General features: G+C 39.2%; 54 protein-coding genes (1 of these 54 running past the window's edge). 47 read left to right on the top strand and 7 right to left on the bottom strand.

Annotated elements, in window-relative coordinates; genetic code table 11:
• From purB to purD, 10 genes are all read left to right on the top strand, one after another.
• Positions 1–659, top strand: the 3' portion of a protein-coding gene (gene purB, locus J2S17_RS23340) for an adenylosuccinate lyase (RefSeq protein WP_307478460.1). The gene continues 634 nt to the left of window position 1, outside the view; the window shows 659 of its 1,293 coding nt (coding positions 635–1,293); the start codon falls outside the window, past its left edge; it ends in the stop codon at positions 657–659.
• A 100-nt stretch (positions 660–759) separates the two neighbouring features.
• Positions 760–1,479 carry a phosphoribosylaminoimidazolesuccinocarboxamide synthase gene (gene purC, locus J2S17_RS23335; RefSeq protein WP_307478458.1) on the top strand — a complete coding sequence of 240 codons (720 nt, stop codon included), beginning with the start codon at positions 760–762 and terminating at the stop codon, positions 1,477–1,479.
• The gene (gene purS, locus J2S17_RS23330) at positions 1,472–1,726 is read left to right on the top strand and encodes a phosphoribosylformylglycinamidine synthase subunit PurS (RefSeq protein WP_307478457.1); all 255 of its coding nucleotides are present in this window, start codon (positions 1,472–1,474) and stop codon (positions 1,724–1,726) included. Before purC ends, purS begins: the two co-directional genes overlap by 8 nt.
• Positions 1,723–2,409, top strand: a complete 687-nt coding sequence (purQ, locus tag J2S17_RS23325; protein WP_307478456.1) for a phosphoribosylformylglycinamidine synthase subunit PurQ — start codon at positions 1,723–1,725, stop codon at positions 2,407–2,409. The genes purS and purQ overlap by 4 nt, the downstream gene beginning before the upstream one ends.
• Positions 2,393–4,612 (top strand): phosphoribosylformylglycinamidine synthase subunit PurL, encoded by a 2,220-nt coding sequence (gene purL, locus J2S17_RS23320; RefSeq protein ID WP_307478454.1) that lies wholly within the window; start codon positions 2,393–2,395, stop codon positions 4,610–4,612. The genes purQ and purL overlap by 17 nt, the downstream gene beginning before the upstream one ends.
• The gene (gene purF, locus J2S17_RS23315; protein WP_307478453.1) at positions 4,597–6,009 is read left to right on the top strand and encodes an amidophosphoribosyltransferase; all 1,413 of its coding nucleotides are present in this window, start codon (positions 4,597–4,599) and stop codon (positions 6,007–6,009) included. Before purL ends, purF begins: the two co-directional genes overlap by 16 nt.
• A 56-nt stretch (positions 6,010–6,065) precedes the next feature.
• A complete protein-coding gene (gene purM, locus J2S17_RS23310; RefSeq protein WP_307478452.1) occupies positions 6,066–7,091 on the top strand; it encodes a phosphoribosylformylglycinamidine cyclo-ligase in 1,026 nt (341 codons plus the stop codon).
• A gap of 15 nt (positions 7,092–7,106) precedes the next feature.
• Positions 7,107–7,673 (top strand): phosphoribosylglycinamide formyltransferase, encoded by a 567-nt coding sequence (gene purN, locus J2S17_RS23305; protein WP_307478451.1) that lies wholly within the window; start codon positions 7,107–7,109, stop codon positions 7,671–7,673.
• Positions 7,674–7,710: 37 nt separating this feature from the next.
• Positions 7,711–9,246 (top strand): bifunctional phosphoribosylaminoimidazolecarboxamide formyltransferase/IMP cyclohydrolase, encoded by a 1,536-nt coding sequence (purH, locus tag J2S17_RS23300; RefSeq protein WP_307478450.1) that lies wholly within the window; start codon positions 7,711–7,713, stop codon positions 9,244–9,246.
• A 27-nt stretch (positions 9,247–9,273) separates the two neighbouring features.
• Positions 9,274–10,548 carry a phosphoribosylamine--glycine ligase gene (gene purD, locus J2S17_RS23295; protein WP_307478448.1) on the top strand — a complete coding sequence of 425 codons (1,275 nt, stop codon included), beginning with the start codon at positions 9,274–9,276 and terminating at the stop codon, positions 10,546–10,548.
• Between the two features lie 33 nt (positions 10,549–10,581).
• Here the strand turns inward: purD and J2S17_RS23290 are convergent, their stop codons facing one another.
• On the bottom strand, positions 10,582–10,854 hold the full coding sequence (locus J2S17_RS23290) for a YgaP family membrane protein (protein WP_307478447.1): 273 nt from the start codon (positions 10,852–10,854) through the stop codon (positions 10,582–10,584).
• Positions 10,855–11,068: 214 nt separating this feature from the next.
• On the opposite strand from J2S17_RS23290, the gene J2S17_RS23285 reads away from it, so the two are divergent.
• The 24 genes from J2S17_RS23285 to J2S17_RS23170 all read left to right on the top strand — a co-directional run bounded on the left by J2S17_RS23285 (position 11,069) and on the right by J2S17_RS23170 (position 37,604).
• Positions 11,069–12,811: an adenine deaminase C-terminal domain-containing protein gene (locus J2S17_RS23285; protein WP_307478446.1), complete on the top strand. Its 1,743-nt coding sequence runs from the start codon at positions 11,069–11,071 to the stop codon at positions 12,809–12,811.
• A 40-nt stretch (positions 12,812–12,851) separates the two neighbouring features.
• On the top strand, positions 12,852–13,907 hold the full coding sequence (locus tag J2S17_RS23280; RefSeq protein ID WP_307478445.1) for a DUF3048 domain-containing protein: 1,056 nt from the start codon (positions 12,852–12,854) through the stop codon (positions 13,905–13,907).
• 15 nt (positions 13,908–13,922) lie between these two features.
• A complete protein-coding gene (locus J2S17_RS23275; protein WP_307478444.1) occupies positions 13,923–14,234 on the top strand; it encodes a YerC/YecD family TrpR-related protein in 312 nt (103 codons plus the stop codon).
• Between the two features lie 785 nt (positions 14,235–15,019).
• Positions 15,020–15,706, top strand: coding sequence for a heptaprenylglyceryl phosphate synthase (pcrB, locus tag J2S17_RS23270; RefSeq protein WP_307478475.1), 687 nt, complete (start codon positions 15,020–15,022; stop codon positions 15,704–15,706).
• 80 nt (positions 15,707–15,786) lie between these two features.
• Entirely contained in the window at positions 15,787–18,012 is a 2,226-nt protein-coding gene (pcrA, locus tag J2S17_RS23265) for a DNA helicase PcrA (protein WP_307478474.1), read from the top strand.
• A 62-nt stretch (positions 18,013–18,074) separates the two neighbouring features.
• The gene (gene ligA, locus J2S17_RS23260; RefSeq protein WP_307478472.1) at positions 18,075–20,081 is read left to right on the top strand and encodes an NAD-dependent DNA ligase LigA; all 2,007 of its coding nucleotides are present in this window, start codon (positions 18,075–18,077) and stop codon (positions 20,079–20,081) included.
• Positions 20,082–20,094: 13 nt separating this feature from the next.
• Positions 20,095–21,264: a CamS family sex pheromone protein gene (locus J2S17_RS23255; RefSeq protein ID WP_307478442.1), complete on the top strand. Its 1,170-nt coding sequence runs from the start codon at positions 20,095–20,097 to the stop codon at positions 21,262–21,264.
• Between the two features lie 208 nt (positions 21,265–21,472).
• Complete coding sequence (gene pruA / locus J2S17_RS23250; protein ID WP_307478441.1) at positions 21,473–23,020, top strand: L-glutamate gamma-semialdehyde dehydrogenase; 1,548 nt, start codon at positions 21,473–21,475, stop codon at positions 23,018–23,020.
• Positions 23,021–23,483: 463 nt separating this feature from the next.
• Complete coding sequence (gene aceA / locus J2S17_RS23245) at positions 23,484–24,776, top strand: isocitrate lyase (RefSeq protein WP_307478440.1); 1,293 nt, start codon at positions 23,484–23,486, stop codon at positions 24,774–24,776.
• 299 nt (positions 24,777–25,075) lie between these two features.
• Positions 25,076–25,522 (top strand): YueI family protein, encoded by a 447-nt coding sequence (locus tag J2S17_RS23240; protein WP_307478438.1) that lies wholly within the window; start codon positions 25,076–25,078, stop codon positions 25,520–25,522.
• A gap of 174 nt (positions 25,523–25,696) precedes the next feature.
• Complete coding sequence (gene gatC, locus J2S17_RS23235; RefSeq protein ID WP_307478437.1) at positions 25,697–25,987, top strand: Asp-tRNA(Asn)/Glu-tRNA(Gln) amidotransferase subunit GatC; 291 nt, start codon at positions 25,697–25,699, stop codon at positions 25,985–25,987.
• A 15-nt stretch (positions 25,988–26,002) separates the two neighbouring features.
• Positions 26,003–27,460 (top strand): Asp-tRNA(Asn)/Glu-tRNA(Gln) amidotransferase subunit GatA, encoded by a 1,458-nt coding sequence (gene gatA, locus J2S17_RS23230; RefSeq protein ID WP_307478436.1) that lies wholly within the window; start codon positions 26,003–26,005, stop codon positions 27,458–27,460.
• 12 nt (positions 27,461–27,472) lie between these two features.
• Positions 27,473–28,900 carry an Asp-tRNA(Asn)/Glu-tRNA(Gln) amidotransferase subunit GatB gene (gene gatB, locus J2S17_RS23225; protein WP_307478434.1) on the top strand — a complete coding sequence of 476 codons (1,428 nt, stop codon included), beginning with the start codon at positions 27,473–27,475 and terminating at the stop codon, positions 28,898–28,900.
• 108 nt (positions 28,901–29,008) lie between these two features.
• Complete coding sequence (locus tag J2S17_RS23220) at positions 29,009–29,638, top strand: hypothetical protein (protein ID WP_307478433.1); 630 nt, start codon at positions 29,009–29,011, stop codon at positions 29,636–29,638.
• Positions 29,631–30,149, top strand: a complete 519-nt coding sequence (locus tag J2S17_RS23215; protein ID WP_307478431.1) for a hypothetical protein — start codon at positions 29,631–29,633, stop codon at positions 30,147–30,149. The genes J2S17_RS23220 and J2S17_RS23215 overlap by 8 nt, the downstream gene beginning before the upstream one ends.
• Positions 30,150–30,484: 335 nt before the next feature.
• Complete coding sequence (locus tag J2S17_RS23210) at positions 30,485–31,540, top strand: LytTR family transcriptional regulator DNA-binding domain-containing protein (RefSeq protein WP_307478429.1); 1,056 nt, start codon at positions 30,485–30,487, stop codon at positions 31,538–31,540.
• 132 nt (positions 31,541–31,672) lie between these two features.
• Positions 31,673–32,521 carry an ABC transporter ATP-binding protein gene (locus J2S17_RS23205; protein WP_307478428.1) on the top strand — a complete coding sequence of 283 codons (849 nt, stop codon included), beginning with the start codon at positions 31,673–31,675 and terminating at the stop codon, positions 32,519–32,521.
• Positions 32,518–33,225 (top strand): ABC transporter permease, encoded by a 708-nt coding sequence (locus tag J2S17_RS23200; protein ID WP_307478426.1) that lies wholly within the window; start codon positions 32,518–32,520, stop codon positions 33,223–33,225. The genes J2S17_RS23205 and J2S17_RS23200 overlap by 4 nt, the downstream gene beginning before the upstream one ends.
• A 219-nt stretch (positions 33,226–33,444) precedes the next feature.
• Complete coding sequence (locus J2S17_RS23195) at positions 33,445–33,645, top strand: hypothetical protein (RefSeq protein ID WP_307478425.1); 201 nt, start codon at positions 33,445–33,447, stop codon at positions 33,643–33,645.
• A gap of 178 nt (positions 33,646–33,823) precedes the next feature.
• On the top strand, positions 33,824–34,558 hold the full coding sequence (locus tag J2S17_RS23190) for an MOSC domain-containing protein (RefSeq protein WP_307478424.1): 735 nt from the start codon (positions 33,824–33,826) through the stop codon (positions 34,556–34,558).
• The gene (locus J2S17_RS23185; protein WP_307478423.1) at positions 34,558–35,019 is read left to right on the top strand and encodes a DinB family protein; all 462 of its coding nucleotides are present in this window, start codon (positions 34,558–34,560) and stop codon (positions 35,017–35,019) included. The genes J2S17_RS23190 and J2S17_RS23185 overlap by 1 nt, the downstream gene beginning before the upstream one ends.
• Before the next feature lie 107 nt (positions 35,020–35,126).
• The gene (locus J2S17_RS23180; RefSeq protein ID WP_307478421.1) at positions 35,127–35,687 is read left to right on the top strand and encodes a thioredoxin family protein; all 561 of its coding nucleotides are present in this window, start codon (positions 35,127–35,129) and stop codon (positions 35,685–35,687) included.
• Positions 35,688–35,709: 22 nt separating this feature from the next.
• Entirely contained in the window at positions 35,710–36,771 is a 1,062-nt protein-coding gene (locus J2S17_RS23175) for an NAD(P)H-dependent flavin oxidoreductase (RefSeq protein WP_307478420.1), read from the top strand.
• Between the two features lie 17 nt (positions 36,772–36,788).
• A complete protein-coding gene (locus tag J2S17_RS23170; protein ID WP_307478418.1) occupies positions 36,789–37,604 on the top strand; it encodes a helix-turn-helix domain-containing protein in 816 nt (271 codons plus the stop codon).
• Here J2S17_RS23170 and J2S17_RS23165 read toward each other — a convergent pair.
• Positions 37,541–38,776 (bottom strand): MFS transporter, encoded by a 1,236-nt coding sequence (locus tag J2S17_RS23165; protein WP_307478416.1) that lies wholly within the window; start codon positions 38,774–38,776, stop codon positions 37,541–37,543. The two genes, J2S17_RS23170 and J2S17_RS23165, sit on opposite strands and share 64 nt — an antisense overlap.
• Before the next feature lie 447 nt (positions 38,777–39,223).
• Here J2S17_RS23165 and J2S17_RS23160 point away from each other — a divergent pair, with 447 nt between their 5' ends.
• The 3 genes from J2S17_RS23160 to J2S17_RS23150 all read left to right on the top strand — a co-directional run bounded on the left by J2S17_RS23160 (position 39,224) and on the right by J2S17_RS23150 (position 42,565).
• Positions 39,224–40,897 (top strand): catalase, encoded by a 1,674-nt coding sequence (locus J2S17_RS23160; RefSeq protein ID WP_370875109.1) that lies wholly within the window; start codon positions 39,224–39,226, stop codon positions 40,895–40,897.
• Positions 40,898–41,236: 339 nt separating this feature from the next.
• Positions 41,237–41,458: a hypothetical protein gene (locus tag J2S17_RS23155; RefSeq protein ID WP_307478415.1), complete on the top strand. Its 222-nt coding sequence runs from the start codon at positions 41,237–41,239 to the stop codon at positions 41,456–41,458.
• A gap of 504 nt (positions 41,459–41,962) precedes the next feature.
• Positions 41,963–42,565 (top strand): DUF4256 domain-containing protein, encoded by a 603-nt coding sequence (locus J2S17_RS23150; RefSeq protein WP_370875108.1) that lies wholly within the window; start codon positions 41,963–41,965, stop codon positions 42,563–42,565.
• A gap of 560 nt (positions 42,566–43,125) precedes the next feature.
• Here J2S17_RS23150 and J2S17_RS23145 read toward each other — a convergent pair.
• The gene (locus J2S17_RS23145) at positions 43,126–43,578 is read right to left on the bottom strand and encodes an AraC family transcriptional regulator (protein ID WP_307478414.1); all 453 of its coding nucleotides are present in this window, start codon (positions 43,576–43,578) and stop codon (positions 43,126–43,128) included.
• A 559-nt stretch (positions 43,579–44,137) separates the two neighbouring features.
• Between J2S17_RS23145 and solA the strand changes: the two genes are divergently transcribed.
• From solA to J2S17_RS23100, 9 genes are all read left to right on the top strand, one after another.
• Positions 44,138–45,268 (top strand): N-methyl-L-tryptophan oxidase, encoded by a 1,131-nt coding sequence (solA, locus tag J2S17_RS23140; protein ID WP_307478413.1) that lies wholly within the window; start codon positions 44,138–44,140, stop codon positions 45,266–45,268.
• A gap of 112 nt (positions 45,269–45,380) precedes the next feature.
• Positions 45,381–45,920, top strand: coding sequence for a cupin domain-containing protein (locus J2S17_RS23135; RefSeq protein ID WP_307478412.1), 540 nt, complete (start codon positions 45,381–45,383; stop codon positions 45,918–45,920).
• 903 nt (positions 45,921–46,823) lie between these two features.
• Complete coding sequence (locus tag J2S17_RS23130) at positions 46,824–47,447, top strand: kinase (protein ID WP_307478411.1); 624 nt, start codon at positions 46,824–46,826, stop codon at positions 47,445–47,447.
• A gap of 332 nt (positions 47,448–47,779) precedes the next feature.
• Entirely contained in the window at positions 47,780–48,697 is a 918-nt protein-coding gene (locus J2S17_RS23125; protein ID WP_307478410.1) for an EamA family transporter, read from the top strand.
• 858 nt (positions 48,698–49,555) lie between these two features.
• Positions 49,556–50,983, top strand: coding sequence for an aspartate ammonia-lyase (gene aspA, locus J2S17_RS23120; RefSeq protein ID WP_307478408.1), 1,428 nt, complete (start codon positions 49,556–49,558; stop codon positions 50,981–50,983).
• Positions 50,984–51,533: 550 nt separating this feature from the next.
• Positions 51,534–51,971: a cell wall hydrolase gene (locus J2S17_RS23115; RefSeq protein ID WP_307478406.1), complete on the top strand. Its 438-nt coding sequence runs from the start codon at positions 51,534–51,536 to the stop codon at positions 51,969–51,971.
• Between the two features lie 26 nt (positions 51,972–51,997).
• On the top strand, positions 51,998–52,195 hold the full coding sequence (locus J2S17_RS23110; RefSeq protein ID WP_307478404.1) for a hypothetical protein: 198 nt from the start codon (positions 51,998–52,000) through the stop codon (positions 52,193–52,195).
• 238 nt (positions 52,196–52,433) lie between these two features.
• Positions 52,434–52,928 carry an RNA polymerase sigma factor gene (locus J2S17_RS23105; protein ID WP_307478402.1) on the top strand — a complete coding sequence of 165 codons (495 nt, stop codon included), beginning with the start codon at positions 52,434–52,436 and terminating at the stop codon, positions 52,926–52,928.
• Positions 52,915–53,574 carry a zf-HC2 domain-containing protein gene (locus J2S17_RS23100; protein WP_307478401.1) on the top strand — a complete coding sequence of 220 codons (660 nt, stop codon included), beginning with the start codon at positions 52,915–52,917 and terminating at the stop codon, positions 53,572–53,574. Before J2S17_RS23105 ends, J2S17_RS23100 begins: the two co-directional genes overlap by 14 nt.
• A 627-nt stretch (positions 53,575–54,201) precedes the next feature.
• On the opposite strand, the gene J2S17_RS23095 is transcribed toward J2S17_RS23100, so the two are convergent.
• From J2S17_RS23095 to J2S17_RS23080, 4 genes are read right to left on the bottom strand one after another with little or no spacing between them, the layout of a single operon-like run.
• Positions 54,202–54,489: an antibiotic biosynthesis monooxygenase family protein gene (locus J2S17_RS23095; protein ID WP_307478399.1), complete on the bottom strand. Its 288-nt coding sequence runs from the start codon at positions 54,487–54,489 to the stop codon at positions 54,202–54,204.
• A gap of 15 nt (positions 54,490–54,504) precedes the next feature.
• Positions 54,505–54,960 (bottom strand): heme-degrading domain-containing protein, encoded by a 456-nt coding sequence (locus J2S17_RS23090; RefSeq protein WP_307478397.1) that lies wholly within the window; start codon positions 54,958–54,960, stop codon positions 54,505–54,507.
• Between the two features lie 14 nt (positions 54,961–54,974).
• Positions 54,975–56,153 (bottom strand): MFS transporter, encoded by a 1,179-nt coding sequence (locus tag J2S17_RS23085; RefSeq protein WP_307478395.1) that lies wholly within the window; start codon positions 56,151–56,153, stop codon positions 54,975–54,977.
• Between the two features lie 35 nt (positions 56,154–56,188).
• Entirely contained in the window at positions 56,189–56,920 is a 732-nt protein-coding gene (locus J2S17_RS23080; RefSeq protein WP_307478394.1) for an IclR family transcriptional regulator, read from the bottom strand.
• A gap of 451 nt (positions 56,921–57,371) precedes the next feature.
• On the opposite strand from J2S17_RS23080, the gene J2S17_RS23075 reads away from it, so the two are divergent.
• Positions 57,372–57,584 (top strand): acetyltransferase, encoded by a 213-nt coding sequence (locus J2S17_RS23075; RefSeq protein WP_307478393.1) that lies wholly within the window; start codon positions 57,372–57,374, stop codon positions 57,582–57,584.
• The last annotated feature ends 87 nt before the right edge of the window (positions 57,585–57,671 follow it).

The following is a 57,671-nucleotide window of genomic DNA, read 5'->3' as shown; positions in this document are numbered from 1 at the left end:
AAACATTACAACGCGATCGTCATGCTCATTACATGGGTGCCATTGCATTGATTGCAACATCTATCGAAAAATTTGCAACAGAAGTTCGAGGATTGCAAAAAAGTGAAACAAGGGAAGTTGAAGAATTTTTCGCAAAAGGCCAAAAGGGCTCTTCTGCAATGCCGCATAAGCGCAATCCAATTGGTTCTGAGAATATGACTGGGCTGGCAAGAGTGATTCGCGGTTATATGATGACTGCTTATGAAAATGTATCATTATGGCATGAGCGCGATATTTCACACTCATCTGCAGAAAGAATCATCCTTCCAGATGCAACGATTGCATTGAATTATATGCTTAATCGCTTTGGTAATATCGTAAAGAATTTAACGGTTTATCCTGAAAACATGAAGCGCAACATGGATCGCACACTCGGATTAATCTACTCTCAACGCGTCCTGCTTGCCTTAATTGATAAAGGTTTGGTGCGTGAGGAAGCATACGATACGGTTCAGCCGCTTGCGATGGAAGCTTGGGAGCAACAAGTGTCATTCCGCAGCTTAATTGATCAGGATGAAAAAATCACATCTATGCTTTCAGAAGCTGAGATTGATGATTGCTTTGACTATCATCATCATATCAAACATGTCGATACTATTTTTGACCGACTAGGCTTATAAAATGTAATAGGAGGTAAGGATTCATCCCTTACCTCTTATCTAACTAAATAAACTTGCAGATAGAAAATTGCTAATTTTCACATATGAGGAGGCGCTTGGCATGGAAAAAGGTGCACTGCTATACGAAGGCAAGGCGAAAATGGTTTACACAACAGATGAGGCGTCAGTTGTCTGGATTGAATATAAAGATGCAGCTACTGCCTATAACGGGGAAAAGAAAGCGAGTATCAATGGAAAAGGCAGACTAAACAATGAGATTACTAGTTTGCTATTTTCCAAGCTTAAAGAACTTGGCATCGATTCTCACTTTATTAAACGCATATCAGAACATGAACAGCTTGTGAAAAAAGTAGACATTATTCCACTTGAAACAGTCGTCCGTAATTATTCCGCAGGCAGTTTCTCAAAAAGGCTGGGCATAGAAGAAGGAAAGCCATTGCCAAGAGCGATTGTTGAGTTTTATTACAAGGATGATGCCTTAGGCGATCCGCTTTTAACAGAAGATCATATTGAAGTAATGGCGCTTGCTTCTAAAGAAGAAGTAGCGGTTTTAAAAGAAAAAGCACTGCAAGTAAATGAAGTGTTATCGGAATTTTTTGAAGAGTTGGGCATTCGCCTCGTCGATTTCAAGCTTGAGTTCGGTAAGGACGAAACAGGAGCCATCCTATTGGCAGATGAGATTTCCCCAGACACTTGCCGATTCTGGGACATTGAAACAAATGAAAAGCTTGATAAGGATGTATTCCGGCGTGATCTTGGCAGTTTAACAGATGCGTATGAAAATATTTTAGCGAGACTTGGAGGAAAGCAAAATGTATAAAGTGAAAGTATTTGTCACATTAAGAGAAAGCGTACTAGACCCTCAAGGAACAGCAGTAAAGGATTCTCTGCATTCCTTAAACTACAGCGAAGTGTCAGATGTCCGTATCGGAAAATACATGGAACTTTCAATTGAAAAGTCTGATCGCCCTGTTGAAGAAGTTGTGAAAGAAATGTGTGAAAGACTTCTCGCCAATGTGGTCATTGAAGATTATCGTTTTGAAATCGAGGAGGCTGTTGCTCAGTGAAGTTTGCCGTCATTGTTTTCCCAGGGTCAAATTGCGACATTGATATGTACCATGCAGTCAAAGATGAGCTCGGCTGTGAAGTGGAATATGTGTGGCATGATGCAGGGAGCTTAGAAGGTTTTGATGGAATCCTTTTACCTGGCGGCTTCTCTTACGGGGATTATCTGCGCTCAGGTGCTATCGCTCGTTTTAGCAACGTCATGAAGGAAGTTGTAAAGGCGGCAGAAGCAGGAAAGCCAGTGCTGGGTGTATGTAATGGTTTTCAAATTTTATTAGAGGCTGGTCTGTTGCCAGGCGCGATGAGACGCAATGAAAGCCTGAAATTTATTTGCCGTCCAGTGAAGCTGAAAGTGGAAAATAACGAAACAATGTTTTCCGCTGTATATGAAGAGAACCAAGTCATCACGATACCGGTTGCACACGGTGAAGGGAATTACTATTGTGATGAAGAAACGCTTGTCAGACTAAAAGAAAACAATCAAATTGTTTTCACGTATCATGAAGAAAATCCAAATGGAAGTCTTGAACATATCGCTGGTATCATGAACGAAAAAGGAAATGTTCTCGGTATGATGCCTCACCCTGAAAGAGCAGTTGATGAGCTTATCGGGGGAGCAGATGGTCTGAAACTTTTTCAATCAATCGTAAAACAATGGAGGGAAGCACATGTCGTTAATGCTTGAACCAAATCCGGAGCAGCTAAAGTCACAGAAGGTATACAAGGAAATGGGTTTATCCGATGAAGAATTTGCGATGGTTGAAAAGATTCTGGGGCGTCTGCCAAATTATACAGAAATCGGGCTGTTTTCAGTCATGTGGTCAGAGCACTGCAGTTATAAAAACTCTAAACCTGTATTAAAAAAATTCCCGACTACTGGTGATAAAGTGTTGCAGGGGCCAGGGGAAGGGGCAGGTATTGTTGATATTGGAGATGAGCAGGCGGTTGTATTCAAAATTGAAAGCCATAATCACCCTTCTGCGATTGAGCCTTATCAAGGCGCAGCAACAGGTGTGGGCGGCATTATCCGCGATGTATTTTCAATGGGGGCGAGACCTGTTGCACTCCTCAACTCTCTACGCTTTGGAGAATTGGATTCTCCTCGCGTTCGGTACCTTTTTGAAGAAGTAGTCGCAGGCATCGCTGGTTATGGCAACTGTATCGGTATCCCAACAGTTGGCGGAGAAATACAATTCGATGCATCCTACGAAGGAAATCCATTAGTCAATGCGATGTGTGTTGGACTCATTGACCATAAGGATATTAAAAAAGGGCAGGCACATGGTGTGGGTAATACGGTGATGTATGTAGGGGCAAAAACTGGACGCGATGGCATTCACGGCGCGACCTTTGCTTCAGAAGAACTTACGGATCAATCCGAAGAAAAACGCCCGGCTGTTCAAGTAGGCGATCCCTTCATGGAAAAGCTGCTGCTTGAAGCATGCTTAGAACTAGTTCAATCAGATGCCCTTGTCGGCATTCAAGATATGGGTGCAGCTGGTCTAACAAGTTCATCTGCAGAAATGGCAAGTAAAGCAGGATCTGGTATAGAGATGAATCTTGACCTTGTACCTCAGCGTGAAGCAGGCATGACAGGTTATGAAATGATGCTTTCAGAGTCACAAGAAAGAATGTTGATTGTAGTTACAAAAGGCAGGGAACATGAGATTGTTGATCTATTTTCAAAATATGATCTAGAGGCTGTTTCCATTGGTCATGTGACAGATGATAAGCAGCTTCGCCTCCTTCATAAAGGTGAAGTGATTGCTGATGTACCAGCTGATGCGCTTGCTGAGGAAGCGCCAGTCTATCACAAGACTTCTATTGAACCAGCATACTATCGTGAGTTCCAAGCAATGAACAATGATATTCCAGCTGTTGAAAATTATAAAGAAACATTAACAGCATTATTGCAGCAGCCAACGATTGCAAGCAAAGAATGGGTTTATGACCAATATGATTATATGGTAAGAACAAATACGGTTGTAGCCCCGGGCTCAGATGCCGCAGTCATTAGAATTCGCGGAACCCGTAAAGGCTTAGCGATGACAACGGATTGCAATTCGCGCTATATGTATTTAGATCCTGAAACGGGCGGAAAAATTGCTGTTGCAGAGGCGGCTAGAAATATAATCTGTTCAGGTGGGGAGCCGCTGGCAATTACAGATAATTTAAACTTCGGCAACCCGGAAAAGCCCGAAATCTTCTGGCAAATTGAAAAAGCCGCTGATGGGATTAGTGAAGCATGCAGAACCTTGAACACGCCAGTAATTGGCGGAAATGTATCATTATATAACGAAACAAATGGTACTGCCATTTATCCAACACCAGTGATTGGAATGGTTGGTCTAGTTCAGGACGTTGATCACGTTATAACTCAGCCTTTTAAAGCTGCTGGCGACTTAATTTACTTGCTTGGTGAAACAAAGCCGGAGTTTGGCGGCAGTGAACTGCAAAAGCTGACTTACAAAAAAATCTTTGGCAAAGCACCGGCGCTTGATTTAGATACAGAAGCAGAGTATCAGGAAAAAGTATTAGCAGCGATTCGTTCCGGCTTGATTGCTTCTGCACATGATCTCGCTGAAGGTGGATTAGCAGTTGCTGTGGCGGAAAGTCTATTCTCTCCTAAAAAATTAGGTGCGGATATCCATCTTTCCGGCGATGCTACAACTCAATTATTCAGTGAATCTCAATCAAGATACTTGCTAAGTGTAAAGAAAGAGCATCAGCAAGAATTTGAAAAGCTAACGGGTGCAGCGTTAATTGGCGAAGTCACAGATACACATACGCTCCAAGTTTTCATCAATAACGAAGTGGTTCTTGAAGAACAAACGGAAGTGCTTGAAAAAGCCTGGAAGGGAGCTATACCAACATGCTTGCTGAAATAAAAGGATTAAATGAAGAGTGCGGTGTTTTCGGTATTTGGGGTCATCCAGAAGCAGCTCAAATTACGTATTACGGTCTTCACAGTCTTCAGCATCGAGGGCAAGAGGGAACGGGTATCGTTGTGACAGATGGCAAAAAATTAAAAGGTGTAAAGGGTGAGGGCCTTGTAACAGAGGTTTTCTCCTCTGATGCGATTCAAGAATTAGAAGGCACGTCTGCCATTGGCCATGTGCGCTATGCAACAGCAGGTGGAGGTGGCTATGATAATGTTCAGCCGCTTTTATTCCAATCGCAAAACGGCGGTCTTTCGCTTTGCCATAATGGGAATTTAACGAATGCAACAGCATTGAAGCATCAGTTGGAAGCACAAGGCAGTATTTTTCAAACGAGCTCTGATACAGAGGTTTTGGCGCATCTAATAAAACGCGGCGGAGTTTCTTCCCATAAAGAAAGAGTGAAAAATGCTTTATCCATGGTGAAGGGGGCGTATGCTTTCTTGATCATGACAGAGGATGAAATGATGGTTGCGCTCGATCCAAATGGAATGAGACCACTGTCTTTAGGCAAGCTGGGCGATGCTTATGTAGTTACATCTGAAACATGCGCTTTTGATATTGTAGGAGCAGAGTTTATTCGCGATATCTTGCCAGGGGAGCTTCTTATTATTGATGATAATGGCTTCCGTTCTGAAATGTTTGCGATGGCTTCAAATATTGCGATGTGTACGATGGAGTATGTCTACTTCTCCCGTCCAGACAGCAATATAAACGGGATCAATGTCCATACAGCAAGAAAGAGCCTTGGCAAACAGCTGGCTATTGAAGTGCCAATTGAAGCCGACGTTGTTACAGGAGTGCCTGATTCAAGCATCTCAGTAGCTATCGGATATGCAGAAGCAACCGGCATTCCTTATGAGATGGGATTAATTAAGAATAAATATGTGGGTCGAACATTTATTCAACCTTCACAGTCTTTAAGAGAACAAGGTGTGAAGATGAAGCTGTCCCCAGTTAGAGGCGTTGTTGAAGGAAAACGTGTGGTAATGGTTGATGATTCGATTGTACGCGGAACAACAAGCAGAAGGATCGTATCCATGTTGAAAGAAGCAGGTGCGACAGAAGTGCATGTCATCATCAGCTCACCACCGATAAAAAACCCATGTTTTTATGGAATTGATACATCTACGAAGGATGAGCTCATTGCATCAGATCGTTCTGTAGAAGAAATTCGTGAAATCATCGGAGCAGATACACTAACATTTTTAAGCGTTGATGGAATGGTAGAAGCGATAGGACGGAAGGAAGATGGCGAGAATCGCGGTCAATGCCTTGCTTGCTTCACAGGTAAATATCCAACAGAAATTTATCCTAGTACTTTACATCCTTATGAAAAAGTATAAAAGCGGCAGGCAGTCATGCCGCTTTTTTTCCGAAAAAACTTGTGAGGTGGACATAAATGGCGAATGCGTATAAACAAGCAGGAGTAGATATCGAGGCAGGATATGAAGCGGTTACCCGCATGAAAAAGCATGTGGAGAGAACCATTCGACCTGGCGTCATGGGCGGATTAGGCGGATTTGGAGGCATGTTTGACCTCTCTGTATTGCAATTAAAGGAGCCTGTTCTCGTATCAGGAACCGATGGAGTAGGTACAAAATTGATGCTCGCTTTTATGATGGATCGTCACGATACAATTGGCATCGATGCAGTGGCTATGTGTGTAAATGATATCGTTGTACAAGGGGCAGAGCCGATTTATTTCTTAGACTATATTGCTTGCGGCAAAGCTGAGCCTGAGAAAATTGAGGCGATTGTCAAAGGGATTTCCGACGGCTGCGAACAAGCTGGCTGTGCGCTGGTTGGCGGAGAAACAGCCGAGATGCCTGGCATGTACAGCGAAGAAGAGTATGATCTAGCCGGTTTTTCAGTAGGAGCTTGTGAAAAAAGCGGTTTGATTGATGGGTCTAATATTAAAGCTGGCGATGTGTTAATTGGACTTGCTTCAAGCGGTATTCACAGCAATGGTTATTCTCTCGTGAGAAAGCTGTTTTTTGAAGATGCAAAAATGTCTTTGAATGATTATGTAGAAGAACTAGGTTGCACATTAGGTGAAGAATTATTGCGTCCAACCCGCATTTATGTGAAATCAGTTTTATCCGCCCTGAAAGAGTTTGAAATCAACGGATTGGCACATATTACAGGCGGTGGATTTATTGAAAATATCCCGCGTATGCTGCCGGAAGGATTGGGAGCTGAGATTAAAGAGGGCAGTTGGCACGTTCCACAAGTATTCTCATTAATGGAGTCAGTTGGAAATCTAGAAAGAAATGATATGTACAATATCTTCAATATGGGAATTGGCATGGTTGCTGCGGTCGATCCTCATGTAGCAGATACACTAGTAACTCACTTTAATGCTCAAGGAGAAAAGGCAAGCATCATTGGTAAGGTAACAAATCAAGCAGGAATCGCGATTTTGTAATCAACGGGGGTAACCATGAAGAATATCGCAATATTTGCTTCCGGAAGCGGAACGAATTTTCAAGCCATAGTCGATGCCAATCAACAAGGCAAGCTAGATGCGAATATTAAAGTCTTAATTTGTGATAAGCCGCAAGCCAATTGTATAAAAAGGGCAGTGGACGCAGCGGTTCCTTCCTTCGTATTCAATGCAAAAGAGTTTGCTAGCAAAGAAGAATACGAGAAAAAAATATTGCAGGAATTGCAACATGCTGAAGTCGAGTTTATTGTGCTTGCGGGTTATATGAGGTTAATTGGAAGTGTTCTTTTGCAGACATATGCAGGCAGAATCGTGAACGTCCATCCATCATTATTGCCAGCTTTTCCAGGGAAGGATGCCATCGGACAGGCACTTGAAGCGAGGGCGAAGGCAACAGGTGTCACCATTCATTATGTCGACGAAGGCATGGATACCGGCCCGATCATTGATCAATATTCCATAACGATGGATGAAGATGAGACGAAGGCAAGTCTACAGAATAAAATTCATGAGGTAGAACATCAATTTTATCCAATGGTGCTTAATAAACTACTAAATCAATAACGACATAGAGCAGCTATTCACAAGGAGGAAGTTGGGAATGAAGAAACGTGCACTCATTAGTGTGTCAGATAAAAGCGGTATTGCAGAATTCGCGCAACAATTAAATGAGCTTGGATTTGAAATCTTATCTACAGGCGGTACAAAAAAAGCATTAGAGGCAGCGGGCATCCCTGTCATGGGTGTAAGTGATGTAACTGGTTTTCCAGAAATATTAGAAGGCCGCGTGAAAACGCTGAACCCAATGATCCATGGCGGGTTGCTTGCTAAATTTGATGACCCTTCTCACAAGGAACAGTTGGATGAGCATCAAATTCAACCCATACAAGTCGTTTGTGTGAACCTGTACCCTTTTCAACAAACGATTGCAAGACCAGATGTAACGGTTGAAGATGCGATAGAAAATATTGATATTGGTGGCCCAGCAATGCTTCGTGCATCAGCAAAAAACCATGAGTATGTAACAGTTGTTGTTGATCCAACTGATTATGAAACCGTTCTGTCTCAATTAAAAGAAGAAGGCATTGTAGAAAAAGCGACAAAGAGAAAGCTTGCTGCTAAGGTTTTCCGTCATACGGCTGCCTATGACGCAATGATTGCCGAGTACATGACAAATCTTGCAGAAGAAGAAACGCCTGAAAAGCTAACAGTAACTTATGAATTAAAGCAATCGTTAAGATATGGAGAAAATCCACATCAAAAAGCAGCATTCTACCGCAAGCCGCTTGGCTCTGAATTTTCCATTGCTAATGGCACGCAGCTGCATGGTAAAGAACTATCCTATAACAATATTAATGATGCAGATGCAGCGCTGCAAATTGTGAAAGAATTCTCTGAACCTGCAGCGGTTGCTGTGAAGCATATGAATCCATGCGGTGTCGGAACAGGTGTAAACATTTATGATGCTTTTTCAAAAGCATTTGCAGCTGATCCTGTTTCCATATTTGGCGGCATCATTGCGCTGAATCGCGAGGTGGATACCGAAACAGCGAAAAAATTATATGAAATATTCTTAGAGATTATCATTGCACCATCGTTCTCCGAAGAGGCATTAAGTATTTTAACAGGTAAGAAAAATCTTCGGTTATTAACGATTCCTTTTCATGCTGAAAAGAAAACAGAAAAAAGATTTACGGCGATCGAGGGTGGCTTATTAGCTCAAGAGTACGATCTATACAGCTTGGAAGATGCGAATATTTCCGTTCCGACGAAAAGGGAGCCAACTGAGGAAGAATGGAAGGCATTAAAGCTTGGCTGGAAAGTGGTTAAACATGTAAAATCCAATGCGATTATCGTGAATAACGCTGATATGACTTTAGGTGTGGGTGCGGGTCAAATGAATCGTGTGGGCTCAGCGCAAATTGCCATAAAGCAGGCAGGAAAACAAGTCGATGGTGCAACGATGGCATCGGATGCGTTTTTCCCAATGGACGATACCGTCGAAGCAGCTGCCAAAGCAGGTATTACTGCGATCATTCAACCCGGCGGATCTATTAAAGATGCGGATTCAATCAAGAAAGCGGATGAATATGGCATGGCCATGGTATTTACCGGAGTAAGACATTTTAAACATTAATGATTTTACTGATCGGAGGAGAAAAGAATGAACGTATTAGTGATTGGCCGAGGTGGACGCGAGCATGCGATTTGCCGAAAAATCAGTGAAAGCAGCACTGTAGAGCATGTGTTTGTTGCACCAGGGAATCCAGGAATGGAGGATGTAGCAACATTAGTTGACATTGAAGAGCATGAACAAGACCGATTGATACAATTTGCTTTGGAGAACGAGATCGGGTTAACAGTGATTGGTCCTGAAGTTCCGCTTCTTGAAGGATTGGCTGATCACTTTTTACAGGCAGGGCTGAAGGTATTTGGACCGCAAAAGACAGCTGCAGAAATAGAAGGAAGTAAATCATTTGCTAAGGAATTAATGAAGAAATATGTAATTCCAACTGGTGAATATGAGGTATTCTCTGACTTTGAGCAGGCAAGTGCTTATGTTAAGGAAAAAGGAGCTCCAATTGTAATTAAAGCAGATGGATTAGCTGCAGGCAAAGGTGTAACAGTGGCAATGACTCTGGAGGAAGCCCTTCTGAGCCTAGAGGAAATGCTATTGGCAGAAAAGTTTGGTTCAGCCTCTGCGACAGTTGTGATTGAAGAGTTCTTAGCGGGAGAAGAATTTTCATTAATGGCTTTTGTAAATGGAGAAACCGTCATCCCGCTTGAGATTGCTCAGGACCATAAGCGAGCCTATGACGGGGATAAAGGACCAAACACTGGTGGCATGGGAGCTTATTCACCCGTTCCTCATATTCCTGATGAAGTGGTGCAAACAGCGATACAGACGATTCTTCAACCGGCAGCAAATGCACTTGTTCAAGAGAACAGACACTTTTGCGGAGTTTTATATGCAGGGCTGATTGCGACGGAAAAAGGTCCGAAGGTGATTGAATTCAACGCGCGTTTTGGTGATCCTGAAACACAGGTGATTCTGCCAAGAATGACATCTGATTTAGCGGAAGTGATGCTGAAGGTGATTGATGGTGAGAAACCAGCCATTGAATGGGACCCGCAGCCGATGCTTGGTGTGGTTATTGCATCCAATGGTTATCCAGAAGCATATGAAAAAGGAGCCATCCTGACAGGGGTCGAAAAAACGGCTGAAGAATTACTAGTCTTTCATGCTGGAACAGCTAAGAATGAAGCAGGACAATTTGTAACGAATGGCGGCCGTGTTCTCCTTGCTGGTGCTAAGGCGAGAACCCTGCAAGAAGCGCAGGGAAAAGTATATGCAGGCCTTAGCCATTTACAATCAAATGAAGTTTTTTATCGTCATGATATAGGGTTTAAAGCCATCCGACATGCAGAAGTGAAATAAATATGGAAGCCCCCGTTTTCGGGGGCTTCCATATTAAAAATCGGTATCCTTTAGGAGGTCATGTGGCTTTTTATCAGTATCAGCCATTTCTTGAGCGGCTTCCTTCCCTTTTTCAAACAGGGCGATTACTGGACAGAATCGGACAATTCCTTCTGCAACTTTCATGGCTCCTAGCATGATGAATAAAAGAAAGCGATCCTGCCAAGGCTTTTTGACAAACTTTGCCGTGCCCCAAGCAACAATAGTCAAGCCGCATGTAATACGGAGAAGTGCTTGGATAATTCCTATGTTTGGCTTTAAATTCATGTAATTGCCTCCTTCACAAAAAATTAACAAATTTTTGTCATTCTTTAATGCGTTAAAAAGTGATATATGTTATGATAAAACACAAACAAATGAATGATACCTCAGTGAATATGCACCCTACTGAATTGAATAGGATCTTTGACGATATAAAAAATGAGAGAAATATTTTTCTTTTACACATATCCCGAAAACATAAATAAAAGGAGGAAATAGAGTGCTGGAACAGCGATACCGTTGGAAGAATAAACATTTGCGTGAGCATGTTTCCGTAGTTGACGGAAAGATATCACCAACGATACTATTGAAAAACGCCCGTTATTTAAATCAGGCATTTAAAAAATGGATGACAGCAAACATATGGATCTACGGTGATCGCATCGTCTATGTCGGTGAAAAGCTCCCCGAGAAAACCGATGGCTGCGAAATTGTAGACTGTGAAGGCCAGTCGCTTGTTCCTGGTTATATCGAGCCTCATGCACACCCATTTCAATTATATAATCCCCATTCTTTTGCCAGCTATGCAGCCCAATTTGGAACGACAACATTAATAAATGACAATATGGTGCTTGCGTTACAGTTAGACAAAAAGAAAGCGTTTTCATTATTAAAAGAAATGCGAAATATCCCGACAACGATGTATTGGTGGTGCCGATTTGATGCCCAAACAGAAATCCAGCATGAAGAAACCACCTTTTCACATGGCAATATTAAATCATGGCTAGAACATGATGCAGTGCTGCAGGGCGGGGAATTAACAGGCTGGCCAAAACTGTTGGACGGCGATGATATGATGCTTCACTGGATGCAGGAAGCCAAGAGAATGCGTAAACAAATTGAAGGCCATTTTCCTGGTGCATCAGAAAAGACTTTAGCAAAGTTAATGCTCTTAGGTGCTGATTGCGATCACGAAGCCATCAACGGTCAAGAGGTGTATAACCGCTTAATGCAGGGTTACACCGTCTCTTTACGCTATTCATCTATCCGGCCGGATCTGCCGCTGCTCTTAGATGAAATGCATGAGCTCGGAATCGATAACTATGATCAATTTGTTTTTACGACAGACGGATCCTCTTCTTCATTCTCAGAGTCTGGGATCATTGACCAGATGATTAGAATTGCAATAGAAAAGGGTGTTCCAACCATTGATGCTTATAATATGGGGACCATTAATGTCGCTAAATATTATAATATCCAATATCTCCATGGGAATATCGCAACCGGCAGGGTCGCGAATATCAATCTATTGGAAGATGAAAAGAACCCTACTCCAGTCGGTGTAATTGCCAAAGGTAAATGGGTGAAAAAAGATGGCGTCAACCTCGATAACTATGAGGATATGGCATGGGAAGAATATGGCTTTGAACCATTGGAGCTTAACTGGGATCTAACGAGTAATGATATGCAATTCTCCATGCCTTTTGGAATCAAAATGGAGAATTCCGTTATCACCAAACCTTATTCCATTGCGATTGATATCTCTAATGACGAGCTTGACCGAACACATGATGAATGTTTCTTCATGCTTATTGACCGAAAAGGGAAATGGAGGGTCAATACGATTCTGAAAGGGTTTGCCGATAATTTGGGCGGCCTTGCAAGCTCCTTCTCTAATACTGGCGATATTATTATTATCGGAAAAGATAAAGAAGATATGAAAAATGCTTTTTATCGTATGAAGGAACTTGGCGGAGGAATCGTCGTTTCAGAAAAAGGCAAGATTGTAAACGAAATCCCTTTGAAGCTAAAGGGAATCATGTCTGATAAAAAAGTAGAAGACTTAATAGAAGATGAAAAAAGCCTTTTGCAATATTTGAAAAACACTGGCTATAAGTTTGCGGACCCTATCTATACCTTATTGTTTTTCTCATCTACTCACCTTCCTTATATCAGGGTGACACAGCGTGGAATGTACGATGTGATGAATAAAACTGTACTCTTTCCAACGATGATGCGTTAAAATGTAAAAGAAGGGTTTTGAATTCGGTAAGGGGTGCATCATGCTAAAAAAATGGATGGCTGTTTCAGCGATTACAATGCTTTTAGTTTCAGGATGCAGCAAGAGTGAAACAGATGAGGATTTAAAAGATGAAAAAAGTGGAGCGCCTGAACAAGCAGTAGATGCCAACGAAGAAGGTATGCCATCTCCGCTAACAGGACTTCAAGATAATAGGGAAGAACCCAGACGATCATTTGCGGTGATGATTAATAATCATCCAAACGCAAGACCGCAATCGGGGCTTGATAAGGCTGATATCGTCTATGAAATGCTCGCAGAAGGCGAAGTAACAAGATTTCTCGCCATTTATGAAAGTGAACAACCACAAATTGTTGGACCTGTAAGGAGTGCAAGGGATTATTATATTGAACTTGCCAAAGCCTATGATAGTATATTCATTGCCCATGGCAATAGCCCTGAAGCGAAAAAACTGCTTGACCAGGGATATGTTGATAGTTTAAACGGTCTATACTATGATGGCACATTGTTTGAACGAGTAAGCTTTCGCAAAGCTCCCCATAATTCTTATATTACCTTCGATCATATTAAAGAAGGGGCGCTGGAAAAGGGCTATGATATGGAGATAGCTCCGTCACCTCACCTATTTTTAACGAAGGAAGAGGCAGGTCAGATTGATGGGCAGCAAGCAACGGCTGTTTCTATTGAATATTCAACCAAGAATCCATTTTTTAATGTGACCTATCAATACGATGAATCACTGGAAAAGTACAAAAGAGCTTCTAATGATGAATTAACTGTTGATAATGATTCTGGAGACCCGGTATTACTAAGTAATGTCTTTATCATTGAGACCCCTCATCAAGTAGTTGATGGCGATGGAAGACGCGACATTGATTTATCTTCAGGGGGAAGGGGATATCTTCTTCAAAGAGGTAGGATGTCTGAAGTAAACTGGATCAACAAGGAAGGAAGAATTCTTCCGGTCATTGATGGAAAAGAACAAGGACTTGTTCAGGGGAAGACATGGATCAATGTCGTGCCTGCTGATCCTGGTTTAGAATCGTCCATTGTAATAGACAATGCAACTACAAATTAAAGGAGTTAACTATATATGCAAATAAATAAACTAAGAGGACAAGAACTAGATCAATTATTTAATGCAGTCTTATCCTTAAAAGACCTTGATGAGTGCTATCGATTTTTTGATGACCTATGCACAGTGAACGAAATTCAATCATTAGCCCAAAGGCTGGAAGTTGCCCGCATGCTGCGCGAAGGAAAAACGTATCATAAAATAGAAACAGAAACAGGCGCAAGCACAGCAACCATCTCTCGTGTAAAACGTTGCTTAAACTACGGAAACGATGCCTATGAAATGGCATTAGAAAGAATTAAAGAAGACGGACCAGAGACAGAACAATAAGCAGCATGACACTTAAACCGAGGGACACTCCCACGGTTTTTTTTATTCGTTGAATGAGATGAGAAATGGGATGCAGAAATTGAGTGAACAAGTGCCCAAGAGGCGGAGAAAAAGAGAAAAGGGTTAACTAGTTGAGTGAACTAGTGCCCGAGTGGAGGAGAAAAAGAGAAAAGGGTTAACTAGTTGAATGAACTAGTGCCCGAGTGGAGGAGAAAAAGAGAAAAGGGTTAACTAGTTGAGTGAACTAGTGCCCGAGTGGAGGAGAAAAAGAGAAAAGGGTTAACTAGATAGGTGAACTAGTGCCCGAGTGGAGGAGAAAGAGAGAAAAGGGTTAACTAGTTGAGTGAACTAGTGCCCGAGTGGAGGAAAAAAAGAGAAAAGGGTTAACTAGTTGAGTGAACTAGTGCCCGAGTGGAGGAGAAAAAGAGAAAAGGGTTAACTAGTTGAGTGAACTAGTGCCCAATTAGCGGAGAAAAAGAGAAAAGGGTTAACTAGTTGAGTGAACTAGTGCCCGATTAGCGGAGAAAAAGAGAAAAGGGTCAACTAGATCGAGGAACTAATACCCTAAAGAACAAGAAAACTGACAGCCGGGTAACTAATCAGGTAACCAAACTATTCCCCAATTAATCACGCAAAATAGCCTCCCTATTCGCACGAACAGCGATGGAAAGATATCGACGAGATAACAATTTAAATAACAAAAATCCCCTCCATCTCTTTCCTTTTTGATTGTTATCACTAGTGATATAATGATGGAATGGAATGATAGAATGGAGGAAGTTTGCATGTACGAGGTTAGCGAGTGGCACCATGTGTTTAAGCTCGATCCTGATAAATATATTTCTGATGAAGATTTAGAAAAAATTTGTGAATCTGGTACGGATGGGATTATCATTGGAGGTACAGATGGTATTACACTTGAAAAAGTGCTGGATTTAATGGCACGAGTGCGCAGATATACGGTGCCATGCGTCCTTGAGGTTTCTGAGATTGACGCCATTACGCCTGGCTATGATCTGTTTTTTATCCCAACTGTTCTAAATAGTACGGATACAAAATGGGTGAAGGGCCTTCATCATGAAGCAGTTAAAGAGTATGGAGAAATAATGAACTGGGAAGAGATACTTGTTCAAGGATACTGTGTATTGAATGCGGAATGCAAAGTGGCTGAATTAACGAATGCAAAAACCGATTTAACTGTTGAGGATGTAAAGGCATACGCAATGATGGCAGAAAAAATGTTCCACTTACCCATCTTTTATATTGAATATAGCGGAAAATACGGTGATGTTGAAATCGTTAAGGAAACAAAAGCTGTACTTGATGAGACCGTGCTTTTTTACGGCGGCGGCATCCAAAGCGTGGAACAGGCTCGAGAGATGGGCGCTCATGCAGATGTTGTGGTTGTAGGGAACGTTGTTTACGAAGATTTAAAGGTGGCACTTCAAACTGTCGATGCAGTCAAACAATAACACATTAGGACTTGTAAGTTTAATATCATAAAGTTAAAATAAAAATAAGAACATTTGTTTGTATGGTGGTGACGGAAACAATGCAATATTTATCAGATAAACTTCTAAAAGGTTTAAACCCGCAGCAGCAAAGTGCCGTGAAATCTACGGATGGTCCGCTGTTAATTATGGCGGGTGCAGGTAGCGGCAAGACAAGAGTGTTAACTCATAGAATCGCCTACTTAATGGTAGAAAAAAGTGTGAATCCATATAATATTTTGGCGATTACCTTTACTAATAAAGCAGCAAGAGAAATGAGAGAGCGAATCCAAAACATGATGGGCGGAGTAGCCGATCAAATTTGGATTTCCACCTTTCACTCCATGTGTGTGCGAATTTTAAGAAGAGATATTGATCGAATTGGCTATAACCGCAACTTTACGATACTAGATCCAACTGATCAGCAGTCTGTTGTTAAGAGCATACTGAAGGAAAGAAATCTAGACCCGAAAAAGTTTGATCCTAGAGCGATACTTGGTTCAATCAGTTCAGCGAAAAATGAATTGATCAATCCGGAGGAATATGCAAAAACCGCGGGTGATTATTTTCAGCAAGTCATAAGCGATGTGTACACAGATTACCAGAAGCGGTTGAGAAAGAACCACGCATTAGACTTTGATGATTTAATCATGCTGACAATCCTTCTGTTCGACCGTGTACCTGAAGTGCTTGAATACTATCAGCGCAAATTCCAATATATCCATGTAGATGAGTATCAGGATACGAATAGAGCACAATATATGCTGGTCAAGCTATTAGCAAATCGGTTTAAAAATCTTTGTGTAGTAGGGGATTCAGATCAATCCATCTATAGATGGCGCGGAGCGGATATTGCAAATATCCTCTCATTTGAAAAGGACTATTCAAATGCCGAGGTTATCTTGCTTGAACAAAACTATCGTTCGACACAAAGAATCCTAAATGCAGCAAATGGTGTAATTGAGAAGAATGCCAACCGCAAAGCGAAGAACCTATGGACGGAAAATCCTGAAGGGAAAAAGATTCATTATTTCCGTGCGGATAGTGAGCAGGGTGAGGGACAATTTGTTGTTAGTAAAATTAAAGAATTGATGGCAGCTGGCGATAAAAAGTTAGCAGATTTTGCGATTCTGTATCGTACCAATGCACAATCACGTGTAATGGAGGAAATGCTTTTAAAGTCAAATATTGAATATGCGATTGTTGGTGGAATCAAGTTCTATGATCGTAAGGAAATTAAAGATATTCTTGCTTATTTACGCTTAATTGCGAACCCGGATGATGACATAAGCTTGCAGCGTGTCATTAATGTACCGAAGCGTGGAATCGGTTCTGGCTCGATAGATAAAATCGCCAATTTTGCAACGATGCATGATCTAACAATGTTTGAGGCTTTAGATTCCATTGAATTAATCGGACTAAGCCCTAAAACCACTAAATCAGCGAGAGAGTTTCGCGATTTAGTAAAGAATTATACACAAATGCAAGAATACCTGTCTGTAACAGAATTGGTTGAAGAGATTCTTGATAAATCTGGATACAAAGATATGTTAAAGGCAGAGAAATCAATTGAAGCGCAAAGTCGTCTCGAAAACTTAGATGAATTTTTATCAGTTACAAAGAACTTTGAGGATGGGGCAGAAGATAAAACACTAGTGGCCTTTTTGACAGACCTCGCTTTGGTTGCTGATATAGATAAACTAGATGATGATGGACAAAAAAGCGATGCTGTTATTCTCATGACACTTCATTCTGCAAAAGGTTTGGAATTCCCGACTGTCTTCTTAATGGGCATGGAGGAAGGTGTCTTCCCACATAGCCGCTCACTAATGGAAGAGGCTGAGATGGAAGAAGAGCGCAGATTAGCGTATGTAGGTATAACGAGAGCGGAAGAAGAACTATTTATCACGAATGCACAAATGCGTACCTTATTTGGCCGGACAAACATGAATCCGCCTTCTCGATTTATAAAAGAGATTCCGGAGGATTTAATTGAAGGTATTGAACCAGCAGCAAAAGCAGGTGGAATGGGGAACTCTCCATTTGGGTCATCTCCTTCTAGAATGCAGCCTCTCCGAAAGGCAGTTGTGCGTCCTTCTATAGAAGCTACAGGCGGCGACGAAGTAACTTGGAGTGTTGGAGATAAAGCAGTGCATGGTAAATGGGGAGTTGGAACCGTGGTGAGCGTGAAGGGTTCGGGCGAAGGAACAGAATTAGATATTGCCTTTCCTAAACCAGTTGGCATCAAGCGATTACTCGCTAAATTTGCTCCTATTACAAAAGGCTAAATTGAAAATAAAATGGCAGGCGTGATTAAAAAGCATCTGCCGTTTTGAAAGGGTTGGAAAAAGTGGATCTTAAAGCAGCTGAAAATAGGGTGAAAGATTTACAAAATCTGCTCAACCAATACAACTATGAATATCATGTGCTCGATCAGCCGTCCGTACCTGATGCGGAATATGATCAGCTATTACATGAATTAATCCAACTTGAGGATGAATTTCCACATCTAAAAACGGATGATTCCCCTACACTAAGAGTAGGCGGCACAATCCTCGATATGTTCGAGAAAGTCGAGCATCGGTCGCAAATGCTAAGCTTAGGGAATGCCTTTAACGAACAGGATTTGCGTGATTTCGATCGCAGAGTACGTCAGCTTGTAGGCGATGAATTTTCTTATGTATGCGAATTGAAAATTGATGGACTGGCTGTTTCTTTACGCTATGAAGATGGATTATTAATGATTGGTGCAACGCGAGGGGACGGCTCGATAGGAGAAAATATCACTGCGAATTTACGTACAATCAGGTCTATACCTCTTCGGATTAAAGAAGGGTCTACCTTAGAAGTTCGAGGAGAAGCCTTTATGCCTAAAAAGTCCTTTATGGCGTTAAATGAGATAAAGGAAGAGAAAGGCGAAGAACCTTTTGCAAATCCGAGGAATGCCGCAGCTGGTTCCTTAAGACAGCTGGACCCCCGCATTGCGGCATCAAGGAACCTTGATATTTTCGTTTATGCCATCGCAGACGTGGGAAATACTGGCGTTGAATCTCATAGTGAAGGTCTTGATTTTCTTGAAAAACTAGGCTTTAAAACAAACAAAGAGCGAAAAAAATGTGCCAATATTGAAGAGGTTCTCGCTTTTGTTCATCAATGGACAGAAGAGCGTCCTAATTTGCAATATGATATAGATGGCATTGTCATTAAAGTGAATGCATTCGAGCAACAAAGACAGCTAGGTACAACAGCAAAAAGTCCGCGCTGGGCCATCGCGTATAAGTTTCCTGCAGAAGAAGTAGTAACGACTTTAAAAGCGATTGAGCTAAGTATTGGGCGTACCGGCGTCCTCACTCCAACAGCCATTTTAGAGCCTGTTAAGGTGGCGGGCACAACGGTGCAGCGTGCGTCGCTTCACAATGAAGATTTAATTCGTGAAAAAGATATTAAAATTGGCGATTATGTAGTGATAAAAAAGGCCGGGGATATTATCCCTGAAGTCGTTAACGTTCTTTTAGACCGAAGAACAGGCGATGAACAGGAATTTAATATGCCAACGCATTGTCCCGAATGTGAAAGTGATTTGGTGCGACTAGACGGCGAAGTGGCATTGCGCTGCATTAACCCAAAATGTCCAGCACAGATCCGTGAAGGTCTTATCCACTTTGTGTCGCGAAATGCGATGAATATCGATGGACTAGGGGAAAAGGTAATTAGTCAATTATTTTCGGAGAAGTTAATTGAAGATGTGGCTGACCTCTACAAACTCACATATGAACAGTTAATTGGTTTGGAGCGGATGGGTGAGAAATCCGTCAATAAATTGCTTCAAGCGATTGAGGCATCCAAACAAAGCTCATTAGAACGCCTTTTATTCGGTTTAGGTATCAGACATGTTGGAGCTAAAGCAGCGAAAACATTAGCACAGCAATTTGAAAATATTGATTCATTGAAAATTGCCTCTCGTGAAGATTTAACAGCAATTAATGAAATCGGTGAAAAGATGGCTGATTCTGTAGTTACGTATTTTGAACAAGAAGAAGCTGAAGAACTCATAGAAGAACTGAAGCAATCAGGACTCAATTTAGAATATAAAGGACCTAAGCCATTGACAGCTGAAGAATCTGATTCAATCTTTGCCGGTAAGACAATTGTATTAACCGGTAAGTTTGAGCAGTTTTCTCGAAATGATGCGAAGGAAAAGATTGAAGCGCTTGGCGGGAAGGTATCTGGCAGTGTCAGCAAGAAAACAGATTTTGTCGTTGCTGGGGAAGACGCGGGATCTAAGCTGACAAAAGCACAGGAATTAGGGGTTACCGTCTGGGATGAAGAGAAACTGACCAAGGAACTAAACTTGTAAGAGGTGGGAAACCGTGAAAAAAATAATGACATTATCATTGGCAATGCTCCTTTTACTCGCTGGCTGTGCACCAAATTTTAGCAAGCAGGAAGAAGTTATTGAAGAGAATGAGGATTCCGAAGAAAAGGCGATTATCCCGAATTTTAAAATTTCGGATTCTTATTATCGCACCCTTCTTCCATTTAAAGCGAGTGAAGCAAGAGGCTTAGTCGTTAATAATATCAATACGAAGTATGATCTGAATGAATTTGAAACAGGTCTGATGAGAGTCGCACAGAATAACTTTGATACAGAGAAGTTCTTTTTCCAGGAAGGTCAGTATCTTGATCGAAGTACGATCGTTTCATGGCTTAATCGTGAGTTCACAGATGCTCAATTAAAAGAAAGAAAAATGGAAAAAGAAGAAAATATCGGTCTTAACCCTTTAGATAATGGAAAGGGAGATATTGAAGATCGTAATGAGAAAGCACCGATTTATCTCGCTCATATCCTTGAGCATAACTATCGTGTTAAAGATGGGGATGATAAGGTGAAATTAGGTGGAGTAGTCATCGGATTAGCCTTGAATTCTGTGCATTATTACCAAAAAGAACAATATGGCGCGACATTTGAAACGAAAATTGACCGAAAAAAACTTGAAGCAGAAGGCAAGAAGATAGCAGAGGAAATCTTGCCTCGTCTAAGAAAAATAGAAGGGCTGGAGAATATCCCAATTACAATTGCAATGTTTGAACAGCAAAGCAGAACATCAGTTGTGCCAGGAAATTTCTTCGCTTATGCACATGCGGGTCAGGGAAGCAATAAGCTTGGCAGTTGGGAAAAAGTGAATGAAAAATACGTGCTCTTTCCATCAAACACTGCTGAGAAGGATCACCGTGAAGACTTAACATCATTCCTAAATTTTAAGCAGGATATTGAGAAATATTTCCCGAATTTTAATGGTGTCATTGGCAATGCCTTCTATGCTCAGGGCCAGCTCCAGCAATTGGATATTAATATACCAATCCAATTTTATGGTAAAGCGGAAGCGGTAGGATTCACTCAGTATGTAGCAAGCAGAATCATGACAAGCTTTCCAGAGTATATTTCTGTTCAAGTAAATATTACTTCCGTAAACGGTCCTGAATCATTAATTATTAAGAAAACCGACCAATCCGAACCTTTTGTCCATGTTTATCAATAATTTAAATGATTTATTTCCACTTAGGGAAAAGTAAATAAGTAACGGAAAGAATCATTTGATGAAATTTGTCGAGGTATGATAGAATAACGGATGTAAAAGAGTTTTAAATAATAACACAGCATATCAAACGAGTATATCACTTTAAAACTATTGCGAATTTTTTGCAATAGTTAAGTATGGTTGCTGTTAGTACACAGGAGGATGAAAAATGGTACAACCTTACAAACATGAGCCATTCACTGATTTTAATAAAGAAGAGAATAGTGAAGCATATTTAAAGGGTCTAGAAACAGTTAAAGGCTATTTAGGCCAAGATTATGACCTTTTAATCGGCGGAGAGCGCATTTCTACAGAAGATAAAATTGTATCGGTGAATCCTGCCAATAAAGAAGAAGTCATTGGTCGAGTGTCAAAAGCAAACCGTGACCATGCTGAACAAGCGATGCAAGCTGCAGTTGGTGCTTTCAAAACTTGGAGAAAAGTTAAGGCAGAAACACGTGCAGATGTGCTATTCAAAGCCGCTGCAATCATTCGCCGACGCAAGCATGAATTCTCAGCGTTATTAACAAAAGAAGCAGGTAAACCTTGGAGCGAAGCTGATGCAGATACAGCAGAAGCAATCGATTTTCTTGAGTATTATGCTCGCCAAATCTTAGAAATCAAAGACGGTGTGCCAGTTAACAGCCGCCCGAATGAATATAACCGTTATGACTATATTCCATTAGGAGTAGGAATCATCATTTCTCCATGGAACTTCCCATTAGCAATTATGGCAGGTACAACTGTTGCTGCTATCGTTGCAGGGAACACAGTATTATTAAAACCAGCTTCTACAACTCCAATTGTTGCAGCGAAATTCGTTGAAGTAATGGAAGAAGCAGGTTTGCCTAAAGGTGTGCTTAACTTCGTACCAGGAAGCGGTGCTGAAGTAGGAGACTACTTAGTTGACCATAAAGATACTCGTTTTGTATCCTTCACAGGTTCACGTGACGTGGGTCTTCGTATCACTGAGCGTGCGTCTAAATTAAGCGAAGGTCAAATTTGGATCAAACGCGTAATCTCTGAAATGGGCGGAAAAGATACAATCGTAGTAGACAAAGAAGCAGATCTTGAATTAGCTGCACAATCAATCGTTGCATCTGCATTCAGCTTCTCTGGTCAAAAATGTTCTGCATGTTCACGTGCAGTAATCGTTGAAGATGTTTACGATCAAGTATTAAACCGTGTAGTTGAAATCACAAAAGAGAAAAAAGCTGGTAATCCTGAAGATACAAGCAACTTCACAGGCCCTGTTATCGATCAAGCAGCTTATGACAAAATCATGAGCTACATCGAAATCGGTAAAGAAGAAGGTAAATTAATGGCTGGTGGAGAAGGAGACGACTCTAAAGGCTTCTTCATCCAACCAACAATCTTTGCTGACCTTTCACCAGAAGCACGCATCATGAAAGAAGAAATCTTCGGCCCAGTTGTCGGCTTCACAAAAGCAAAAGACTTCGACGATGCGATTGAAATTGCAAACAACACAGAATACGGCTTAACAGGTGCTGTTATCACAACCAACCGTGAGCACATCCAAAAAGCGCGTGAAGATTTCCATGTCGGAAACCTTTATTTCAACCGCGGTTGCACAGGCGCTATCGTAGGCTACCAACCATTCGGCGGATTCAACATGTCAGGTACTGACTCAAAAGCGGGCGGTCCAGACTACATCATGCTTCACATGCAAGCAAAAACAACTTCAGAAATGTATTAATATAATGAGAGAGCCATCCTTTTAGAGGATGGCTTTTTTTTTGTGACGGATAGAATAAGGTGGATAACAGCGAGAAATAAGCTGACCCAACGCCTACAACCAACTCAATAACCCAATCTCTTCAATTAAACTGACCAAAAAAATCAAAAGAGCCCCACATAAAACATTACATTCCCATTCATCAAGCAAAACCAACTATTTCATCAAAAACTGGCTCATAAAACCCATCCACGCAATAATCTTCTACAACCAAATCCCAGCAAGGTATTTTATCATTAGTCAAATGGAGTGTACAAACTAACCCTGTCGAAAAATGACGAAAATAATTTGAGATAATTTTGAATAGGAAGGTTCCATTTATGAAAAACCTGTTATATAATACAAAATGTAAATAAATAATTGTATTAATACAGTGAAGACGAGAATCAAACCTATTGATCATTTTAAAGGAGGATTTTTAGAGATGGCAGATGAAAGAATTCGTCAATTAGAAGAGAACTGGGCAATGGATGCGCGCTGGAAGGGTGTCGAAAGACCATATTCAGCGGAAGAGGTTATTAAACTTAGAGGATCCATTGATATCGAACATACACTGGCACGCAGAGGGGCAGAAAAACTGTGGAAGCTAGTTAACGAAGAAAACTTTATTAATGCGCTTGGGGCGTTAACAGGCAATCAAGCTGTGCAACAGGTTAAAGCAGGCTTGAAAGCTATATACTTAAGCGGATGGCAAGTGGCTGCTGATGCAAATCTTTCAGGTAATATGTATCCGGATCAAAGCTTATATCCAGCAAACAGTGTGCCGAATGTTGTAAAAAGAATTAACCAAGCATTGCAGCGTGCTGATCAGATTCACCATTTGGAGCAAGATCAATCTATTGATTGGTTTGCACCGATTGTTGCGGATGCTGAAGCTGGGTTTGGCGGACAGTTAAATGTATTCGAATTAATGAAGGGCATGATTGAATCAGGAGCTGCAGGGGTTCACTTTGAGGACCAGCTATCTTCTGAAAAGAAATGCGGACACTTAGGCGGTAAAGTTTTGCTGCCAACACAAACGGCAGTGAAGAATTTAATTTCTGCTAGATTAGCAGCTGATGTAATGGGTGTTCCAACTCTAGTAATTGCAAGAACAGATGCAAATGCAGCTGACTTAATCACAAGTGATGTGGATCCATATGATGCACAATTTATTACTGGTGATAGAACACCTGAGGGCTTCTTCCGTACAAATGCTGGTTTAGATCAAGCAATTGCTAGAGGCCTGGCGTACGCACCATATGCAGATTTAATCTGGTGTGAAACATCTGAACCAAGCCTTGAAGAAGCGCAAAGATTTGCAGATGCCATTCATGCGAAGTACCCTGATCAACTATTGGCATATAACTGTTCACCATCATTCAACTGGAAGAAGAAGCTCGATGAAGAGTCAATCGCGAAATTCCAAGTGGAGCTTGGAAAAATGGGCTACAAGTTCCAATTTGTTACTCTTGCGGGCTTCCATTCATTAAACCACAGCATGTTTGAACTAGCACTTGGCTACAAAGACAGAGGAATGGCAGCATACTCTGAACTGCAACAAGCTGAATTTGATAGTGAAGCAGCCGGCTACACAGCAACAAGACATCAGCGTGAAGTAGGTACCGGATACTTTGACCAGGTGTCAATGACAATCACTGGTGGAACTTCTTCCACTACAGCATTGAAAGGATCGACAGAAGAAGAGCAATTCTCAAGCGAAAAGCTTGAAGTGTAAGTTACGATTTATGTGATTTTTTCAACCTTTACTATTCTCCAATTTTTAACCTCTCTTTCTAGAGAGGTCTTTTTTTTATGAAAAAATCAACCATTATAAGGTTCGTTGGCATAGGAAAAATGGGAGCACCGCTATGCTCCTATTCTTACTCATATCGGAACCTTTTAGAAAAAACTACATACATTTTTAGTACTGAATCAAAACAGGGCATTTCATTTTTTTCAGGAGCAAGAATAGGCTATACTAAAGCGAACATATCCATTAATCAAACATTTGATTGAATGCGTGGAGGTGCGGTCGTGGCGGAAAAGATTGATGAATATTTAAAGCAAGGGATGTATGGGCAAAAACAGACGAAGCCGGATGAGCGAAGGCGGTTTCTTGGAACGCTAAGAGAGCGGACGGTCATTGCTTTGAAACAGCCGCAAGTAAGGAAGCCTGGCATTATTGCTGAAGTTGAGTCTGCACTTCAGGACCATTCAAAAGCAAGGCTCTATTTAAATGGTCATATGAGTTATCAGGACCTTTCTAAATATATAAAAGTGGCCACATCCAATCATGTTGACTATACGATTGTTACAAATAAGGATTTTAACTCTGAGCTGGGTCTAGTGCTGGCTTATGATTATGCGATAGATCATGAGGAAATCTATGTGACTATTGAAGAAAATAACCAAACAAAGCCAGAAGCAAAATCGAAAACAGGGCTGTTCACTTTAATAAAAAAAGTGCTGAGGCGAGGCTGACTAATTCAGGTCAGCTTTCTTTCTTATGTATGAAAATGCGATCTCCATCAAGTCATGGTAAAATAGTCAAAGGGAAGAATGAATCAATCAAAGCTTCATATTGCTTTAACGCGTGAAAGTTTGATATGATCAATATAATTGCGTATTTTTTAAGAAGATATGGAGGTGGCTTATATGTCCAGAATTACAACAGACCAAGTAAAGCATGTGGCGAACTTGGCAAGGCTTGCAATATCAGAGGAAGAAGCTAAAGCGTTTAAAAACCAGCTTGATGCCATCATTTCGTTTGCTGAAGAGTTGAATGAAGTGGATACCGATCATGTGGAACCGACTTCACATGTATTAGATATGAAAAATGTGTTAAGAGAAGATAAAGCAGTAAAAGGACTTCCGCAGGAGGAAGTTTTAAAAAATGCTCCTGAGCATCAGGACGGCTATGTGAAAGTACCGTCTATTATCGAATAGCTGGAGGGAAAAAGTGTGAGTTTATTTGATCATAAAGTATCAGAGCTTCATGAGCTTTTACATAAAAAAGAAATCACTTCATCTGACCTTGTAAGCGAATCATATAAAAGGATCAATGAAGTGGATGGCAAGGTACAAGCATTTTTAACATTAGATGAAGAAAATGCGCGTGCTGCAGCAAAAAAAATCGATGAGAAGCTTGCTGCTGATGAAGGAAAAGGGCTTCTTTTTGGCATGCCGATCGGTGTAAAAGATAATATTGTAACAAAAGGCTTGCGCACGACATGTGCAAGTAAAATCCTTGAAAACTTCGATCCAATTTACGATGCTACCGTTGTAAATAAATTAACAGATGCAGAAACCATTACGATTGGTAAATTAAATATGGACGAGTTCGCAATGGGATCTTCCAACGAAAACTCAGGCTTCCAAGCCACTCGCAATCCTTGGAACTTAGAAACTGTTCCAGGTGGTTCTTCTGGTGGGTCAGCCGCATCGGTTGCAGCTGGAGAGGTTCTGTTTTCACTGGGATCTGATACAGGCGGTTCAATCAGACAGCCTGCATCATTCTGTGGAGTTGTTGGATTGAAGCCTACATATGGACGAGTATCACGTTTTGGACTTGTTGCATTTGCTTCATCCCTTGACCAAATCGGACCCATTACTCGTACAGTTGAAGACAATGCTTACCTGCTTCAAGCAATCTCTGGCGTTGATCCAATGGATTCTACTTCAGCGAATGTAAGCGTACCGAATTTTGCAGAAAGCTTAACTGGCGATGTAAAGGGATTGAAAATAGCGGTTCCAAAAGAATATTTAGGTGAAGGCGTACAGGAAGAAGTTCGCCAATCAGTCCTGGATTCATTAAAGGTGCTTGAAAAGCTAGGTGCGACATGGGAAGAGGTTTCATTACCGCACTCAAAATACGCGTTAGCTACCTATTACTTATTATCTTCTTCAGAGGCATCTGCAAACTTATCAAGATTTGATGGCGTTCGTTATGGCTACCGTACGGAGCAACCTGAAAACTTGATTGATTTATACAAGAAATCGCGTTCTGAAGGCTTTGGCGATGAAGTGAAACGCCGTATTATGCTTGGAACATTCGCATTAAGCTCAGGTTATTATGATGCTTACTATAAAAAAGCGCAAAAAGTGCGTACGTTAATTAAGAAAGATTTCGAAGACGTATTTGCTAAGTATGATGTAATTATCGGCCCAACAACTCCGACGCCAGCATTTAAGCTTGGAGAAAAAATCGATGATCCGCTTACAATGTACGCGAATGATATTTTAACGATACCAGTCAATCTTGCAGGCGTTCCAGGAATTTCTGTTCCATGTGGGTTCTCTAATGGTCTTCCACTCGGACTGCAAATTATCGGCAAACACTTTGATGAAAGCACGGTTTATCGTGTGGCCCATGCTTTCGAACAAGCAACAGACTTTCATAAACAAAAACCGGAACTGTAAGGGGGGAAAGTCATGGACTTTGAAACAGTAATAGGATTAGAAGTACACGTTGAATTGAAAACAAACTCAAAAATTTTCTCAGCAAGCCCGAACCATTTCGGTGCCAAGCCAAATACAAATACAACAGTTGTTGATTTAGGCTACCCAGGCGTGTTACCTGTAGTGAACAAAAAAGCGGTAGAATTCGGAATGAAGGCCTCAATGGCCCTTAATTGTGAAATCGCTCCAGTCACTAAATTCGATCGCAAAAATTATTTCTACCCAGATAACCCGAAGGCATATCAGATATCCCAATTCGATAAACCAGTAGGGGAGCACGGCTGGATTGAGATCGAAGTGGACGGCTATAAAAAGAAAATCGGCATTACGCGCATTCATTTAGAAGAGGATGCAGGAAAACTGACTCATGAAAAAGGCTATTCATTGATCGATTACAACCGCCAAGGAACACCGTTGATTGAGATCGTTTCTGAGCCGGATATCCGTACGCCGAATGAAGCCTATGCTTATCTTGAAAAATTAAAATCGATCATCCAATACACAGGGGTTTCTGACTGTAAAATGGAAGAGGGGTCACTGCGCTGTGATGCGAATATTTCCCTTCGTCCTGTTGGCCAAGAAGAATTCGGAACTAAAACAGAGCTGAAGAACCTAAACTCTTTTAACTTTGTACGCAAAGGTCTTGAATATGAAGAAATTCGTCAGGAAGAAGTTTTGAGCGCTGGCGGCGTGATTGAGCAGGAAACACGCCGATTTGATGAAGCAACAGGCAAAACGATTCTTATGCGGGTAAAAGAAGGCTCTGATGATTATCGCTATTTCCCAGAGCCGGATTTATTAGACATTCATATTGATGAAGACTGGAAGGCGCGCATCCGTGCAGAAATTCCAGAGCTTCCAGACGCTCGCAAAAAACGCTATACAGAAGATTTCGGTCTTCCGGCCTATGATGCAGCTGTTCTAACTGTAACAAAAGAGAGTGCAGATTTCTTTGAGGCGACTGTCGAAGCAGGAGCTGATCCCAAACAAGCATCCAACTGGGTAATGGGTGAAGTTTCCGCCTATTTGAAGGCAGAGCAGACAGAGCTTCATGAGACAAAACTGACTCCAGCAGGCTTAGCAGGTATGATTCAATTGATCGAAGATGGCACCATTTCTTCAAAAATTGCCAAAACCGTTTTTAAAGAATTAATTGAAAACGGTGGAGAGGCTAAGAAAATCGTTGAAGAAAAAGGTTTAGTGCAAATCTCAGACGAAGGGGCCCTCCTGACAATCGTTACAGAAATTCTGGATGCCAACCCGCAATCCATTGAGGATTTCAAAAACGGCAAGCAAAAAGCAGTCGGCTTCCTTGTTGGTCAAATGATGAAAGCAACAAAAGGACAAGCAAACCCTCAATTAGTTAATAAACTATTGATGCAAGAAATTCAAAAAAGATAAGAGCTAATGCTGACAGATTTTCCGTCAGCATTTTTTTGATTTCAATCTTATTTAGGAAAATCGCATAAAGCAGATAAGAAAGGGTCGGATTCTCATCTAAAAACAGGAATGTCGCCTAAACCAGATAAGAAAGAGCTGGATTCTCATCAGAAAACAGAAAAGTCGCCTAAACTAGATAAGAAAAAGCCGGATTCTCATCAGAAAACAGGAATGTCGCCTAAACCAGATAAGAAAGGGCTGGATTCTCATCAGAAAACAGGAAAGTCGCCTAAAGCAGATAAGAAAGGGTCGGATTCTCATCAGAAAACAGGAATGTCGTATAAACTAGATAAGAAAGGGGCGGATTCTCATCTAAAAACAGGAATGTCGCATAAACCAGATAAGAAAGGTTCAGATTCTCATCAGAAAACAGAGAAGTCGCCTAAAGCAGATAAGAAAGGGTCGGATTCTCATCAGAAAACAGGAATGTCGCCTAAACCAGATAAGAAAGGGCTGGATTCTCATCAGAAAACAGGAAAGTCGCCTAAAGCAAATAAGAAAGGGTCGGATTCTCATCAGAAAACAGGAAAATCGCATAAAGCAGATAAGAAAGGGTCGGATTCTCATCTAAAAACAGGAATGTCGCCTAAACCAGATAAGAAAGGGCTGGATTCTCATCAGAAAACAGAGAAGTCGCCTAAAGCAGATAAGAAAGAGCCGGATTCCGGATTCTCATCAGAAAACAGGAAAGTTGCCTAAAGCAGATAAGAAAGGGTCGGATTCTCATCAGAAAACAGGAATGTCGTATAAAGCAGATAAGAAAGGGCCGGATTCTCATCAGAAAACAGGAATGTCGTATAAACTAGATAAGAAAGTGGCGGATTCTCATCAGAAAACAGTGAAATCGCCAAAAGCAGATAAGAAAGTGGCGGATTCTCATCAGAAAACAGGAAAGTCGCCTAAACCAGATAAGAAAGGGTCAGATTCTCATCAGAAAACAGTGGAATCGCATAAACCAGATAGGAAAGGGCCGGATTCTCATCAAAAAACAGTGAAATCGCCTAAAGCAGATAAGAAAGAGCCGGATTCTCATCTGAAAAAAGGAATGTCGCCTAAAGCAGATAAGAAAGAGCCGGATTCTCATCAGAAAACAGGAAAGTCGCATAAGGTAGATAAGAAAGAGCCGGATTCTCATCAAAACACAGGAAAATCCCCTAAACCAGATAAGAAAAAGCCGGATTCTCATCAGAAAAACAGGAAAGAGAAGTAAAAGGCAAATACTGCCCTAACTCATACAAAAATAAAGAAGAAAGAGAAATAAAAATTGAATCCCCCCAATCAGATGCCAAACGAGAAAAGGTAAATAGAAAATCGTTTTTCCCCTCAAACTACCCTAAAAAAATGCCTGTTCAGAAAATACAAATAATGTATATTATGGGTGATTTTCTCTTTTGTTTTCCGACAATATTTTTGTGTATTTCCCAGGAAAGGATACAATGGGACAAGCTAAGACAGGATATGTCATGAGTTGTACTCAATATTTCTTACAAATAAATACAAAGCTGATATAATATTAGAAAAGTTTACTTTTAAGGTGATGATTTCGTGGGGATATTGAGAATTTCAGAATTAGAGAAGCACAATGAACATACGGTTGTATTTCCAGCATTTAATTTAGAGGTTTCAGAGCGTGAAGTGGTTGCCATTCATGCAAGCACCAATGTCAGAACCACTTTACTTAATATAATCATGGGCGGGGCGTCTGCCTCGAATGGTGTAGTTTACATAAACAACGAAACAATAGAAAAATCGAGAGGAACTTTTTTGGCGAAAATCGGGGGCTTCTTTTTGCAGGATGGATTATATGAAAGGTTGTCAGTAAAAGAACATCTTTCATTTTACCAATCTATATATGGATCAACTCTTGCTGTCGATGAGGTTATCCGAATGGTCCAACTAGAGGGAAAACGTAATCAACGGGTTGGGAAGCTAAGCTTTTCTGAACAGAGAAGAATCCATTTTAGCCGATTGCTATTTCAGAATCCGGATTTTTTGATATTTGAAGAGCCCGACCAAAATATTGATTTAGAAACGAAGCGCATTTTTCTTAAGCTGGTAAGGGCTATAAAGGAAAAGGGCAAAGCGATGCTCGTGCTGACAGGAAATATGGAAAGTGCTCTTGCCATAACAGATACTGTCTATCGCTTGGATGACAAAGGGTTCCATACCCTGGATATACGTGCAGAAGATAATGAAAAGGATCTAGCTGAGGAGAAGAGCAAGGATGAACTGGGAAATGATGAAGTGATTGTTCAACCAGTAAGATTTGAAAAAATTCCAACGAAAGTTAATGAAAAAATCGTTTTATTTGATCCGCCTGAAATCGATTATATCGAAAGCAGTGATGGACAATCACTCATTTTTATAAAGGGAGAATCCTATCCTTGTATGTTTACGATGACAGACCTTGAAATCCGACTTCATCCATATGGCTTTTTTAGATGCCATCGTTCTTATATCGTTAATCTGCAAAAAGTCCGTGAGGTAGTGACCTGGACACGGAATAGTTTTACTCTTGTATTAACGGATGATAAAAAATCGTCCATTCCGCTTTCAAAGACCAAAATGGCAGAATTAAAAGGAATGTTAGGCTTAAAATAGTCTCCATTCAAACTTGAAATGCTCCATTCACCCCTAAAATCGCTCTTTTCATCAATAAAATAATGTGAGGGTTGGATTTGTTGTTTACTATTGAGACATGGAAAACAAACGAACCGATCAGGGGGATAAAAAATGGAAAGCATAATTGAAGTGAAATCATTAGCGAAATTATTTAGCAATCAAGCCGCTTTAGAAAATGTCTCATTTAGTGTAAAAAAAGGAGAAACATTTGGATTTTTAGGACCGAGTGGATCAGGCAAAACAACAACTATTAAAATTCTTACTGCACAGCTGGTACCAACTGACGGCGAAGCATATGTCTTTGGCGTACCAACGTCAAAGTTAAAGAATCCGGAAATGAGGAAAAAAATCGGTGTACTTACCGATAATAGCGGGCTTTATGCAAGGTTGTCTGTATTCGATAATTTAAAACTATATTGTGATTTATATGATGTTCCTTATTCAAGAATAGATGAAGTGTTGGAAATGGTTAATATGGCTGGAGAAAGAAAAAAGGTCATATCAAAGCTCTCAAGGGGAATGCTGCAGCGCGTCACCTTGGCGCGAGCGTTTTTGCATAAGCCTGAGCTTCTATTTCTAGACGAGCCGACATCTGCATTGGACCCGGTTAACACGAGACATATCTATAGAGGGCTAGAAAGACTGAAAGAAGAAGGTACAACAATTTTTTTAACTACTCACGATATGAATGAAGCAGAGGAATTATGCGATCGAGTGGCCTTCTTAAACAAAGGGAAGATACAATTACTTGATTCCCCTTTGGCTTTGCGTCGGAAGTTTGCGGATCATACGGTTACTGTCGAGCTTTCAGGCGGGGAAAAAGAAGTAATTGATATGGGACCTGCTGGTGCAAAGGCATTGCATGAATATATGTCAGAAAATAAAGTGACTTCTATCTATTCGAACGAACCGACTCTTGGCGATATATTTGTTGAGGTGACAGGGAGGAAATTATCATGACTTTTTCAATGAAACGTTTATTGGCCATTTTCAATAAGGATTATAAAGACTTAACAAGAAATTTGTATGTTTCATTTACATTGTTAGTACCACTCGTGTTAGCAGCAGTTTTTGGCAGGCAAGGAATCGATTCGATTGACCTGTATTACATGGTATTTAACATGGCGCTATGCTTAGTTGCAGCTTACATTCAATGCTCATTAATTGCAGAGGAAAAAGAAAAGAACACACTGAGAGGTCTTATGCTCTCACCTGCAAGCACGATGGAGATTTTAGTTGGAAAAGGGTTATTAAGCTTTGTTACAACCATTTTAGTGATTGGAATCTCCGCTTATTTCTTAGGTTATATGCCTGAGAACCTACTAATTGTAAGTTTGGGTATCATACTTTCAACCGTCTTTTACATCGCGTTAGGAACAGCGCTTGGCTTAGTCACTAGATCAGTTATGGAAGCTTCAGTGATCATTATGCCGTTTGTATTCATATTCTCCTTTGGGACATCGTTATCTGTCTTGGCTGAAAAATATCCCATTTTACAAGCAGCTGACTATTTGCCAAACTCTCAACTCATTATGATAGCGAAGGAAGTAGAGATGGGAACTGGACTTGCAGAACTATGGAGTCATTTCGGCATCATTGGACTATGGGTTATTGGTATGGCACTCATCACGATGGTTATTTATCGGAAGAGAATGGTGGATTAATATATTTTAAGAGACGTCCTTGTATCTTTCGGGGGCGTCTTGTTTCTATTTTCAAACCATGAACTCTCCTGATTGCAAAAAAGATGATAAAAAGGCGGTATATAAAAGGATATCAAAAAGTAAAGTCTAATATACTTAATCAGTGAGTAAAAAAAGAAGTTCAATCATTCGATAAAAACCTTTTGCGTTTTAAATATTAGAAATAGGAGGTTAAATCCATTGAAAGACAAATTCAGATACTTTCTCTCACTTACCATTCTGGGTGCAGTAGGGGTACCTGTAATGGTTTGGAATTACATTAATGCAGGGTGGTCAGCTCTCTCTTCTATCGTTGTTTTAGTAAATAGCAGTTTATTAATTGTCGGTTTGGTCGGCTTAATCGTTTTAAAAAAGAAAAAATCAGCAAAACATGAGAGGTAGCTGCCGATGTACCAATATTTCAAGACTATTTTGGCACTCCAACTGTTGGCGGCTTAGTGGTAATAGCAGCGATCATATTGTACATCATTTTTAATTGACTTGCCGAAAGGGCTAGACTTATTCTCGGCAGGGGATTCTTCGATAGCGATCATAATTCAAACATAATCAGGGGTGCATCATGCAGTTAATTGGACATGTAGGCAAGATCTTAAGATATCCGGTGAAATCACTTGGTGGAGAGAGTGTGTCGAGCGCACGCGTAATGTACTATGGGATGTATGGAGACAGAAGCCACACAATATTAGATGAGAGTAGACAAGGAAAGTATCTGACGATCACACAATTCCAAGAGATGGTGAAATATAAAGCTCGGTTTATTGGAGAGGAATCGGCCGATCGATACCCGGCTGTAGAAATTATTACACCTGACGGCAAGGTTTTTGTTTGGGAAGATGAAGAGTGGAGAAAAGAGCTGGAATCAAAAAGTAAAAGAAGATTGTCATATAAACAATATTCGCCAGCACACGTTCCTATTGGGGCGATTGAAGAAGAGCCTCTTTTAGTGGTCTCTGATGCTTCATTAAAGTCTTTGAGTGAGATGACAGGGAAACAACTGATCGATGAACAGCGATTTAGGCCGAATATCTTATTGGATCTGATTGATAAGACACCGTTTTTAGAAGAGGAATGGGTTACGAAGCATTTAACAATTGGGGAAGTTGAAATCCAGGTGGACCGGTTTTGTGAGCGCTGCATGATTATCACGGTCGATCCTCAAACAGGGGAAAGAGATGCGAATGTGCATAAGCAGGTGATTAGACATCGAAAGAATAACTTTGGCGTTTATGCTAGTGTAATCAAGACTGGGAGCATCCATATTGGCGATGAAGTATGGATAAAGGAGAAAGTATAATGAATAAACAAAGGGAAAACATTCTCCAGCATTATGAAGTATCGATTAAATTTGTAGAATCATTATCTGCTTTGATTGAAGACCAATGGCGATCCCAAATCGCGGAGGGCAAGTGGACGATTGCCGAGGTGATTGGCCATTTGGGACCGTGGGATGAATTTGTTTTAAACAAGCGGATTCCATATCTATTTTCGAAAGCTGACTTGCCTAAAGGGCCGGATGCCAAAGAAATGAATGCAGAATCGGCCATTCGAGCGCGTCAACAGAGTAAAGAAATAACCATTAATCAATTTATAGAGGTAAGAACAGCGCTATATGAAACGATGAAACAAATACCTGAAACACGGTGGGAAGAGGAAATCCATATAGGGAAAAGCACGCTCACATTATCCGATTATTTTCTTGGATTAGCCGAGCATGATCAACATCACTTTAACCAGATTCTTTCCTTAAGAGGCTAATTATCATTCACAGTCTTTTTGATTAATAATCTTGGTAAGAAAGATTGCAGGAGTGGTATCATAAAGGAAGATAGAAGTTACTAGAAAAGCAAAGGAAGTGCAATTAAATGGCATTGAGTCAATGGTTTGATAAAGGCTTAACAGCACAGCAGTACATAGCAGGAATGAAGGTTAATAAAGAGGCGATGAATACCATTTATGAAGGCTTTACTTTAGCTGATGAAGAGAAGCAAGCGCTTATGGCAGTGGCTGATGCAGGTTTAACAGCCATTGTGCTCACTGAGGATTGGTGTGGAGATGCGATGATCAATAATCCAATTCTTTTAAACATTGCAGAGGAAATCAATATGGACGTCCGTTTTGTCCTACGAGATTCAAACTTGGAATTAATGGATCAATACTTAACGAACGGAACTTCACGCGCGATCCCCATCTTTATTTTTATCGATCAAGAGGGCAATGAAAAAGCGGTTTGGGGTCCAAGAGCTCCAAGATTACAGGAGCTTGTAATGGAGAAACGGGCGACGCTGCCGGATAAAGAAGATCCTTCATTTGAAGAAAAACAAAAGGCTGTATATAAAGGATTGGGTGAAACCTATCAAATAGATGCAAGCCTTTGGCATGCGGTGGCAGATAGCATTATCAATACTCTAGTTGCAAAAAAATAAATAGAGAAAGGTGTTGTGGGAGTTGGATTGGAATCGAAATCGCGTCACGGAGCTACTGAAAATTGACTATCCCATCTTTCAAGCGCCAATGGCAGGGGGAGCGACTACAACAGAGCTTGTAAGCGAAACCTCCAATTGCGGCGGGCTTGGGAATCTGGGAGCAGGCTATATGAATCCTGAAGATATCACAGAAAGCATTAAGCAGATTCGCAGTATGACCAATCAGCCATTTGGTGTAAATATATTTGTGCCGAATCATGAGGTTATCTATACAGACAATGATGTGAAAAGAGCAATTAGCGTTCTTTCTGAATATAAGGATGAGCTGAGGATTGATGATGACCTGGTCCTGCCGGAAAAAAATCATATGCTCTTTTATAAACAGCAGCTTGAAGCCGTTTTGAAAGCAGCGGTGCCTGTATGCAGTTTCACTTTTGGTATCCCCGATTCTCATATCATCTCAGAGATGAAAAAAGCCGGAACGATCATTGTCGGGACTGCCACTAATGTGAAAGAGGCGCTGATTTGGGAAGAAAGCGGAGCGGATATGATCGTAGTCCAAGGCAGCGAGGCAGGGGGACATCGCGGAACATTCACTGGGGAAGAAACGGGTTTAATTGGCTCAATGGCCCTTATCCCTCAGGTTCAAGATGCCGTGACGATTCCTGTGATTGCTGCAGGCGGTATCATGGATGGCAGGGGCATTGCTGCAGCCCTGATGCTGGGTGCAGAAGGAGCGCAGCTTGGTACAGCTTTCTTGACCGTGCAGGAAAGTGGAATCAATCCCACCTATAAAGAAGCACTGCTTCAGGCAAAAGGCGAAACTTCGCTAACAAAAGCCTTTTCCGGCAAGATGGCAAGAGGCATAACCAATCGATTCATGAAAGAGATGGAAAAAGAAGCGGTTCTTCCTTTCCCGCTGCAAAATGATCTGACCGGTGTCATTAGGAAGCAGGCAGCGAGTTTAGATAATCCTGATTTTCTGTCCTTATGGGCAGGTCAGGCAGTGTCGATGGTTAAACAAGTGTCGGTTCAGTCATTGATGGATGAATTAATAGAAGGAACAAACAAATTGCTTAAGTGAGAAGTGAGGTGGCTGTGATGAAGGCAAGAAAGATCATTCTAGAGGGCCGGCATGGCTTAGTTTTATCAACAAATCAGAAAAAGACTGAAGGCCATGCACGGTTCGACCACTGCTATAAATTCATTTATGCAGTGAAAGGAGCCATGCACTATCAATCTCAATCACAGGATGTATCGATTGCAGACCACCAATTCATCCTCTTTAATCCATTGGAGGAGCATCGCCAGCTCGCAGCAGATAATCATAAGTTTCTTATTGAGATCCACCCGAACTTTCTTATAGAATTATCCGCTCAGCTTGACTATACTTCACAGATTCAATTCGCCAATACAGTGCAAAAAAATCCACAAATCACCAGATGGGTACAGTTTATGAGTCATTATATCGAGGAGGATTCTGCTCATCAGGATGTATTTATCGAGCATAGCCTGACACAGCTAGTCCTGCTATTATTGGAGCAAACAGCAGGCAGCCACTCCACCGAATTAAATGTGACGCCATTTAAGAGTATTCAGCCTCATGTGGCTCTGGTGATGGATGCACTGAAGCAAAGCTACAATGCACCTTGGTCGCTTGCGGAAATGGCGCAGGTCGCCCATATGAGCAAATATCAATTTGCCCATATCTTTAAAGAGACAACAGGCATATCCCCCTTCGCATGGCTGCAGCTTTATCGGGTTGTACGCAGTCAAGAGGCGCTTATTCATTCAGACGAACGCATTCTTATCATCGCATTATCACATGGATTTTCCTCTGTATCGGTGTATACTCAACTGTTCAAACGGTTATATGGTGTCACGCCCCGTGATTTTCGCCAGAAATTCAGCAAGTAAGCCGCAGCACATGTGAGCATGAAGGCACCGCAAACCTTAAATAGCAGCGACGTTGATAGATAAGAAGAAAAAAAGCCAAAGAGCGCCAACGATAAAATATTTGAAAGGTAGAGCAGAACGGCATTAAAGCTGAAGCCTCGCCCGAGCTTATCAGGAGGTACAAGTTTTTGCAGCAGATACACCCTTGTAAGACTGGCAATCGGCAACCCTATGCCGGCAATACAGACCCCAATGAAATAGACTGGCAAACTGGCTGCAAAGCCTAAGATGAAGATCCCCGCTCCCCAAATCATAGAACCATACATATAAATCTTTAAATTGAGTGAATTCCAAATAAATGGAATCAAGAGATTTGTAACAATCACAATCCCTCCGTACAAACTCAGTAAAATGCTATACCACTCCTGTCCGTGAGCAGTCGTATCAATTAGTTGCAGTAGAAGTCCTACCTGCCATACCCAGGTATTTGAGAATACTATGATAAACGTGACTGCAAATAAAGTGACTAAAGTGCTTTGACCTTTTACCCAAACGACAAAGTCAATAATAGAACCATAAATGTTGGATAGACCCCTTTTTGTGGTGATCACTGTTTCCTCCGTAACATAAAGACGGCTGATGAAAAAGGCGCTTAATAAATAGGCTAGCGCGTGAATGGTGAAGAAATGAATAACCCCGATTGCATGCATCACACTCAAACTAACTAAAGGAGATAACACCTGTATGCCTCTAGTTGCAGAATCGAGCAGGCTATTCACAGCTGACCTTCTTTCCTCCGCCACAATCAAGGGCAGCATTGCTCGGTGTGCAGGGTTGAAAAAGCATCCCAATGATTGAATTAGAAAACTGACCAGAAGCAAGTAGGTGAATGTAAGCATCTCAAGATAGCTGAAAACAACGATAGACAAGATAAGTGGCGTCCTTAAAAGCTCCATGCAAATGAGGAGCCTTTTTTTGTCAAACCAATCAGCAATCACGCCCCCAGCCAGCCCAAATAATAAATAAGGAATCGCTTGAGCAATCGCAATACCAGTGATTTGCAGGGAAGAGGCCGTAAGTTCATAAGCTATAAAAAGAAACCCTAATCCTGACAGAGTGCTTCCTAAGCTGGAAGTCGCTGCACCCGCTATATAAAGGGAAATATTCCGATCTTTTAATACATGAAAAATCATGTGAATCACCTCATATATAGTGTAAAACGTATAAGGATTGGTTTCTGTATACATATTGCTGAGTTTTTTGGCAAGATGAATGGGTTATGGAGGGAAGGGGCTTTTTCAAGCGTTAAAGGTCATTTAAAAGTAAATTGATGAAAACTATAAATGAATTAGTTCTGTTAAATTGAATCAATGTTTTGGGAGGGTTTCTTTCTTTTTATCGATTTTAAAATAAATTGATACTTTTCATTAGGTTTTAGATGTCGTTAAAGAGTGCATTTCTTAGGGAATCGCCATTTTATTATGCAGTTAGCGCAGTGAGGTTAGACCAACTGGTTTTTCTTGCCTTAATCATTGCTTAAAGGAGGTATAAGAGTAAACCGCAAGTCATAATTGAATGGAGGCATACGTAAATAATATAGTATCAGAGAGAATTAACTAGTGGACATGGGAGGTAGGGATATGGAAGAAAACAATGGATGGTTCCAATTAGAAGCAAAAGACCCTCTAAAAAGCACAACGCCCCTAAAAAGTACTATATCCAAAAATACACAGGATCTAGAGCAAGAGAAGAAATCCAAAAGAAGAAAGACCAATAATCAGCTAAAAGAATCCAAAAGTCAGGCTAAAGGAATGGCTTCACGAAGACCTTCAGTACAGAGTGCTGTGGAAAATGAGAAAACTAAAAGAAATCCTAACCATTATCAAACAGCATCAAGAATACAGAAAGAGGAAATGCCTTTTCAAAGGACCTCAGTAAAGAATGAGGTACAAGATGAGCATTATCAAGATCGCGGCCTTTCAAAGTGGGCAGGGGATTTGCCAGCCGAAATACATTCGCAGACTGTAGGTGAAAGAGGTCCCGTCCTAGAGCAGGATAATATTTTGCATGAAACCCTGGAGATTTTTGTCCATGAAAAAATCATAGAAAGACCGGTACATGTAAAAGGCTATGGTGCTTTTGGCTACTTTGAAACGATGAATTCCATGGCGGAATATACAAAGCTCAGTTTCTTGCAAAACCCAGGACAGCAGATTCCTGTTACGGTGAGGTTTTCGCTTGCTGTTAGCACGAAAGGCACCCCGGATACTTCCCGCAATGTGCGTGGGTTTTCAACCAAATTTTATACTGAAGAGGGGATATTTGATTTGATCTGCAACCATATCCCTGTGTTTTCCGTACGTGACGCCATTCGTTTTCCCGAGTCCATCAAAGCCTTCTTGCCATCGCCGAAAAACAATCTGATTGATCCCGAACGGTTTTGGAGCTTCGTCGCAAGGGCGCCGGAATCCACTCATTTTGTTGTCAGGCTCTATTCTGACGCAGGCACTGTAAAAAGTCTTCGCCACATCCCCGGCCATAGTGTGAATACCTATGTCTGGAGAAATGCGCAGGATGTTCGCCGCTATCTGAAATACCGTTGGGTTCCTTTGGCTGGCGAAAAGTATATAGACAGCCAAGAAGCCTCCAAGTTGGCAGGCGAAAATCCTGATATTGCCGGCCAAGATTTATTCGATACCATTGCCGCAGGAAAGACTGTAGAATATGGGCTTTATGTGCAGCTCATGAATCCTGAAGACGAAGCCAAGCTTCCTTTTGATCCGCTCGATGATACGAAGGTATGGGATGAACAGCAGTATCCTTTGAAACCAGTTGGCCGAATGGTGTTGAACCGCAATCCGGATAACTATATGGAGCAGGTGGAGAAAGTGGCCTTTTCACCGTCCAATCTTTTAGAAGGTGCCGAACTATCAGACGATAAGATGCTGCAAGGACGCGCCAATATCTATTGGGATTCTCAGCGCCGCCGCCTCGGACCAAGCTTCCGTGGCATACCTGTAAACCATCAGCAAGACTGGTCGCCTGCGAACCTTGTAACAAGCGGAGAAGGAAGATATGTGAAGGGTCAACTTGAGCGGTCTGATTTGTCCAAACAGGACGACTTTACCCAGGCGGGCGAGTATTATCAGGCTCTTTCTCCTGTGGGGCAAGAACACCTAGTGAATAATCTATCTACCGATCTTGCCGGCATATCACATGAAACAAGAAGCATTGTCATGAATTATCTATATAATGCCTCGCCTGAACTGGGAGAACGGGTTGACCGGCAAATTGAAAAGAAGACAAAGGGGTAATTTTTTTAGAATTATACTAGAATATTACGGTGTATTGTAATAGTGGCGCTTTAAGCTATTTGAATCTTCTTATTTAGAGCTGTGAAGCAAGAGCCCAACTGCATCGTGAATTCATACACTTAAAGGGGTGTTCCAATAAAAAAGGAATGCCCCTATTGGTTTCTAAAGTAAAAGTGTGCTACAGATAAAAAAGTGAACACAACCAGATGCCAAAATAACTGTAGAAGAGACTACCTGAAAAGTAGTTCTTTTTATTAGACTAACAGGGGTTAGTGAAAGAAGGTAGATAGTTGTTTAAATGATTAATTTGTCTTAAACTGGAGTTATGGGGTGAGTTAAATGAATATTTCAAATAAATTAGTAGATTATACAATTGTATACGATGACAGAAAAGAAATAAATTCAGGTAAATACGAACATAAGAGAATTATTATAGATGAAGTAAAAAATGCATTTAAAAAAGATGTAGAAAATAGAACTGGCACAGATGTAATCATTGTTTACGATTGGCGTAAGACTCATAGTGGTATGGAAATTCTTTTATATGCTTTTGAAAATTAGAGGCAAAAAAATTCGCAATCCTTCATTATAGTGGATTGCCATTTTTGATGTCGCTAAAGCGGCAGTTTTCAGAGGGGAAATACTGTAAGATTCTATTTAATGCTGAGTTTAAACAAAGTTGTGCTGTTATAAAAAAGGTGTACCGTTTATAAAAAAGATGAACCGAAATGATCTGTTATTTCATTGAGTTAATGGCGCAGATGGTTCAAGAAGAAATGGGTTGTCGTTCTAACTGTCAGGTTCGTTTGTGAATAATGCTCATTGAAATGATCAAATTTTAGGTCCAACAATGGATTGTTTTGTTGTAGTACGGTTATTCATTCTATATAGCATGTTTACAAATTAGATTATTAGCTCATTTAGAATAAAGTTAAAGTATATTATCTGTTCCATTACTACCATTATTATTTTTTCATATAGTTTATGCGAATATCGCACCATAAAATATGAATTTTACTAACAGGTGCTATAATAAAACGAATAATATTAATGCATACTTAAATAATGAGTGAAAATAAAAAGGAGCAAACTAATATGAAACAGAAAAAAGGCATTGACAATAAAAAGGAATTGACACTAGAAGAACTTCTTAAAATATTGAAAGACCGCTTTGAGAAAAACATGAACCGCCATAAAGGGGTTGAATGGGCTGAAGTACAAGCAAAGCTGGAAGCTAATACTAAGAAACTGTGGTCGCTTAATGAAATGGAAAGAACTAGCGGTGAACCAGATGTTGTTGGCCATGATAAAGAGACAGGAGAATACGTTTTTTATGATTGTTCAGCGGAAAGCCCTAAAGGTCGCAGAAGTGTTTGTTACGATCGCGAGGGACTGGAGTCAAGGAAAGAACATAAACCAGAAAATAACGCTATTGATATGGCAGCCGCGATGGGTATTGAGCTTTTAACGGAAGAACAATATCGAGCGTTACAGAAACTTGGAAATTTCGATTTGAAAACGTCAAGCTGGGTGCAAACACCTTCTAATATTAGAGAACTCGGTGGTGCCCTTTTTTGCGATCGTCGTTTCGGTCATGTCTTTTTGTATCACAACGGTGCTTCCTCCTACTATGCTGCAAGAGGGTTCCGAGGCTCGCTAAGGGTCTAAAATTTCATAGACAACTAAATGGTAACAGGGGCTTTCCTCAAATAAGGGAAGCTCTATTGCTTGTGGAAAAAACGGGCAGGTTAGCGAAATAACTAAAAATGGTATACGATAATTAAATTAATTTAAAGGGCTAATAATGATGAAAAAGTATTTTGTTTTTTTGATTAGTTTTATATTGCTTTATTTTATATTTCAAATAGGTTCAGGTTTAATTCAAACTATTTTTTACACACCAAATTTACATCAAGAGCAAGTTTTTGGTCAGATATTGTCATTGCCATTATTAATATTGGTTATTGCTTCCTTAGCCTATTTGCTCGCCCAAAGCCTATTTATTGATACAAAAAAATTGAACAAATAAAGAGTCTATTTTAAAGAATTATAATTTCTTATATTTAAAATGGTCGGCGATTTTTCATTCGAAGAATCGTTTTTTATTGCACAAACGGTGCAGGTTAGTAACAGAAGAACAAGAAGTGATATGCACTAATAACCAACTTGTTCTTCTCTTAATTTTTGTTGATGATAAAATATCAAACAAAACATAGCTAATCAGACTATTATGGTTTTACAGGTACGCATATTTCGCAATAATGGTTATTATTCATATCACCAATGTATCTTTCGAAAATTGGTTTGTTATCAATTTGATATCCATTGCTTTGTAGAGATGGAAAAATAGTAGCATATGCATTTTGAATATCTTCTGCTGTATGTTTAACTTTATAAACCAGGTATTTTCCACCAGAAAGTTCCCTCTCGCTCATTGAATCATCCATTTGATAATCCTCTGATAGCACAATACAGGCATCAAACCTACAATTTTCAGGAAGTATTGTCTCAGGGTTATCTTGCTGAATTGCAAGTAGTGTAGTACTCGATTTAAGAAGTTTTTTCTCCTTAGCCCATTTTTTCAACTTTTCCATCACTTCAATATTTGCGGGACCATATGGACCGACTCGTCGTACATAAGCGATACGATAGTTTGGAAGTGTTTCGACTTTAAATTTCATCAATTATTCTTCCTTTCTTGGTTTATATTTGTTTGATACATTTCGAATGTAACACGCTTTAAAATAATATACATTTTATTTTTAAAACTTTTTGTAATTTTGTTATTTCTCTTTTTTGTATTAAAGGATAGTGGTGAATCAATAACGAATTTTCCCTTTTTCTTTTCACGTAACGGAGCAGCATTGCTATAATAAATGAAAGTTTGTGAATATAAGTACTTAAGGTATAGGGGGCATTAGCATAATAAAGTGAAGTTAGTTTAAGAAGGAATTGTAACGAATTAGATAGAATTTTAGAGCATATGAAGACACTTGAATTTATGGAATAAATGAGGTGTAATCTTGAGTTTCTATTTTTCGTTATATTGGTATTTTTTGGTTGTGATCATGTTGATAATAATTTCAGCAACCTTGTCTTATTGGACTATAGGGCAGAATAGTTCAAAATAGTTCAACAGAAAAACCGCAATATAAAATTACGGTTTTTCGATGAGGTACAATCAATGCAGTTTGTTTAGATAGCAAGTATAATTGGCAGAAAATTAAAGGAGTTTTGAGAATGGTTTATGACACAATTATTATTGGTGCTGGTACAATGGGGATTGCTGCAGGATACTATCTTTCAAAAAGAGGAAAACGCGTGTTAATGCTTGATTCCCATAACCCTCCTCATGATAAAGGAAGCCACCACGGAGATACTCGAATTATTCGTTTTTCATATGGAGAAGGAGAAAATTATGTACCATTGCTTCTTCGTGCAAATGAGTTATGGAGAGACCTAGAAAAAGAATCAAGTGAATCTATTTTTCTGCAAACAGGCGTTTTAAATAGTGGGAAGGAAGATTCGACATTTATTAAAAATGTCATTTCAGGTTCAGCCACATATAATCTTCCCTTGGAGGTATTATCTTCTGAAGAGATCAATAAAAAATGGAAAGGTTTTTCTCTTCCAGAAACATTTATAGGGTGTTTTGAATCAATGGGAGGCATCTTAAAAACATCAGAGATTATTAATTCATACCGTAATCTTGCTAGCAGTAATGGAGCTGAAATACGATCGAATTCAAAAGTAGTTAGTATAAAGCCTAATTCTGATAAAGTGGTTGTTTCAACAAAAGAACAGAGCTTTGAAGCGGAGTCATTAATAGTTGCGGCGGGAGCTTGGTCTAAATGGATTTTGGAAATGCTTGATTTAGAATTGCCTCTACAGCCATTGCGAAAAACCTTTGGGTGGTATGAAGCGAAAAATTCCTATGAATATCCAAACTTTCCATGTTTCACGTTTGAGACTGATAACGGAACCTTTTATGGCTTTCCAAGTATAAATGGAAGAGGCATAAAAGTAGGTCGACATGATGGTGGTGTGCCTGTGAATCCTGATAAACCTCTTCGTAAGTTTAATGATAAGGACGATTTGGAACTGAAGAAATTTTTAAATGATCATATGTCTGAAAACGACTTTACTCTAAATGAGGGTAAAACTTGTTTATACACGATGACAACAGATGAAGATTTTATTATAGATCAACATCCAGTATTTAAGAATATTGCAATTGCAGCTGGATTCTCAGGACATGGGTTTAAATTTGGTAGTGTAGTTGGTGAAATATTGAGTGATTTTATATCGACTGGACAAAACAGATTTGATCTTTCTTCTTTTAAACAGAATCGGTTTAAAAAGATAAGCTAAGCCATTAATTAAATTATTAGTTAAAAGGTGACAAACATTAAATACCATTAAGAACATTCCCTACACAATAGGCATATGATGACCATACCAATTTGTGAAGGGAAAGATCATCATGTATTACCATTCTCCAATTTATCCCTACCAGTATTACGCACATACAGCAATATATAACCCTGGCGATAGGTTAAGAAAGGGTCAAAGAAACTATCGAGTAAGAGATCATGGGGCACAGCCATATGTCGTAAATATTGATGAGGCGACTAAGAGTAACCATACTTATCGTACGGCTTTATGGACTGGAACACATTTGCAAGTTACGTTGATGAGTATTAATGTTGGCGATGATATTGGTTTAGAAATTCACCCTGCAACTGATCAATTTTTACGTATTGAACAAGGTCAAGGAGTTGTTCAAATGGGTGATCAAGTGAATTATTTACATTATGTACAAAATGTTCACCAAGATGATGCGATCATGATACCTGCGGGAAAATGGCATAATGTAACCAACACTGGTAATGTCCCGCTTAAGCTTTATTCTATTTATGCGCCACCTCACCATCCGCATGGTACTGTTCAGCAAACGAAAGCTATTGCAATGGAACAAGAAGAAAACCATCGTTATTTATATTATCAAGGTGGGGTAATTTGACATATAATCTGATTTTTTAACACTCATAAAGCCTGAACCTATCTAATCAGTATTCTATGTAAAGGACATTTTAAACTAAGATGATCTCTGTATATTAAAGTGATCCTTGTTAAATAGACAGAAAAAAACCTGAGTCCGATATTGATATGGACTCAGGTTTTTTTTCATTTTTCTCCGAATATATCTTCTTCGCACTTAGATTGGACGATTTGTTATTTCTAACGAATGAGTAAGGCATTAGAGGAACTAGTGCGCTGTTTATAGAAATATTTGAATGTAAAGGGGGATCATGATGTCAGAAACTAAGATAATAGAACTAGATAGTGAACTGCTAGAGGGTACGGGAAGTTACTGCTTGCGAAGCAAAAAAGTCTCAGGGATATGTAAATAAAAATAACGGTATCCATCATGCAAAAAATCTATTAAAACTAGGCGTAGTAGTCATCACAAACCCTGAAACATCATGGACCCCAAGTAAAGACATTTTTATAAAAAATAATTTTAAGCAAATTGAGAAAGGACCCTATCATTTTGAATTACTTATTTATCATTTCTATGCTGATGTTTACGAATCAACACCTTGTTTTCCAAGCAATTGGAATGAGAGCGTCCAAAAGTTCTATGACTTTACCATTTTACGCTCTTTCCAATGTCCATATGTCGAGATTGCAACAGAAAATATCATAACAGCTGCCAAAAGGTTAGACCTGACTGTGCGAATCATTGATATCAAAAATAAAAAACAGTTAATGGAATTATCACCGACTCCTTATGGCATATATTCTGTTGTTTTCAAAGGGGAGCTTATTACATTTCATCGGTTAACTGTTCATTCGGCATTTAAGAGGTTAAGAAGTCTCATGTAACTGGATATTTATATCAGTAAGAGGAAGGGAACTAAATATGTTCAGAGAAATGACAAACGAAATACTCAATCAATTCAAAGTGCATCCCCAAAAAAAACGTCCGTTAATTGTTGGAATAGATGGTTTAAGTGGAGCCGGAAAATCAACATTAGTAACACAACTTGAGAGAGAGCTTAAAAATAAATGTATTGTAAGTGTGATTCACATTGATGATCATATAGTAGAAAGCAGCAAAAGGTATCATACGGGATATGATGAATGGTATGAGTATTACTATTTGCAATGGAATATAGAAATGATAACGAACGACTTATTTAAGAAAATACATAATCGAGACAAAGAATTAACGTTGCCTTTTTATAATAAGTCTACAGATACCAATACTTTTAAAAAAATTAAGATAACACCAGAAAGCATCATCTTAATTGAAGGTATATTTTTGCTAAGAAAAGAATGGAAAAAGTTTTATGATTATACATTGTTTTTAGACTGTCCACGAGAGATAAGATATGAAAGAGTGTTAAAACGAGAGTTGGTTACTGGTGATTCCGAAGAAAGGTTAAATAAATATAAAAAGAGGTATTGGCTAGGAGAAGACTATTATTTAAAGACTCAGCATCCGAGGAAAGAAGCTTCAAAAATCTATAATAGCTTTTTATGATTTTACTATTAACAGGGAGTTTAGCTCAAGAAGGAATACATAGTGAATCGGGGAAGAACCAGTATATAACATAGAATTACGATCAAATAAATAGTATAATAAGAAACATGATGCATGATCTCTTTTATTAAAATCTTGAATATTACCTTGACATAACCTGATTTCAGCGTTAATATTTCTAACGTAAATAACAATTAAATTACAAAACCTTTTTGGATTTGTGGACTTTTCAAGGGAGATTTTCTCTCTTTTTTCGCCACACACTTATTTTCTCTTAAGTGTGTGGCTTTTTTATTTGCATTTGAAATGTTTTTATAAGGAGGAGAATAAAAATGAATCAGTGGATTTATCCGTTAGCTGTTTTTCTAGGAGGCGCCTGCTTTGGGGTTTTGTCTACCTTTGTTAAATTGGCCTATGGGCAAGGGTTTGGGTTGGCCCAGGTTACAGGAAGCCAGTTTATTGCAGGTACCTTATTGATTTGGTTGCTTGTACTATTTACCAAAAAACAAAAGGTAAGTATAAAAAGGTTTTCTACAATCGCTTTTGGTGGCATACCAATGGCGCTTACTGGGATTTTTTATTATCAGTCATTGCAAACGTTAGACGCTTCATTAGCTATTATATTCTTATTCCAATTTGTATGGATCGGGACATTAGTAGAATACTTGATCGATCATAAAAAGCCGAGCAAGCAAAAGCTATTTACCATTTTCATGCTATTAATTGGTTCCATTTTAGCTGCTGGCGTTTTATCTAATGGATTTAGCAATCTTTCTATAACAGGCATGGTATGGGGATTACTTGCTGCTTGCTCATTCTCTGCCTTCGCATATGTAAGTGGGACAGTGGGGAAAGAGCTGCCGCCGATTCAGCGCAGTGCGATATTCGCTCTTGGGGGATTAATTACTACGTTTGTTATTTTTCCACCTATATTTTACTTTGATTTTGCTACAGCAGCGGCAATTACCCCCTATAGCCTGTTTCTTGGCCTTTTTGGTGTCATGCTGCCGCCGCTGTTATTTGCGATTGGCATGCCGCATGTTGGAGCGGGGCTTGGCACCATTTTATCATCCTCGGAATTGCCGGTTGCGTTATTTATGTCATTAGTCTTTTTAGACGAAAAATTACAGCTGGCACAGTGGATAGGCGTTTGTATTATTGTAGTTGCCATCATATTCGGCAATCGCCCAAATGCCAAAGGGAAAGCAAATTCATTCCAAGAAAACCCTGGGAAAATGAAGGCTAGTTAACATCGAAACCCCTTCCGTCTAAATGCTGAAGGGGTTTTGAATCGTCTTTTTTATTTATAACAATAGGTGCAGTTTAGTTTAAGTTCTATTACCATAATAGCAACAACCCCAATACTTATTCATTTATATTGATGGACAGGATACGTTGCAATCTTGATAGGCCTGAGTCTTTACAATCTCATTTAAATAATGTTAAAAGTTTATTTTTAATTACTCAAAGTGATCAATCAGACGCTAAATACTTGGCAAATAAAAGAATTGTTCAAATGGCTAAAGAAGCTGGTGTTAGAAGAATTGTGGCATTAATGGACTTTAAGTGCCAGAATTCATAAGCTGATATTGCTACTGTTGCAGTAGAGGCACTTACAGAAGAGGGGCATCATGAAAAAGTATACGATTTAACAGGACCGGAAGCATTATCTCCTAAAAGTATGCTTAAGCAAATTTCTGAAGTGATTGATGGACCGATCGAACTGTTTGTACAATAAGATCACTAGTATATTTATTAGTTTTCTTTCTGAGAAAAGATATTTTGAGAGTATCGGAAAGTTAATAAATGTTATAAAATTCAAAAAAATATATTGCTTCATTGTTTAAAGGTATTACCTGTATATAGAATTAAAGAGGAGTAAAATGAAAACTACTGAATTTCAGTAGAAGGCTCTTAGTTTCTTGTTATAGGAATAAGTTCAGTTTAACCTTCTTAGCCTTTCGGAGAAAAAAAGATTGTGCTATTATTTAGGAGGCATCTCATATTGGAGAAGTTTAATCAGAAGGTTCATAAATAAGAAGCAATGATAGCTTCTTAATAAAAGTTATACTTTCATAAATGTAGAAGATGGGCGAGGCGAAATAAAAATGTTAAATGATAATGTAAGGATTGAAAGCGATTTCTTAGGATCAAAGGGAATACCTTTAGATGCATATTACGGGGTCCAAACTTTACGTGCAGTCGAAAACTTTCCAATAACAGGCTATCGTATTCATGAAGACTTAATTAAAGCGTTGGCAATCGTTAAAAAAGCAGCTGCTTTAGCAAATATGGATACAAAGAGATTGTACGAGGGACTTGGTCAGGTGATTATTCAGGCAGCAGACGAAGTGATTGCAGGCAAATGGCATGAACATTTTATCGTGGATCCCATCCAAGGTGGTGCAGGTACATCCATGAATATGAATGCAAACGAAGTCATTGCTAACCGCGCTTTGGAGTTACTTGGAAAAAATAAAGGGGAGTATGCTCTCCATTTAAGTCCAAATAGTCATGTGAACATGTCACAATCAACAAATGATGTTTTCCCGACTGCAATTCATATTGCCACTCTTAATTTACTCGAAAAATTGTTAAATACTATGCAAGATATGCTTGCAACTTTTAAGAAAAAAGCACAACAATTCGACCATGTCATTAAAATGGGTAGAACACATCTCCAAGATGCAGTTCCAATCCGTCTTGGTCAAGAGTTTGAAGCATATAGCCGTGTACTAGCGCGGGATATTAAACGCATTCAACAATCTCGCCAGCATTTATATGAAATAAATATGGGAGCAACAGCTGTGGGAACAGGGTTGAATGCAGATCCTCGTTATATCGAGAGTGTAGTTAAGCATTTGGCGGATATTAGTGGCCTTCCACTTGTTGGTGCAGAGCATCTTGTTGATGCAACACAAAATACAGACGCTTATACAGAAGTATCTGCTGCATTAAAAGTATGCATGATGAATATGTCTAAAATCTCGAATGACTTGCGTTTAATGGCATCTGGCCCTCGTGCAGGCCTTGCGGAAATTAGCTTGCCTGCTCGTCAGCCAGGCTCATCTATTATGCCAGGGAAAGTTAATCCAGTTATGCCTGAAATGATTAATCAAGTAGCCTTCCAGGTCATTGGCAATGATCATACCATTTGTCTTGCTTCTGAAGCGGGTCAGCTTGAACTAAATGTAATGGAACCTGTCCTTGTGTTCAACTTACTTCAATCAATCAGTATTATGAATAATGCATTTCGTGCCTTTACAGACTATTGTCTGGCAGGTATTGAAGCCAATGAGGATCGTCTAAAAGCTTATGTGGAAAATAGTGCAGGGATTATTACTGCTGTAAATCCGCATATTGGGTATGAAGTGGCAGCACGTATCGCAAGGGAAGCGATTATGGAGGGTAAATCCGTACGTGAACTATGCCTGAAGTATGATGTATTAACGGAAGAGGAACTTAATCTTATTTTAAATCCTTACGAAATGACAAACCCTGGCATTTCAGGAGTATCTCTATTTGACCGAGATTAAATAAATTTTATTAAACACGATTGTTAATTTTAAAAAATATTCCTATTATGGCTTATTTCAGATAGGGTGTCGGTACTCAATTAAGGGTATGACCTTTTTCTTTTGGACCTGTCGATGGTATTTTTGTGGAACAAAGGTAGTAGCATTTCAATAGGACGCAATAGCAAGAGAAATAGGCTGTCATATGGCAACCTATTTCTTACGATTAATCAAGTGTTTGTGAAATCATTTAAGCTGTTTTAGTAAGGTGCTATCGTATATTCTTCAATTTCTTTAACGAGCGCGCCTATTTCTGCTTCTAATTTTATAGATGCTCTTTGTATTGAAGTAGAATAACTCAGAATATGGCTTTTATAAACGGTCATTTCGAATGGATTCCTAGCCGCCGCAGCTTTAAGCTGAGTGGCTTTTTCAGTTGCCCATTTATTGTACAGTACACACTTATTTTTTCTGCAATGGAATGCTCATTTGCTTTTAGAATGTTCTCTAAGCTATAAATAATGACATCAATGTTGGCTTTTTTTCATATTATATTTTTGGGGTGAAAAAAATGCCAAGAATAAATTATACAAGTTCAGACGTCGATTTAATGGCAAGGATGATGCGAGCGGAAGCCGAGGGTGAAGGACAACTTGGAATGTTATTCGTTGGAAATGTCATTGTTAATCGTGCGATTGCAGATTGTTTAGACTTTAAGGATGTTAGAACAATTCCACAAGTTATTTATCATATACAAGGGGGAAATTATTCTTTTGAAGCTGTTCAAAAAGGGAATGTTTTTTATAACAGAGCGAGATCTGCCGAAAAAAAATTGGCAGAAAAGAATTTGAAAAACTGGAGAGAGCACCCAGGGAAATATGCTCTGTGGTATTTCAATCCATATGCTCCATGCCCTCCAACATGGTACGATCAACCTTTTTCTGGTCAATTTAAAAATCATTGTTATTATGAACCAAAGCCTGGAACATGTGAGAGTGTTTATACGTGAGGTTTATCTTACTCTTTTTTTCATCGGTGTTTTGGAATATTTTTATTTCAAGAAATAAAAAGGGAACTTCCTGGTTAGCGGGTGTTCTCTTTACTTATATCAATCATTTAGTAATAGTAATTATCAAAGAAAGCAAGATTGTGAAATATTACACTTTAACGAAAGGGGGCATTTCTTCATTAAGAAGAGATGCTTTTCTTTATGTCACAAACGTGGCAGATTAGTTTAATATGTTTTAGGTTTGCATTTAATATCTAGAAATAGATGGTCTAAGGAAATGAAGTAATATATATTGAAGTATCAGAGGAGTAAATGAAGTTACTGTAAATAAAAATATATTATGTTGATCCTGAATCATTTGAGGATTAGAAAAATTTTAATAGCTACAAGTGTAAAATATTTAAATATGTTTGTAACGTAATTAAATGCTAGGAGTTATATAAGTGAAAGGGGTGAAAAGAGATGGGCTTTGAGGAAATCTATCGTGAATACTTTAAAGAAGTTTATTTGTATATCAAATCATTAAGCCACGATGAGAGTATAGCGGAAGAAATTACGCAAGAGGCATTTTTTAAAGTGTTAAAATCAATTGAAACATTTGATGGTTCTAAAGATCTTAGAGCGTGGCTTTTTACAATTGCAAAAAATACATATTTCTCTCATTACAAAAGAAAAAAAAGACAAATAGATTTAGATGTAAAAGAAGAACCAAGTACGGGAGTTCAAATTGTAAAGCATTTGATGAATGAAGAAGATGCCTTTACTGTTCATCAGTTTCTTCACTTGATGGATGAACCATATAAGGAAGTCTTTTCACTACGCACTTTTGGCGAACTGCCTTATGAGAAAATTGGGAGACTTTTTGGAAAAAGCGCAGGGTGGGCAAGGGTGACCTTTTACAGAGCGAGGAAAAAAATTATTGAGTATATGGAGGAGATGAATCATGAAAGAGATTAAATGCACAATCATTCAAGATGTTTTACCTCTTTATATTGATGAAGTAGTTAGTCAAGATACAAAAGAAATGGTAGACGAGCATTTACAGCATTGTGATAAGTGTCAAATGGAATATGAGTCCATGAAAAAAAATCTTTATATTCCCGTTGAAAATAAAGTCTCTCTTTTTAATAAAGTCAGTAAAAAATGGCGTAAGAAAAAAATAATGATCTCAATGGTTTCCATTTTAGCCACGGCAATTATTTTAATGGGGGCGTTTTCGTATGTTTTTTATTATGAAACGGTTATTCCATATTCGGACAATCTAGTTAAAATTGAAATACAAAATGATAATCAATTGGTTTCCCAGTATTTTGGTGAAAGCTATGCTGGTATTAACGAAACGCATCCTATGCCACTTGAAATTGATGGCGAGAAAAAGAATGTGAGTTTTATTTTTTATACAAAAACCATTGCCGATTCTCCTTCGAGAAACCTTATTAATAATGAAAAAAGTCTTAATGAACAAGAATATACCTTTAAACTTTCTGAAAGTGAAAAAATTGATGCTGTGTACTATGTGGATTTTGATGTAGAAAAAATCACTGCTGGAAAAGATTCTTGGGTCTCAATTTTAGAACGAGCTGTATTGATTTGGGAGAAATAAATAAGATGCTTGAGAATAGGTCATTATGCTGTGGGTAATTTAGAGTGTTAATAGACAAGTAATGGAGCTATAGTATTCCAGTTGTGCAACAATATTTTAGGTCTTCATCCAATTAAATGCGATTCCTGATTAAGAATTGCTTTTGCTTTTCGAACAACGGGGACATTAGTAAAAGATCCAGGGCTGTCATAAAGACAGCCTTTTCTTATTTCACAGATGGGCAGTTTTGTTTAAGAAGTATTAATAACTAAAACAGAGCAGGGATATAATGTATTCAAGTAGAATATGAGCCTAACTATTTTTGAAGGTGCTCAAAATGTTTAAATTAAATTTTATAGCAATTTGTATCGCTAATATTAACACAGTACTACCTACATACTATTCAACAATCGGGACATATTGTTGAATAATTTAGTTTTAAAATGGTTTTTTGTTTTTATTATCATTAGTCTCGGTGGGTATAGTTTAAAAGCAGCATTCATCCACTCTTTAAAAATTATTGACATTCAAAAAAATATGGCATGAGTCCAGTTGAATACCGAACTCATGCCACATAAAGGAAGTTATTTATAACTGCATGCTTGAAAGGTACATGTTCAGTTAGGTAGGCTTTGATAAATAAACATATTATAGTTCTGTATAGTGCAAGACTTTTGGATAACCATCAAAGAAGCTTCTAAGCATTGAATCCCATTTCTTGAATTTAGCACTCCCTACGAAGCCATCAAGATGATCTTCTAAACTATTCCAATGGACAACGAGTATAAAATGAGTTCGATTATCTTTATTTCGAATCAGTTTGTGAGATAAGTACCCCTCAGAACTGCTTAAAATAGGGAATACTTCGTTTATTGTTGGTATAAATTCTTCCACTAACTCTTCTTTGATAATCAACATGGCATGTTCGATAACCATTCATTCATAAACTCCTTATTTTTTTAAGAAACGTTTTATTCCCTCGACAGCATAATCGTGATCAAGTTGAGGTGTAAGCCCTGCTACTGTTACACTTCCAATAACGCCTACGTCTTTAATGCGAATCGGGAAAGATCCGCCTATAGCTTGATATTCTGATGATTGAAGAAGGGAGCTTTCATCATGAGTCGTTCCTTGCTCTTCGAATCTGGCTCCAATATAATGTGAGCTTCTATTGTAATGATCCACTATGCGTTTTTTTCGGTTTAGCCAGAATACATTTTCTTCAGATGTACCATACATTAGGTGGGTAAATAAAGGTACTCGATTACGTTCAATATGAATAGCTACTGCTTTATTATTCTCTTTTGCATAATCAATTAATGTCATGCCCAGATTTAGCGCATCTTCATTGGTGAATACTTCAAATTGCAATTCGTTTTCTACGTTTTCGAGTTGTTGTAAATTCATAAATAAACTCTCCCTTAAAATAATTTTTGTTTTTTATCTAATCTATAATTCAGTACGGATAGAAGAAATGCGAATGCCACCATAATTGCACCAATCCATGCCGTATCGATATATGTTAAATTGTCTATTGCTAATCCACCTAAAGTAGATCCTGCAGCGATTCCTACATTAAAGGCTGATATATTTAATGCAGACGCAAAATCTTTTGCAGAGGGAACCAATTTTTCAGCAAGCGTTATAATGTACGCTTGAACTCCTGGAGACATCATAAATGCAAATAAACCTAATAAAATAATAGATAAAATACTTAATACTTTACTAGGTAGTAGTACCATTTGTAATAAAAGTACGATTCCTTGGAGTAAAAAGACGTAGCGTAAAGATTTAACTGGATGCTGATTGGCCATTTTCCCACCGACTATATTTCCAATGGCAACGGCAACTCCATAAACTAAAAGCAACAATGAAATAGACCCTGATGAGTACCCACTGATATTTTCCAGTATAGGAGAGAGGTAGGTAAACAACGAAAAAGTTCCACCAAAACCTAAGGCAGTCATTAATAATGCCAAGAGAATTCGTTTATTTTTCACAAATTGTCCTACATCTTTTAATGTAAGTGGATATGCTTGTTTTTTTACTTTATCAATGGCAAATACATTAACAACTAGCCCGATAACCCCTAGTATAGCTACAGCACCGAATGTGGCACGCCATCCAAAAAGTTGACCTATATACGTCCCCATTGGGACTCCAGCTATGGTTGATACTGTTAAGCCTGAAAACATAATTGAAATTGCTGTTCCTTTTTTGTTTTCTGGTACGATATCGGCAGCCACTGTGACTGCAATAGCAAAAAACACACCATGTGCGATAGCAGTAATAACTCGTGAGATCATTAATACTTCATATGTTTCTGCAATGGCTGAAATTGCGTTACCTAAAATAAAAACCAACATTAAGATAAGTAAATAGCCTTTTTTAGGAATACGTCCTGTAATAGCTGTTACAATAGGTGTTCCAACAGCTATTGCTACCGCATAACCAGAAACTAAAGTGCCGGCTTTTGTCACAGAAATAGATAGATCATCAGCAACTGTTTGAAGTAAACCTACAATAACGAACTCGGTTGTTCCTATAGCAAAAGCACTAATGGCCAAAGAAAATAAAGCAAAGTATACTTTTGTTGGCATATATTCCCCCTCCTTAACATATATGGGTTTTTCCATCAAAGCATTTTTGATATACGCGAACTACATTGAACAAGTTTCTTACTCAAAGTTTTATCTAATTTTTTATTTAAACGAAGTGTTGGACCAGCTATCGCTACTGCTGAAATCATATTCCCCTCAAATATGACAGGAGCAGCAATACAGCGTAGGCCTATTTCTGTCTCCTCGTCATCTACTGAGTATCCTTGCTTACGAATGACCTTTAGGTGTTCTTTTAATAAGTGCAGGTCTACAAATGTATTTTTTGTATTTTGTACTAATATTAATTCTTTAAGGATTCTTTCGAGATTAGTTTTGTCTAAAAAAGCTAATATGACTTTTCCTAGAGCGCTTAAATGTACAGGAGTCCGCTCACCAACCTCTGAGTGTGCTCTCATAGAATGAGTGCCGTCAACAACTTGTACGGTGACTATTTCAGTGCCATAAAGAATTCCAACATAGGCTGTTTCCCCAACTTCTCTACTCAACTCATATAAAGGTGGAACCGATAACCAATTTGCTTTTGAATTAAAGGAAGTAGATAAAGATCCCATCTTATTAGTAAGACTATAGGAATTATCAATTTTTTTGACATAGCCCATTATTTCAAGGGTGTATAACAAACGAAAAGCTGTTGATTTATTAAATGAGAATGTTTGTATGACTTCATTAAGTGTCATATCTTTTTCGTGCAAAGCATCTAATATTAAAAGTCCTTTTTTTAGTGTAGCTACTTCGTATTGCTTCAATGGATTCACCTCTCTTTCGTACGTTGTTCATAATAAAATGTTGAGGTGTAAAATTCAAAAAAAGAGAAAAAGTTTCTATATTTGAAACAACACCTTTAAAATAACGCTAGTATTTTAAGTACACTTTCTTTTAAGGTGTAGTATACAAAATATAAAATGTATTATTCATATAAGCAGAGAGGTTATGTAGAAGAAGGAATATTAAGGCAAGGCAGGCTGAGAAATGGTGTGTATGTTGACCCACTCCCAATGAGTATTCTTAAGAGTGAATTCATACATTTAGCTGAAATCGCTAATTTTTATTAATTATAGGGCTGCATTTATTAGTTTAAAGAGAATTGGATTCTCTCCTTATAGAGGGAAGCTCCTATTCTTGTGTTGCTAAAGGGGCAGTTTAGTGGAAGAAGGAAAAATGATAAATATGAATTCAACGGCATAGGGAGGGGAATTTATGATAATAACTCAACAATGGAATCAAGAAGATAGTGAATACATTCGAAAAAAAGTGATTGAACATAACCTTTCTAATCTACCAGATGATGTTAAACATCCAGTTAAAAATGTTAGTTTTATTCTTAGGGACGAAGGAGGAGACATTTTAGGGGGCATAACAGGAATAATTTTTTGGTATAACCTACATATTGATTTCCTATGGGTTGGATAGGCTACACTTAGTTAGACAGAATTTTTAAGGTCAAGTAGACTACATATAATACTTTCAAGGAGAATCTACATGACTAAAAGAGAACGC

Source organism: Cytobacillus purgationiresistens, from assembly GCF_030813235.1.
GTDB classification, from domain to species: Bacteria; Bacillota; Bacilli; order Bacillales; family Cytobacillaceae; genus Cytobacillus; species Cytobacillus purgationiresistens.
The sequence above is the reverse complement of the archived record's forward strand: the minus strand, read 5'-3'. Positions and strand labels throughout refer to the sequence as shown.

Bases quoted from the DNA above. Each gene is read 5' to 3' on its own strand.
- purC (WP_307478458.1), top strand. From the start codon at position 760: ATGGAAAAAGGTGCACTGCTATACGAAGGCAAGGCGAAAATGGTTTAC.
- purS (WP_307478457.1), top strand. From the start codon at position 1,472: ATGTATAAAGTGAAAGTATTTGTCACATTAAGAGAAAGCGTACTAGAC.
- purL (WP_307478454.1), top strand. From the start codon at position 2,393: ATGTCGTTAATGCTTGAACCAAATCCGGAGCAGCTAAAGTCACAGAAG.
- purF (WP_307478453.1), top strand. From the start codon at position 4,597: ATGCTTGCTGAAATAAAAGGATTAAATGAAGAGTGCGGTGTTTTCGGT.
- purM (WP_307478452.1), top strand. From the start codon at position 6,066: ATGGCGAATGCGTATAAACAAGCAGGAGTAGATATCGAGGCAGGATAT.
- purN (WP_307478451.1), top strand. From the start codon at position 7,107: ATGAAGAATATCGCAATATTTGCTTCCGGAAGCGGAACGAATTTTCAA.
- purH (WP_307478450.1), top strand. From the start codon at position 7,711: ATGAAGAAACGTGCACTCATTAGTGTGTCAGATAAAAGCGGTATTGCA.
- purD (WP_307478448.1), top strand. From the start codon at position 9,274: ATGAACGTATTAGTGATTGGCCGAGGTGGACGCGAGCATGCGATTTGC.
- J2S17_RS23290 (WP_307478447.1), bottom strand. From the start codon at position 10,854: ATGAATTTAAAGCCAAACATAGGAATTATCCAAGCACTTCTCCGTATT.
- J2S17_RS23280 (WP_307478445.1), top strand. From the start codon at position 12,852: ATGCTAAAAAAATGGATGGCTGTTTCAGCGATTACAATGCTTTTAGTT.
- J2S17_RS23275 (WP_307478444.1), top strand. From the start codon at position 13,923: ATGCAAATAAATAAACTAAGAGGACAAGAACTAGATCAATTATTTAAT.
- pcrB (WP_307478475.1), top strand. From the start codon at position 15,020: ATGTACGAGGTTAGCGAGTGGCACCATGTGTTTAAGCTCGATCCTGAT.
- pcrA (WP_307478474.1), top strand. From the start codon at position 15,787: ATGCAATATTTATCAGATAAACTTCTAAAAGGTTTAAACCCGCAGCAG.
- pruA (WP_307478441.1), top strand. From the start codon at position 21,473: ATGGTACAACCTTACAAACATGAGCCATTCACTGATTTTAATAAAGAA.
- aceA (WP_307478440.1), top strand. From the start codon at position 23,484: ATGGCAGATGAAAGAATTCGTCAATTAGAAGAGAACTGGGCAATGGAT.
- gatC (WP_307478437.1), top strand. From the start codon at position 25,697: ATGTCCAGAATTACAACAGACCAAGTAAAGCATGTGGCGAACTTGGCA.
- gatB (WP_307478434.1), top strand. From the start codon at position 27,473: ATGGACTTTGAAACAGTAATAGGATTAGAAGTACACGTTGAATTGAAA.
- J2S17_RS23220 (WP_307478433.1), top strand. From the start codon at position 29,009: ATGTCGCCTAAACCAGATAAGAAAGAGCTGGATTCTCATCAGAAAACA.
- J2S17_RS23205 (WP_307478428.1), top strand. From the start codon at position 31,673: ATGGAAAGCATAATTGAAGTGAAATCATTAGCGAAATTATTTAGCAAT.
- J2S17_RS23200 (WP_307478426.1), top strand. From the start codon at position 32,518: ATGACTTTTTCAATGAAACGTTTATTGGCCATTTTCAATAAGGATTAT.
- J2S17_RS23190 (WP_307478424.1), top strand. From the start codon at position 33,824: ATGCAGTTAATTGGACATGTAGGCAAGATCTTAAGATATCCGGTGAAA.
- J2S17_RS23185 (WP_307478423.1), top strand. From the start codon at position 34,558: ATGAATAAACAAAGGGAAAACATTCTCCAGCATTATGAAGTATCGATT.
- J2S17_RS23180 (WP_307478421.1), top strand. From the start codon at position 35,127: ATGGCATTGAGTCAATGGTTTGATAAAGGCTTAACAGCACAGCAGTAC.
- J2S17_RS23170 (WP_307478418.1), top strand. From the start codon at position 36,789: ATGAAGGCAAGAAAGATCATTCTAGAGGGCCGGCATGGCTTAGTTTTA.
- J2S17_RS23165 (WP_307478416.1), bottom strand. From the start codon at position 38,776: ATGATTTTTCATGTATTAAAAGATCGGAATATTTCCCTTTATATAGCG.
- J2S17_RS23160 (WP_370875109.1), top strand. From the start codon at position 39,224: ATGGAAGAAAACAATGGATGGTTCCAATTAGAAGCAAAAGACCCTCTA.
- J2S17_RS23155 (WP_307478415.1), top strand. From the start codon at position 41,237: ATGAATATTTCAAATAAATTAGTAGATTATACAATTGTATACGATGAC.
- J2S17_RS23150 (WP_370875108.1), top strand. From the start codon at position 41,963: ATGAGTGAAAATAAAAAGGAGCAAACTAATATGAAACAGAAAAAAGGC.
- J2S17_RS23145 (WP_307478414.1), bottom strand. From the start codon at position 43,578: ATGAAATTTAAAGTCGAAACACTTCCAAACTATCGTATCGCTTATGTA.
- solA (WP_307478413.1), top strand. From the start codon at position 44,138: ATGGTTTATGACACAATTATTATTGGTGCTGGTACAATGGGGATTGCT.
- J2S17_RS23135 (WP_307478412.1), top strand. From the start codon at position 45,381: ATGTATTACCATTCTCCAATTTATCCCTACCAGTATTACGCACATACA.
- J2S17_RS23130 (WP_307478411.1), top strand. From the start codon at position 46,824: ATGTTCAGAGAAATGACAAACGAAATACTCAATCAATTCAAAGTGCAT.
- J2S17_RS23125 (WP_307478410.1), top strand. From the start codon at position 47,780: ATGAATCAGTGGATTTATCCGTTAGCTGTTTTTCTAGGAGGCGCCTGC.
- aspA (WP_307478408.1), top strand. From the start codon at position 49,556: ATGTTAAATGATAATGTAAGGATTGAAAGCGATTTCTTAGGATCAAAG.
- J2S17_RS23115 (WP_307478406.1), top strand. From the start codon at position 51,534: ATGCCAAGAATAAATTATACAAGTTCAGACGTCGATTTAATGGCAAGG.
- J2S17_RS23105 (WP_307478402.1), top strand. From the start codon at position 52,434: ATGGGCTTTGAGGAAATCTATCGTGAATACTTTAAAGAAGTTTATTTG.
- J2S17_RS23100 (WP_307478401.1), top strand. From the start codon at position 52,915: ATGAAAGAGATTAAATGCACAATCATTCAAGATGTTTTACCTCTTTAT.
- J2S17_RS23095 (WP_307478399.1), bottom strand. From the start codon at position 54,489: ATGGTTATCGAACATGCCATGTTGATTATCAAAGAAGAGTTAGTGGAA.
- J2S17_RS23090 (WP_307478397.1), bottom strand. From the start codon at position 54,960: ATGAATTTACAACAACTCGAAAACGTAGAAAACGAATTGCAATTTGAA.
- J2S17_RS23085 (WP_307478395.1), bottom strand. From the start codon at position 56,153: ATGCCAACAAAAGTATACTTTGCTTTATTTTCTTTGGCCATTAGTGCT.
- J2S17_RS23075 (WP_307478393.1), top strand. From the start codon at position 57,372: ATGATAATAACTCAACAATGGAATCAAGAAGATAGTGAATACATTCGA.